The following is a 57,671-nucleotide window of genomic DNA, read 5'->3' as shown; positions in this document are numbered from 1 at the left end:
AAGTCGTTTACAAAATCAATGAAAACGGAGTTATTAAAGTAGATTATAGTTTGAAAGCTACCAACAAATTGCCAAACATTCCAAAAATAGGAATGCAAATGGGCGTTCAAAGAAAATTTGATCAAATTTCGTGGTACGGAAAAGGAGAATTAGAAAACTACATAGACAGAAGTTTCGGTTCATTTGTTGGCAAATATTCTTTGCCAATAAACGATTTTTTAGAGCACTATGTTAAACCTCAGGAAAATGCAAACAGAACCGAAGTGAGATGGATGGCTTTTACAACGCCACAAAAAAACAAAGGTTTATTGGTTGTCGACGATAACAAAGTTTTAAGCATGAGCGCATGGCCGTATACGCAAGAAAACTTAAGTGCTGCCAAACATACATTCGATTTAAAAGATCCCGGATTTTTAACCGTAAATATCGATTTAATTCAAATGGGAGTTGGAGGAAATGACAGTTGGACTTCAGTAGCACAGCCTTTAGAACAATATCAAATTAAGTCAGGAGATTATCAATACAGCTTTTATTTAGTTCCATTTGAAGCACAAAAAAATGGATTAGAAGAAAGTTTGAAGAAGTTTAAATATTAATTGATTAAAAATTAAAAATTAAAAGCACAGTTTGTCATTTCGACGTAAGGAGAAATCTTCGTAAGAAACTCCACAAAGATTGGACTTTCGTTATGGAGCTACTTGTGGAGATTTCTCCTTACGTCGAAATGACAAAAAAATGCGATATATAAAACCCGACAGGTTTTTGAAACCTGTCGGGTTTACAAACGAAAATAAAACAGTAAAAATGTTTCAAAAAAAATACTTCTTTTTAATATTACTTTTTGCGGGAATCCTTTCCGCACAGGAAATCCATAAAAAAGAAAATACCCTTTTTCAACCTACAAAAGAATCCTCAAAACCGTGGACGTATTGGTATTGGATGCAAAGTGCCTATTCTAAAGAAGGCATCACAGCCGATTTAGAAGCGATGAAACGAGCAGGTATCGAAGGAGCTTATTTAATGACGATAAAAGGCCCCGCAAATCCGCCATTGATAAATCCGCCAGTTTTGCAGTTAAGCAAGGAATTCTGGGATTTGGTACGTTGGGCTTTATTAGAAGCAGATCGAGTTGGAGTAAAAATAGGATTTCATCCCGCCGACGGTTTTGCCGTTGCAGGAGGACCGTGGATAACGCCCGAAATGTCAATGCAAAAAGTAGTTTGGAAAGATACAATCCTAAGCGGAAACAACTTTAAAAATTTAAAACTAGCCGTTCCAAATCACTACAAAGACTATTATAAAGATATCGCCACATTTGCTGTTCCGGTAAAAGAGAGTTTTATTACATCAAATAAAAAAAGACCAAAAATAACATGCACAAATCCCGAATCTGATGCAACAATTTTAAGTTCATCAGATAAAGACGGACTATTTAGAATGCCAAATAAGGGTTGGATTCAGTATGAATTTGATGAACCGTTTTTATGTAAATCCATCCAAATAGAAACCAAAGGGAATAATTATCAGGCGCATCGTTTAATAATTGAATATAGCAAGGATGGCATAAATTTTCAAAGTTTAGGAAGATTAATAACGCCACGTCACGGCTGGCAGGATGTTGATGCATTTTATACGCACAGCATTGTACCTACAAAAGCAAAATATTTTAGATTCGTTTACGATCCAGAAGGGACAGAACCTGGCGCAGAAGATCTTGATCCTGCTAAATGGAATCAAGGTTTAAAAGTGGCAAAAATATACTTGTCAAACGAACCCTTAATTGATAATTATCAAGGAAAATCAGGAGCTATTTGGAGATTAAGCCCACAAGTAACGGAAAATGAAATTAGTGCCGCAGATTGTATCGATCCATCAAAAATGATCAATATTTCGAAGTTTGTAGATGTAAACGGAGTTTTAAATTGGAAAACTGCTACGAAAGGAAATTGGAGAATCATTCGTTTCGGACATACTTCTACAGGACACGAAAATGCTACAGCAGGAGCAGGAAGAGGTTTAGAAGTAGATAAATTTAATCCCGAAGCCATTCGTTTTCAATTAGATCATTGGTTTGGTGAAATGCTTCGCGTTGCGGGTCCTGAATTAGCTTCAAAAGTGGTTAAAATTCTTCACATGGACAGTTGGGAATGCGGAAGCCAAAACTGGTCGCCTGTTTTTAGAAACGAATTTAAAACTCGCAGAGGTTATGATATTGTAGATTATCTGCCGGTTATGGCGGGAATTCCTGTAAAAAATATTGAAACATCTGAGAAAGTTTTATATGATGTTCGAAAAACAATTTCAGAATTGGTTGCCGAAAATTTCTTTGGAACTTTACTACAAATTGCTGACGATGCCAACGTAAAATTTAGTTCAGAAAATGTCGCGCCAACCATGATGAGCGACGGACTTTTGCATTTTAAATATATCGATTATCCAAGTGGCGAATTTTGGCTAAAAAGCCCAACGCACGACAAACCAAACGATATGTTAGATGCTATTTCTGGCGGACATATTTATGGAAAAAATATTATTCAGGCAGAAGCTTTTACGGCTCTAAAAATGGATTGGGACGAACATCCGGGAAATTTAAAAGTGGTTGCCGACAGAAATTATGCTTTAGGAATTAACCGGTTTTTCTATCACGTTTTTGTACATAATCCGTGGTTGGACAGAAAACCGGGAATGACTCTGGACGGAATTGGAACCTATTTTCAAAGAGATCAAACTTGGTGGGAACCCGGAAAAGCATGGTTTGAATATTGCCAAAGAGTACAGTTTCAATTGCAAAAAGGAAAACCAGTTATAGATTTGGCCGTTTTTATTGGCGAAGATTTACCATCTCGTTCCATACTTCCGGATCGTTTAGTACCTTTTATTCCGAATATTTTTGGAAAAGAAAGAGTCGAAAGTGAAGCCATTCGTTTAAAAAATGAAGCACAGCCAAGCGCTAAAATGCCAAAAGAAGTTAATTTCTCTAAAAATTCAACCGATTTATCGCAATGGATTAACGCAATGAACGGTTATCAATACGATTCGTTCAACTCAGATGTTTTGATAAACCGTGCAAAAGTAGAGAACGGAAAAATATCTTTTGAAGGCGGAATTGAATATGGGGCTTTATTGTTTCCTGGAAGTCATAAAATGGCTCCAAATAAGTTGCTTTCTTTGGCTTCCGCCGAAAAAATATTGCAATTAGTAAATGATGGAGCAACCGTTTTTGTAGACGAAAAACCAAATTTAGAACCGGGTTTACAATCGAATGAAGATTTTAAAAAATGGCAGAATGTAATTGATCAAATTTGGAATAACTCTAACGCGTCAACTTGGAAAATAGGAAAAGGAACTGTTATTAAATTACCTTATTTAGAAAATGATTTTGCTTCAATTGGAATTACGCAAGATGTTTACTTTCCAAATTTAAACAGAACCGATGCTGAAACAATTGCCTGGACACACCGAAAATCTAATACAGAAGATGTTTATTTTATTTCGAATCAAAATGCAGTAAAACGTTCTTTTGAAGCTTCGTTTAGAATAGCAGGAAAAATTCCGGTTTGGTACAATCCCGTTACTGACAAAACTTCTGATGTATCTAATTGGAAGATCGAAAATGGACGAACAATTGTGACTATAAATTTAGAGGTAAACGAATCTGGTTTTGTAATTTTTAAAGACAAAACGAAAGAAGTTTTAGCTGAAGGAAAATCTTCTGAATTTGAAAATGTTCAGACTTTGGATGAAAAGTGGGAATTACAATTTGATCCGGCATTTAAAGGTCCGAAAGAAGTTGTAAAAACAAACAAACTTTTTGATTGGAGTACTTCAAGTAATGATCAGATTAGGTATTATTCAGGAACTGTACTCTATAAAAAAGAGTTTATCTGGAAAGGAAAAAATACCGATAAAATCTGGATTGATTTAGGTGAAATTGCCAATATTGCCGAGATCAAAATTAACGGAAAAGATTGCGGCACACTTTGGACATTTCCTTTTAAAACAGATATTTCCCAAGCCTTAAAAAAAGGAAAAAACACAATAGAAATCAGCATCACTAATACGTGGGCAAACCGATTAATGGGCGACCAAAAATTGCCGAAAGTAGAACGATTAACATGGACAAATGCAACATATCGTTTAGAAGGAGAACCTTTGCTTAAAGCTGGTTTATTTGGACCAGTTGTGCTTGTGAAAGAGAAATAAATAAAAATTTAGCCACAGATTAAAATGATTAACACAGATTAAATATCAGCCACAAATTCACGAATTTTTCTAATTATATGTTTTAAAATAATTTGTGAATTCGTGGCATAAAAAAATCAAAATAATCCTTTTAATCTGTGGCAAAAAAAAAATATAAAATGAAAAAATTAATTATTGTTTTTTTAGTGATTTTGTCAAGCATTCAAATCAATGCAAAAATCAAACTGCCGGCATTGTTTACCGACAACATGATGTTGCAGCAAAAATCAAACGCGCCAATTTGGGGCTGGGCAGAAAAGAATGCAAATGTTACCATAAAAACATCATGGAATTCTAAAATCTACAAAGCAAAAGCAGACAATTCCGGTAAATGGAAAACAGAATTACAAACACCATCATTTGGTGGCCCGTATACGATTGAAGTTTCAGAAGGAGCCGAAAAAGTCAGTATTAAAAATGTTTTAATTGGTGAAGTCTGGCTTTGTTCAGGACAGTCGAATATGGAAATGCCATTAAAAGGATTTCAAGGTCAGCCCGTTAAAAACGGAAATGAAATCATCGTAAGATCAAGTAATAAAAACATTCGATTAATCACAATTCCGCGTGCTACAGTTTTAGAACCTTTGAAAGATTTTGAAGGAAAGTGGGAAGTAGCTTCTCCTAAATCAACATCAAATTTTAGTGCAACAGCTTGGTATTTCGGATCGCTTTTGCAAGAAGTTTTAGATGTTCCTGTTGGTTTAATTCATGTTTCGTACGGAGGTTCAAGCATGGAAGCGTGGATGAATCAGGAAATGCTAAAAGATTTTGCAAGTGCTAAAATTCCAACAACAAAAGAAGAATTGGCAAAAGATCCAAATCGTATTCCGACAACTTTGTTTAACGGAATGCTTTCGCCTGTTATTGGTTACGGAATAAAAGGCTGTATTTGGTATCAGGGAGAATCAAATTACGAAAGAGCATCTGAATATACTGCTTTAATGAAAAAAATGGTAAGCAGTTGGAGAACTTTATGGAAACAAGGAGATTTTCCGTTTTACTATGCTCAGATCGCGCCGTTTAATTATGCTTCATTTCATCCAAAAGATTATTTAGAAAAATACAATTCGGCCTATATAAGAGAAGCGCAATTGAAAGCTTCAAAAGAGATTCCAAATTCTGGAATGGCAGTTTTAATGGATGTTGGAGAAGAAAATAATATTCATCCAATGGATAAGGAAAAAGGCGGAAACCGTTTGGCTTTTCAAGCTTTGGCAAAAACCTACGGAATTGAAGGTTTCGAATTTGAAAGTCCGAAATACAAATCGATGGAAATAAAAGACGGTTCGGTTACAGTTTCTTTTGATGATGTGACTAACGGAATTACGTCTTATGATAAAGAAGTAACAGGTTTTGAAATAGCGGGAGAAGACAAAGTCTTTTATCCGGCCAAAACGGTTGTCAGAAGAAAATCAGTAGTGTTAACATCTGATAAAGTGGCTAAACCAGTTGCTATACGTTATTTATGGAAAGATTTCGCAAAAGCTGAATTGTTTAGTGCAGGAGGTTTGCCGGTTTCATCTTTTAGGACTGATGAATGGTGATTTATAATGGTTAATTGTGAATTGTGAATGATGAGTTTACCTCTAGTTTGTCATTTCGAGGAACGAGAAATCGCACTAGAAGTTCCGCATAGAATGTCTTTAATCTTTGTCGATTTACGTGTGCGATTTCTCGTTCCTCGAAATGACAAATGAGACGAATAATTAAAATTAAATAATAAATTGAAATACATAAAATACATACTTCTCTTTACTACGCTTTGCCTTAAAGCGCAGATTCCTGTGCTGGAAAATTACAATCAAATCTGGACAACGCAAAGCAATAATTCATCGGAATCTATGCCTTTGGGCGGCGGTGATATTGGGATGAATGTTTGGGTAGAAAATGGCGATTTGTATTTTTATTTCTCGCGAAGTGGGACTTTTGACGAACACAATACTTTATTGAAATTAGGAAGAATAAAAGTGAGTTTAAGTCCGAATCCTTTTGCTGGAAAAGAGGGTTTTCATCAGGAGTTAAAACTCAAAGATGGATATGTTTTAATAGGTCAAAATGATACTAAAATTAAACTTTGGGTAGATGTTTTTAAACCTATTATTCATGTTGATTTAGAAAGTAAGACTTCGCTTAAAATGACAGCTTCTTATGAAAGTTGGCGTTATAAAAACCGTGATTCAAAGGGAAAAGCGAATAATGCCAATTCTTATAAATGGGCACCTCAAGGTGATATTATTACGCACAAAGATTCAATTTCATTCGAAAATAACGGAATAAAATTCTATCACAGAAATAGAGAAAACACCGTGTTTGATGTTGCCGTTAAACAACAAAAAATGGAATCGGTAAAAGAGCAAATGCTAAACCCGATTGCGAATTTAACTTTCGGCGGATTTATGACAGGAGATAATTTAAAACCTGACGGAACTTATTTAGGTAAATACCAATCGACAGATTTTAAAGCTTATACTTTATCAAGTATAAAACCATCGAAAAAACATTCGTTACAACTTTATTTAAATACTAGCCAATCGGATTTGAACACTTGGAAAAATGAATTGAATAATCAAATTTCATCCAATAAAAACACTTCAAAACAAGCAGAAAAGAACACGATAAAATGGTGGAATAATTTCTGGAATCGCAGTTATATCTTTACACAAAAAAATCAGACGACAGCAAAAGATTCAGTGTATCAAATTGGGCAGAATTATCAGTTATTTCGCTATATGTTAGGCTGTAATGCGTACGGAAAATATCCAACAAAATTCAACGGCGGACTATTTACGGTTGATCCTGTTTTTACAAATCCGGATTTAGATTTTACTCCCGATTTTAGAAATTGGGGCGGAGGAACGATGACGGCACAAAACCAGCGTTTGGTTTATTTTCCGATGGTAAAAAGTGGCGATTTTGATATGATGAAATCGCAGCTGGATTATTATTTGAGTTTACAGAAAAATGCCGAATTAAGAAGTAAAGTGTATTGGAATCATAACGGTGCTTCATTTACAGAACAACTGGAAAATTTCGGTTTGCCAAATCCTGCCGAATACGATTGGAAACGTCCTGCAGATTACGATGCAGGAATGGAATATAACGCTTGGTTAGAATATGAATGGGATACGGTTTTTGAATTCTGTCAAATGATGTTGGAACAAAAAGAATATGTGGGAGCAGACATTCAAAAGTACAATTCGTTTATTATAAGCTGTCTTCGATTTTTTGATGAACATTATCAATATCTGGCAAAACAGCGAGGAAGAAAAGCTTTAGACGGAAACGGAAAATTAGTTTTATACCCGGGTTCAGGTGCTGAAACTTATAAAATGGCGTACAATGCAAATAGTACGATTTCGGCTTTACAGATAATTACAGAAAGTCTTTTAAACCTTTCTTCTAAGGAATTGTCAAAAGAAGCATTAGAATATCTAAAAGGATTTCAAACCAGAATTCCGCCTTTAAATTTCGGACAGATCGAAAATCATAAAGTGTTAGTTCCAGCAAAATCTTGGGAAAGAGTTAATAATTCTGAAGTTCCACAATTGTATCCTGTTTATCCGTGGGGAATTTATGGCGTAGGAAAACCAGATTTAGAAACGGCAGTAAATACATGGAAATACGATCCTGATGCTTTAAAATTTAGAAGTCATATTGGTTGGAAACAAGATAATATTTTTGCAGCGCGATTAGGTTTAACAAATGAGGCTGCAAAATATAACACTTTAAAAATGGCAAATTCAGACCGAAGATTCCCTGCTTTTTGGGGACCTGGTTTTGATTGGGTTCCCGATCATAATTGGGGCGGATCCGGAATGATTGGGATGCAGGAAATGCTTTTGCAGGAAACCGATGGGAAAATTTATCTTTTTCCGGCTTGGCCAAAAGAATGGAATGTACATTTTAAATTACATGCAAAACAAAATACGACGATTGAAGTAGAATTGGTTAATGGCGAATTAAAAGTTTTACAAGTAATTCCTGAAGAAAGAAAAAAAGATGTAATAAATCTGTTGAATAAATCAGCGGAAGAAAAAATAAAATTAAATTAAAAAAAACATGATAAAGAAATTAGTTGGTTCGTTTGCTTTGGCACTACTTTTTGCTGCAAATGGACAAGCACAATCAGATGAAAAACAAATCGTAAAAGTCGATTTTGATTTTTTTCAAAGAAGATTAGATGAAGTACATGATCCAAATTATGAATCATGGGTCATTAACGATGCTAAAGAAGCAGAAAAGTCTTTTAATAATGTAACTTTTAAGCTGAAAGGAAACTTTACTTCAAAATGGTATAAAGTGGGCATGAATGCGCCTTATTATAACAGATTAGGAAGTGACGGATTGGTAACAGCTGAAAATTTAGAATTAAAAATAAGCGGATTGAAAGCAGGAAAACATACGCTTTTAACTTTTCACAACGCTTTTGATGTGATTACAGGAAAAACATTTTCGCCTATAAAAATCTATGTTAACGGTAAGCTTCAGGAAACCATAAATGCCAGCCAAAGAGCCAATATGAAAATTGATGCTGCGATGGCATATACTACATTTAATGCAGAAAAAGGTAAAGATGTAATCGTTCGTTTTGAAATTGATCCAACCACAAATCCTGACATTGTAAAACAAATTGTAATTAACGGTTTTGAAATTGATACTCCAAACTTAAAAAATCAGGCGAGAACTCCGGAACCAAAAAATAGAGATGAACATGTGGTTGTAGACAAAAACGCCCTTTTAAAATGGGATGCTCCAAAAGATGCAGTTACTCATAAACTCTATTATGGCGAAGACGAAAATGCTGTTAGTAACGCAAATGAATCTTCAAAAGAATTTAAAGGAAAATTAACTACAACAACATTTCATGTTTCTAATTTGTACAGCGGTTCAACTTATTACTGGCGTGTAGATGAAGTAGCAAGTAATGGCGATGTAACGTTAGGAAATGTTTGGTCGTTCAAACCTGCGCAATTGGCTTTTCCAGGAGCTGAAGGATACGGACGTTTTGCCGTTGGTGGACGTGGTGGAAAAGTGATTGAAGTAACGAATTTAAATGACGATGGACCGGGAAGTCTTCGCGATGCCGTAAATCAGGAAATTGGACCAAGAACCATTGTTTTTAATGTTTCAGGAAATATAAAACTAGCTTCGAGATTGGTTGTAAATCAGCCTTATATTACTATTGCAGGACAAACTGCTCCGGGTGAAGGAATCACGCTTAGTAGAGCGCCAATTGGTCTTACAGGAAATGACGGAGTTGTTCGATTTTTGAAAGTTAGAATTGGCGGCGGAACTACTTTTGACGGCATGGGATTAACGGGTGCAAATTATAGTATTATCGATCACTGTTCTATAAGCTGGACAATCGACGAGTCGTTTAGTTCTCGTGGCGCACATCATATTACTTTACAGCGTACTTTAATTTCTGAAGCCCTAAATGTGGCAGGTCATGATAAATACGAAGCAGGAAAAATGCACGGTTATGCGGCAACAATTGGTGGTGATATTGGTAGTTTTCACCACAATTTATTAGCACATAATTACGGTCGTAACTGGAGTATTGGTGGCGGTTTAAATGGCGATGGTTATTATTCCGGCAAAGTAGATATTACCAATAATGTAGTTTATAATTGGGGACATCGCACCACAGATGGAGGTGCAAACGAAGTAAATTTTGTAAACAATTATTACAAACCGGGAGCTTCGACAAATATTTTTGTAGCCTTAAATGCGCAACACGAAGGAGTTGGAAAAGGAATGCAACGTTATTATTTTAACGGAAATGTAATGCCGGGTTATTTTGATGAAAAATCTCAGGAAAAAGGAAGAAAAATGACCGTAACGAATAAAGAAATGGTTAATTATGAAACTTTTGTTGATAAGCCATTTTTTCAATCCTTTGTAGAAACACAATCGGCTAGAGCAGCTTACAAAAATGTATTATCAGATGTTGGGGCAAATCAGCCATTTTTTGATAAACATGATAATCGAATTGTAGAGGAAACTTTAAAAGGAACTTTTACTTACAAAGGAAGCAAAAGCGGTTTAGGCGGAATGATCGACAACGAACAAGATGCTGGCGGATGGCCAAATTTTGCAACAGAAACGCGTCCAGCAGATTTTGATACAGATCATGACGGATTGCCAAACTGGTGGGAAAAAGCATTTGGCTTAAATGAAAATTCTAAAGCAGGAGATTTCTCAGATGCTAATCAAGATGCAGATAAAGATGGATTTACACAACTAGATAATTATTTGGATTGGTTGGCTCAGCCTCATTTTATCATGAATTTAGGAGAGAAAAAAACTTTAAATGTAGCGGATTACTTTAAAGGTTATGAAAAGAAACCAGTTTATACTTTCTCTGATTTAAAAAATGGAAAAGCAGTTTTAAAAGGAAAAGAAATTCAGTTTACAACAGTTGAGAAAGGTTTCGCTTCTTTCATCCTAACCGTAAAAGATGCAGACGGAGATTCTATGAGCAGAACGATTAATTTCTTCGTAAAGTAGAAAAAAGATTTCACGCAGATTTTACAGATTTAGGCAGATCTACGCAGATTTTAGTTAAAAAAAGCAAATTAATCAAAATTAATCAGCTTAAATCTGCGAGATCTGCGTGAAAAATTACAGCACAAAGATTCGTAGATTAAGCAGATAAAAAATCCATTTTAATCTGCGTTTTGCCAAGGGCAATCCGTTTTATCAGCGTTACAAAATCATCATAAAAAGAACAAATGAAAAAGAACATCATCATAACATCTTTATTTCTTTCAACCGTAATCTTTGCACAAAACAAAGGTTTGGTTGCCAATTCTCAAAGTCCATATTCGAAGTTACAAAGTGTTGGTCTTGAAGAAGTAAAATGGACAAACGGTTTCTGGAAAGAACAATTTGATGTAGAAACCAAAAATACACTGCCTTATATGTGGGATTTGTATCATAATGATTCGATTTCGCATGCTTATAAAAACTTTGAGATTGCAGCAGGCGTAAGCAAAGGAACTTTTAAAGGGCCATCTTTTCATGACGGAGATTTTTATAAAATTTTTGAAGGAATGGCAGCTACTTACGCTGTAACGAAAGACAAAAAACTGGATGCAGAAATGGATAAAGCCATTGCGCTTTTTGCAAAAGTACAGCGCAAAGATGGTTATATTCATACACCAGTTTTAATCGATGAACGTTGGGGAACTTTAGGCCCTGAGGAGGTAAAAAAACAATTGGGTTTTGAGAAATACAATATGGGACATTTAATGACTGCAGCCTGTATTCATTATCGTGCGACCGGAAAAACCAATTTTCTCGAAATTGCAAAAGGTGTAGCCGATTATTTGTATGATTTCTATAAAAAAGCTTCTCCGGAATTAGCTCGAAATGCTATTTGTCCGTCTCATTATATGGGAATTGTCGAAATGTACAGAACGACTAAAAATCCGAAATATCTAGAATTAGCCAATAATTTAATTGACATTAGAGGAATGACAAACGACGGAACAGATGATAATCAAGACAGGATTCCGTTTAGACAGCAAACCACTGCAATGGGTCACGCTGTAAGAGCAAATTATTTATACGCCGGAGTTGCAGATTTGTATGCAGAAACGGGTGAAAAGAAATTATTAGACAATCTCGAATCGATTTGGGATGATGTTACGTATCGTAAAATGTATATTACTGGAGCTTGTGGTTCTTTGTATGATGGAGTTTCGCCAGATGGAACATCTTATGATCCAACTGTAGTGCAGAAAATTCATCAGGCTTACGGAAGACCCTTTCAATTACCAAATGCAACGGCTCATACCGAAACCTGTGCCAATATTGGAAATGTTTTATGGAACTGGAGAATGCTTCAAATTACAGGTGATGCCAAATATGCAGACATCGTAGAATTGGCATTGTATAATAGTGTACTTTCAGGAATGGATTTAGAAGGTGAAAAATTTCTTTATAACAATCCGTTGAATGTTTCTAATGATTTGCCGTTTCATCAGCGCTGGGGAAATGAGCGTGAAGGATATATTGCATTGTCAAACTGTTGTGCACCAAATGTAACAAGAACCGTTGCGGAAGTTGGAAATTATGCTTACAATATTTCAAAAGAAGGTTTATATGTCAATTTATACGGAAGTAATAATTTGAAAACAAAATCCTTAAACGGAGAAGAAATAGAAGTTGAACAGCAGACGAATTATCCGTGGGATGGAAAAATTTCATTAAAAATTGTAAAAGCGTCAAAAGATTTACAGAATTTCTTTTTAAGGATTCCGGGTTGGAGCCAGAATGCTTCTGTTTCAGTTAATAATGCAAAGATTAATGATAAAATCGTTTCCGGGACTTACTTAAAATTAAATCAAAAATGGAAAAAAGGAGATGTGATTGAATTGAATCTTCCAATGCCGGTTGAATTAATGGAAGCGAATCCTTTGGTAGAAGAGGTTAAGAATCAAATAGCTGTAAAAAGAGGACCTTTAGTTTATTGTTTAGAATCAGATCAGCTTCCTGCTAAAACTAGTGTAAATGATATTATTTTAAATGTAAATTCGAAATTTACAACTAATAGATTCACCTTAAACAATAGAAATTTAGTTAGTATTGATGCCGAAGCGGTTATAAATTCGAATAATTCATGGAATAAAACTTTATACAAACCGCTATCCTCTAAAGATGCAACTGCGGTTCCTGTAAAATTGATTCCGTATTTTGCATGGGGAAATAAAGGAAAAGGTGAAATGACGGTTTGGATGTCGCATTAGATTTTGAAAGCAGATAAAACGGATTTACTTCGTAAAGATGCAGATTAAAACGGATTTTAACCCTACAGTTTGTCATTTCGAGGAACGAGAAATCTCCACGAGAAGCTCGACAAAGACTAGCGAATCACTATGAGGAGTTGCTTGCGAAGATTTCTCCTTCGTCGAAATGATATAAAATGAGAATAATTAAATTAAAAAATATGAAATCAGCCCTAGCTTTATTATTATTTTTAACCACTATGTTTTTATCAGCTCAAACGCTTGATAATAAATTTGCATTAACCGTTGCTCAAGATGGTTCGGGAGATTTTAAAACGATTCAGGAAGCCGTAAATAATGTAAAAGATAGTTTGAATAAACGAACCGTAATTACAATTAGACCTGGAGTTTATGTTGAAAAATTGGTTATTCCAGCAACAAAAACTTTTATTACTCTAAAAGGTTTAGACAGAGATAAAACGATTATTTCGTTTGATGATTATTCCGGTAAACCAGTTAGAGAAATTGATGCATCTGGGAAAAAAGAATTCGGAACATCTACATCGTATTCCTTTTTAATTTTAGGAAATGACTGTACACTCGAAAATCTTACGGTCGAAAATACAGCGGGAAGAGTAGGACAAGCTGTTGCACTGCATATAAAAAGCGACAGAGTTATCGTAAAGAACTGTAATATATTAGGAAATCAGGATACACTTTATTTATCAGAAGGAAATACGCGTACATATTTTGAAAATTGTTTTATCAACGGAACAACCGATTTTATTTTTGGTGCTGCTACAGCTTATTTTTATAAATGTACTATTGAGAGCTTAACAAATTCATACATCACCGCAGCTTCAACACCACAAGGGCAACCGTATGGTTTTGTTTTTACAGATTGTAAACTTACCGCAAAAGAGAATACTGTAGACAAAGTTTTTCTAGGAAGACCTTGGCGACCGTATGCTCAAACCGTTTTTATAAATACTGAAATGGGTTCGCATATAATACCTGAAGGTTGGAATGAATGGATTGACAAAAGATTTCCGGATAAAGACAAAACAGCTTATTATGCAGAATACGGAAGCAAAGGAGCAGGAGCAAAAGATTTATCTAAAAGGGTAAAATGGTCATACCAATTAGAAAAATCGGCTCTAAAAAAATATAAAATAGAGAAGGTGTTTAACGATTGGAATCCAAATAAATAAAAAATATATTGATTTCTTTTTGCAGTTACAGTAACAAACAGAAAAGCAATATACACTTTCAAAATGCAAATAGAGCATTAAAGTTGCAAGATGGTTTTTTGATGAGATTAATAATTGTAAATAATACTTTATAATTATTAATCTCATCAATTGGTTTTAGAGAATACTTATTTTTTTTATTGGTCAGAATTTACGTTTTAAAAAAAATGATCTAAAAAAAATATATACTATGTAAGTTAATTTCTTTGATGGCTCTATTGTAAGTTTTTATTTTATAAAGTCGGTGTTTTTACTAGCATTATTGGAGTTTTTTAGTTTTTACAAGATAAACTTAACCAATTCTGTATCAGTATTCAACTTTGTGAATTTTGCGAAAAAAACAATAAATAATTGTTTTCGCTATTTTTTTTCTACTTTTTCCTCAAAAGTGGTTTTTGTATTGGGTTATATTCAAACTTATTCCTATTTTTTTTCTATTCTGCCTATTATTTCTTTCTTATTTTTATTAATATTGTTTTTTTTACATGTTTTTTTTTGGATAATAGTATTAAAACAGGATAGAGCAGGACGGTTGTAATGTATCATCGTTATATTTTTGGATATCAAAAAATAAATGTGTTTTAAACATTTAATAAATAACTTTAGATAAATTTGAAAGTTGTTTTAGTTTGAAAGAGGCATATTTGTTAAACATGACTGAACTAACGATTACTAACCTAACCAAAAAAAAACATTTATGAAACAAACACTTATAAAGAGATGTAGTTTTCTTTTGTTTGCATTAATGACTGTGATGAGTTATGCTCAAAACACAACTACTTACACTATTGCAACTGTAACAGGAACTGTTACTGACAATTTAGGAGGCCAGTTACCTGGAGTTAATGTAACTGAAAAATCTTCAAAAAATACAGTTACGACTGATTTTAATGGGCAGTTTACTATCAAAGTAAAAACAGGTGGAACTTTGGTATTCTCTTTCATCGGAATGAAGAAATCTGAAGTACCAGTAAATGGACGCTCAATTGTTAATGTTAAATTAGAAGAAGATTCTAATCAATTAGAAAATATTGTTGTAGTTGGTTACGGTACTCAGAAGAAAAAAGAACTTACGGGTGCTATTGCTACAATTAAGCCAGATGATCTAATGGATTTGCCGGTTGCGAATTTATCTGATGCTTTAAAAGGATTGGTTCCGGGACTTTCGGTTTCAGGAGGTTCAGGTCGTCCTGGAGATGCTTCAAGTATTCAAATTCGTCAATCTTTTGGATTCTCAAAAGATGGTAACTCAACAATTCCTTTAGTAATCATTGATGATATGATTCAGGTTGACCCAACAAATGGTAAGCCTACATTAGAGCAATTCAATAGATTAGATGCTTCAGAGATTGAGAGTATTACAGTCTTAAAAGATGCATCTGCAGCAATTTATGGAGCACGTGCTTCGCAAGGAGCGATCGTTGTAAAAACGAAAAGAGGAAAAGCAGGTAAAGCAAGGTTCTCTTACAACAGTCAATTTTCTGTTAATGATGCGGTAAGCCATAGTAAAGTAATGAATGCGGGTGAATTTGGAGTTTTTAGCAATAGATTCTTAGTAAATCAAACACCTACAATAGATCCAATTAGATTGTATTCTGCAACAGAATTGGAGCAAATGAAAGGCTTGAACAACAATTGGTTAAAAGAAGCTTGGAAACCGGCAATTCAGCAAAAACACTCTTTTAATGTTAGTGGTGGTAACGAAGACGTTACTTATTTTGCAGGTGCAACTTACTTTACTCAAGATGCCAATTTAGGGTATCAAAAATATGACAAATGGAATTTCCGTACAGGAATTAACGCTAAAGTTGCTAAAAATTTAGAGCTTTCTGCTGCTATTTCTGGAAATTCAGGAACCATTGATAAAACTTTTAGTAAAGCTTCGGCAAATATTAGTGATGGTAGTTATGCATCTGCTGCTGGTGGAGAACAAGCTGACTACGGATTTTTATTACACATGCCACAACACGTGCCATGGCAAACTACTATTGGAGGTCAGCAATATTATGTGTCTCCGTTTCCTAACTCAAATAAAAACTTAGGAAGTGCAAATGCTAATAATACAATTGCTGGATGGAATTATTTTGCGAATTTAAATAATGGTTCACATCAAATTAGTGATGACAACTCGTATAACGTAAATGCTTCGTTGAACTATAAAGTTGCAGCAGTAAAAGGTCTTTCGGCTAAAGTAACTTTTTCGACAACAAGAAGTTCTAGTTACACAGAGCAAATTCAATTACCATATGATTTGGTAAGAATTAGAAATTACGAAACACAAGACAATCACCTTTTAAGTGCGGCTGATCCAAGTTTTTATAATTTAACAACAAATCCACAAGGAGATTATCTTTTAGAGACTAACATTAGAAATTCAAGAGTATATTATAACAATAGTGATAGTAAAAGTACTCAGGGAGATTTTATGATTAACTATGACAGAACTTTTGGAGATCACCAAATTGGTGCAATGATTGGTGGAGAGGCATCAGAGATCTACAACACAAGTACTCGTTTGGCTTACGAAAATACATCTAAAGATTATTTAGGGAATTATGCTACTGCGGGAATACTTAATGCTTCAAATAGTACTGCAACAAAAGTCGAAGGTGCAACACTTTCTTATTTTGGACGTATTAACTACAGTTATAAATCAAAATATTTAGCGCAATTTCTTTTAAGAAGTGATGCTTCTACAAAATTTGCTCCAGAGCACTATTGGGGATATTTTCCATCACTTCAATTGGGTTGGGTAATGTCTAAAGAAGACTGGTTTTCTAATAATGTGCCATGGGTTGATTTCTTTAAAATTCGTTACTCAATTGGTAAAACAGGAAAAGATAACCTTCAGCCTTGGAAATGGGTTCAGTTTTATGATATTATTGTTGATAAAGGTTTTCAATTTGGAAATAATGGAGGGCTTAACGGCGCTGGTTTAACACCTAGAGTAAATCCAAACAGAGACGCAACTTGGGATACAACCATAAAAAACAACCTTGGTTTTGATATCAATGTTTTGAAAAACAGATTAAGTCTTACGGCTGATTTCTATTACGACAAAACTAGTAATATGTTAACAGATATGAGTAGTGCTGCCGGAGTTCCAATTTCTATTGGAGGTGGATTTGCAGAACAAAACTATGCTGCAATAGATGCTTGGGGAGCTGAGTTTAGTTTAAACTGGAGTGATAAAATAAAAAGTGATATTAGTTACGATATAGGTATTAACTTTAGCTACGCAGACAACGAAGTAAAAAAATATCCAACTCAAGCGATCGTAGCTCCATCTAATAATGCAACAAGAGAGGGAAGATCTGTAGGATTTAATCCGGTTTGGGGATTTGCAACGTGGAAAGGAACTTCGACAGGTGATGGAATTTTACGTACAGATGCTGATATTGCGAACTATTGGGCTTATCTTACAGATCGTGCAACTGCTGCAGGTACAGTGCCAAGATATTTTGATATTAACTCTGCATCAGGAATTAGAAAAGGTTCATTGGCTTACCAAGATGTTGCAGGACAACTTAATCCTGATGGAACTTTAGGAGCTCCAGATGGTCAGATTATGAAAGAGAATGATTATGTGAAATTGGCTAATAGCAGTAGAACTTACGGATTTACAACAAACTTAGGTTTTAAAGTTAAAGGGTTTTATTTAAGAACTCAAATCTCAACGTCATGGGGAGGAGCTAATTTTGTAGATTTAGTACAACAAGGTACTTCTTCAGCAGCGAGTATGTGGTCGCATGAAACATTCTGGAATGATATGTATGGAGAGGATAATCCAAACGGAAAATATCCTAACCTTGCACAATGGTCATATATTTCAAGTCCATCAGATTTTTGGCAACTAAACACTTTCCGTTGTTTTGTTAGAAACTTAAGTGTTGGTTACAGTATTCCTAAAAAAGTTTTTGCTGATACTAAAATTGCAGCGATTACATTAGGGGTAACAGGTAATAACCTTTGGGATTTATACAATCCTTATCCGGATCATTACCGTAATATGTATGACAATTCTTCTGTGGGTTATCCTACACTTAGAACATGGTCGTTTAATTTCAACATATCATTCTAATTAAAAGTCGATGAAAATTATGAAAACAAAATTTAAATATATAGCACTAACATTGGTACTTGCTTTAGGTACATCATCATGTAGTGATAGCTTTCTTGAAGAGAAAAAAAATTACGGTTCTTACGATGATACTTTCTACCAAAGTCAGGAACGTACACAAGCTTATGTAGACAATCAGTATTATGATTTCTTTAGTGCTTTTAAATCTCCAATACAAAGTGTAGTTGGGTCTTATACAGATACAAACTCAAAATTAACTGAAGAGTTGGGAGGAACGCAAGATTATATTAATCCAAATAAAACCCTAATTAATGCGGCAGATGCAAACGCCTATTACGGTGTTAAAATTGGAACTGGTCTAACCAATAGTCCATACAATAGAATTAGAGAGTGTAACAACTTACTAGAAGATATTGATGTAAAAGGAGCTAATCTTGATAAAACATTTCGCGATCAGGCAAAAGGACAAATGTACTATTTACGTGCTTTGCAATATTTTGATTTAATGCGTACTTATGGAGGAGTTCCAATTGTAACGACAGTTCAAGCAGCAGCAGCAGATAATCCTGCAATTCAATTGCCAAGAGCAAAAGTATCTGAAGTAGTAGATCAAATCGTAAAAGATTTCGATATGGCGGCAAGTTTATTGCCTGGAACATGGCCTTCAGCTGGTACAAACTACGGGCGTGTTACAAAAGGAGCAGCTTTGGCACAAAAAGCACGTGTATTATTAACATATGCAAGCCCATTGTTCAATAAAAGCTGGGATGGATCTAATGAGCGTTGGGATGCTGCATTAAAAGCAGGATTGGCAGCAGAAGCTCAATTATCTGCGGATGGTTACGGACTAGTTGGAAATAGTGCAAAACAATGGGAACAAATGTTCTTGGTAGATAATGTATTTTGTCCAGAAGCAATTACAGTTCAATTTATGAAGCCTGATAATAATGCTCAAACTATGAACAACTCTTGGGAAAGAGCGATTCGTTTGCAAGGTCAGGGCGGAGTTGGTGGAGGTACACCAGCACCAAAAGAAATGATTGACTTGTTTCCAATGGCAGATGGTAGAAGACCTACAGCTGCAAATGGATATAATGATTTTACTTTTTTCGTGAATCGTGATCCAAGATTTTATAGAACATTTGCTTTTTCTGGAGTAAGATGGGCATATAAAGAAAATACTACAGCAGTTCTTTGGACATACCGTTGGTTAGATGCAGCAAGTAAAATAGGTTATGCCGATGGAAACAGTTCAGCATCAAGTCCTGCTTTTGTTAGAAAGATGACAAATCTTACTGCTAGTAACGCAACCAATTTCCAATATTCACAAACTGATATTTTTGAATATCGTTATGCTGAATTGTTATTAAATATTGCTGAATGTTATGCTGCATTAGGACAAACAGGAAATACTATCGCATACTTAGGAAGAATTAGAAATCGTGTTGGTATTCCGTCAGCAAATAATTACGGAATAGGAACAATATCTGATAAATATGCTGCAATTGAAGCTGTTTTATATGAGCGTAGAGTAGAGTTAGCTTACGAAGGAAAACGTTTTTGGGATGTACAACGTTGGATGCTTTATGATAATGCGGTACTTCCTGGCGTAACAGGTGGTACAGTAAGTAAACTAGGTTTAGCACCAATCAATGGTACACAAAGAACAGGGAATTTCTTGCAGTTTAAAAATACAGCTGCATCAATTTCTACAGATCCGTTGGCAGCTGCACGTGCAAGTATAGTTGCAGATCCAGATGCTACTAATTTTACAGCTCAGTTAGCAACATTAGCAACTTTTTACAACACTAATTTTATTCGTACAGCATTAGTTACGCCAATGGATAATTTTAATGGAGCAGCGGTTAAAATTAAATTTAATCCAAATTATTATATAAGCGGATTGAATAGTACGGCATTAACTCAAAATACATGGTTAACGCAAACTATTGGTTGGTATGATGCTAATGGTGGTGCCGGAACTTTAAATTATCAAGAATAATTTTAATCTTAAAAAAGACTATAAAAATTATAAAAAATAATCACCTGTATTTCTAGAAGATACAGGTGATTTGTTTAAAAAAGCTTACCACAATTAAAAATTAGTATGAAAAATATCACTTTACCGGCTCTTTTCCTATTGTTTTTAGGAAATTTCCAATGTTTTGCTCAATATCCCAAACTAAGTGCAGAAGTTCAGGCACAAGAAAAAGCGATCAAAGACGAAGCCAACAAACTTTCTGATGAAGCGTGGGAAAAAGCTCTTGTAATTATCGAAGAAGAAGCTAAACACGGCAAGCCATATATTCCATGGGCATCAAGACCAAATGATTTACCACAAGCAGAAATTCCTGCTTTTCCGGGAGCCGAAGGAGGAGGAATGTTTACTTATGGTGGTCGTGGAGGAAATATCTACACTGTAACAAGTTTGGAAGACAGAGGACCGGGAACTTTGCGTGAAGCTTGTGAAAAAGGAGGAGCAAGAATTATCGTTTTTAATGTTGCCGGAATTATCAAAATTAAAAGTCCACTAATTATTCGTGCACCATATATCACAATAGCGGGACAAACAGCACCTGGAGACGGAATTTGTATTGCAGGAGAATCAGTTTGGATAGATACACACGACGTAATTATCAGACATATGCGTTTTCGTAGAGGAGAAACTTTCGTAGGTCGTCGTGACGATGCTATTGGAGGAAATCCAGTTGGAAACATTATGATCGACCACGTATCAGCAACTTGGGGATTAGACGAAAATATGTCTATTTACAGACACATGTACAGCCCGGGTGCAGGTTACCCAGACGAGAAGAAACCTACGGTAAACATTACAATTCAAAACAGTTTATTTGGGGAAGCATTGGATACTTACAACCATGCTTTCGGAAGTACATTAGGGGGAGAAAATTGTGCTTTTGTTAGAAATATGTGGGCAAATAATGCCGGAAGAAATCCTTCAATTGGTTGGAATGGTATTTTCAATTTCGTAAACAACGTAGTTTTTAACTGGTACAACAGATCTACAGATGGTGGCGATTATACAGCCAACTACAACATCATGAACAATTTTTACAAACCAGGTCCGGTTACAGATTTAACACAGCCAATTAGTTATAGAATCTTAAAACCAGAATCGGGAAGAAGCAAATTGCCTTATATGGTTTTTGGTAGAGCTTACGTAAACGGAAACGTAGTAAATGGAAACGAAAAAGTAACCAAAGACAACTGGGACGGTGGAATCCAAATCGAAAACAAAAAAGGAGAGTTAATGCCGTATGTTGAAGCAAAAGATTATTTTGCTAAAATGAAAAGCGACAGACCATTTCCAATGCCATGGTTCAACAAATTTATGACAGCACAGGAATCGTATGATTTTGTACTTAAAAATGTTGGAGCTACTTTACCAATTAGAGATAAAGTGGACGAAAGAATCGTAAGAACAGTAAAAACAGGAGTTCCTGAATATGCAAAAGGATTAGAGAAAAAAACATTCTATCAGTTTGAGCACAGACGTTTACCAATGGATTCTTATAAACAAGGAATTATTACAGATATTTCGCAAGTAGGTGGATATCCAGAGTACAAAGGAAAACCTTATGAAGATACAGACAAAGATGGTATTCCGGACAAATGGGAAAAGAAACACGGTTTGAATCCAAACGATGCTTCGGATGCAAAATTAGATACAGACGGAGATGGATATTCTAACATCGAAGAATACTTGAACGGAACAGATCCAAACCAAAAAACAGATTGGAAAGATTTAGCCAACAATCACGAAACGCTAACAAAATCTTTACAAGAATAGTTTATAAATAAGTTAAAAATAAATCTGCCAAATCTACTACTCGAGCGATAGCGAACAGGCGAAGCAAATCTGCGAGAAAAAGCAAGCAAGTAGATTTAGCAGATTCTTAAAAAATAGCATTGTAATTCATAATTTTTATTAAAATGAAATCAATAAAAAAAGTATCTGTATTGATGATGTTATTGGTATTCGTTACCAGTATTGCACAACAACACTTAGATCCGGAATATATTAAAGTAACCAATGAAAGAGCTACTAAAATTGTCGCAAAATTAGCCTTAGGAAATGCTGAAAAAGAAAAAGCTGTTACCGATATAATTGCGCAACAGTTTAGAGATTTAAGCGAAATCCAAGATGGAAGAGATGCTGAAATCAAAAAAATAAAAGAAGATACAAGTTTATCAAAAGAAAAGCAAAACGAAAAGATTGACAAGCTAAAAGCAAAAGCAGATCAATCTATAGAAAAATTGCACAAAGCTTACTTGAAAAAATTAGGTAAACAATTATCTGAAGATAAAATTACAGAAGTTAAAGACGGAATGACATATGGTGTTTTACCAATAACATATGCAGGATATCAAGACATGTTGCCAGCTTTGACAAAAGAGCAAAAAGAATACATCTATAATGCTCTAGTAGAAGCAAGAGAACATGCAATGGATGGAGGATCGTCTAAAGAAAAACACGGATGGTTTGGTAAATACAAAGGAAGAATAAACAACTATTTATCAAAGCAAGGTTACGATCTAAACAAAGAAAGTGCCGACTGGCATAAACGTGTTGAAGAGAGAGAAAAAGCAAAGGCAAAAAATTAAAAAAACATACTTTTTTCTGATAAACAATTATGTGTATTTACAAAAAATGAAATGTCTTTCTAGCAAAAGAAAACTATGTTTCTATGTGCTAAAAATAAATAAGGTCAGTATTATAATTTCAGATCAAAATTCTCATGCAAAATAACTTTCCAAAAATAACTCTGAAACGAACAATGATGATAGTTTCATTCTGTTCTTTCTTTTCATCAGCATACGCACAATATCCACAAATTCCAAAACCACTTCAAGACAAAACCGATGCAGTTTTGGCCGATGAAGAAAAACGCTTAAGCGAAATTTGGAATGCCAATTACCATATAATCCAAGAAGAAACAAAACAAGGAAAACCTTATTTACCTTGGGCTTCCTATCCAAAAGATTTCGTTCAGGCCGATATTCCTGCTTTTCCGGGAGCCGAAGGTGGAGGAGCTTTTACACAAGGAGGACGTGGCGGAAAAATATTTGTAGTTACAAGTTTAGAAGATAGCGGAAAAGGAACTTTTCGTGAAGCTTGCGAAGCCGTTGGAGCAAGAACAATTGTTTTTAACGTTTCTGGAATAATCAGATTAAAAAATCGCATCAGTATGCGTGCACCATATGTTACAATTGCAGGACAAACAGCACCTGGTGATGGAATTTGTATTGCAGGCGAAACTTTAGAAATCGATACACACGATGTTATTATCAGACACATGCGTTTCAGAAGAGGAGCTACAGAAGTAACAAGAAGAGACGATGCACTTGGTGGAAATGCAATAGGGAATATCATTGTAGATCATTGCTCAGTAAGTTGGGGATTAGACGAAAATATTTCATTATACAGACATCAGTTTCAGCCAAACGATAAGTCAAAACTGGAAAAATTACCAACCTGTAATATTACAATTCAAAACACCATTTCATCAGAAGGATTAGATACTTACAATCATGCTTTTGGTAGTACAATTGGCGGATTGAACAGTACTTTTATGCGTAATTTATGGGCAGATAATATTTCAAGAAATGCTTCTATTGGGATGTATGGAGATTTTAATTTTGTAAACAACGTAATTTTCAATTGGTGGAATCGCTCTCTGGATGGAGGAGATTATCGTTCGATGTTTAACATCATCAATAATTATTTCAAACCGGGACCAATAACACCAAACGATCAGCCAATTCGTTATAGAATTCTAAAACCAGAAGCAGGTTACATGATCCCAAAAACCTACGGAAGAGCTTACGTTGACGGAAATTATATCGATGGCTCTCCAGAAGTTACAGCAGACAACTGGAATGGTGGGATACAATTGGAAGATATGAGTGCAGAGCAAACAAAGTCATATCTGGAATTAATAAAACAGAACAAACCATTCTCAATGCCTAAAATTACCATTATGAAAGCAGAAGAAGCATATGAGTTTGTACTGAATAATGTTGGAGCAACTTTACCAAAAAGAGATGCTGTAGACGAAAGAATAATTAAACAAGTCCGCACAGGAAAAATTGAAGCAAAAGACGGATTAGAAAATGCAATTGGAGCAGAATTTATTAAAAGAAGATTACCAGCTGATTCTTATAAAAAAGGAATAATTACAAATCCAAATCAAGTAGGTGGTTATCCAGACTACAAAGGAAAAGCATACAAAGATTCAGACAATGATGGAATTCCAGACGCTTGGGAGAAAAAATACGGTCTAAATCCAAACGATGCATCAGATGCAAATAAAGATGCAAACGGAGATGGATATACCAATCTGGAAAAATATTTTAACGGAATTGATCCAAAAAGTAAAACAGATTGGACAAAATCTGAAAATAATACAGACACATTAGCAAAGTCTAAAGGATTGTTACAATAAAAGATTAAATTTAGTCGCACGAATAATCTCAATACAAACCTGACGGGTTTTAAAAACCCGTCAGGTTTCTTAAAGAATAGATAAGCATATCGTTTGTCATTTCGACGAAGGAGAAATCACACTCGCGAAGAGCGCACCATTACAGAAGGATAGGATGTGATTTCTCCTTCGTCGAAATGACAAGATTGTAAAAAAGGGATTTTTGTAATTTTATTATTTTCTAAAATCCTAAGAAAGTCAAAATAAAATGAATTTCAGTCAACTACAAAATATAGTTTCCTTTCAAAAAGATAAAATAATTTTGTCTGCTTTGACGATGCTTTTCAGCATCAATATTACAACATCACAAACCACATTTCCAGACATCGTAAAAACCAAAGAAGGGAAACTTTCATTTACAACAGATGCCAAAGGAAATCAAATTCCTGATTTTTCATATGCTGGATATATGGCTTCTGAAAAAGCAATTCCGAATGTTGAGAATAAAATTTTTGTTCCAAAACAAGAAGAAGACGCAACACTGAAAATTCAGGCAGCGATAGATTATGTTGGTAATTTAAAACCAAACAAATCAGGTTTTCGTGGCGCAGTACTTTTAGATAAAGGAACTTTTAAAATCAGTGGAACATTATTTATTAAAAAGTCCGGAGTGGTTTTGCGCGGAAGCGGAAACAATGAAAATGGAACTATATTGTTAGGAACGGGATTAAAAAGAGAAGCACTAGTACGAGTTTTAGGAGTTGATGATAAAAAGTTGGGAGAAACTTTCGAATTCAATACCACTTACACACCACTTGGAACAAAAAAAATCCAATTAAAAAATACGGCAAAACTAAAACCATCAGACGAAATTATTATCAGTAAACCTTTAAGCATTAATTGGATTAAAGAATTAAAGATGGATGATTTTGGAGCAGAAACAGGTTGGATTGGTTGGAAAAAAGACGATTGGGAAATTACCTGGAATAGAGTAATAACCAATATTAATGGAAATGAAGTAACACTAAATGCTCCATTAACAATGACTTTAGACGACGTTTATGGAACTGCAAAAGTAACTTCATATACTTGGTCAGGACGAATTGAACAAATTGGAATCGAAAATATTTTGATGAAATCAACTTACGACGAATCAAAACCAAAAGACGAAGAACACAGATGGTTTGGAATTAGCATTGAAAACGCAAAAAATGCTTGGGTAAAACAAGTTAGTTTCAAACATTTTGCGGGTGGCGCAGTCTCATTATTAAAAACAGCACAGCAAATTACAGTTGAAGATTGTATTGCAACTCAACCAATATCTGAAATTGCAGGTTTTAGACGTCATACTTTTTATACAGAAGGACAGCAAACCTTGTTTCAGCGTTGTTACTCAGAAAATGGGTATCACGACTTTGCAGTTGGCGGATTTGGAACTACAGGCCCAAATGTATTTATTCAATGCGAATCATTTATGCCTTTCAATAACAGCGGAGCAATAGGAAGTTGGGCGACAGGAGTTTTATTTGATGTTTCGTATGTAGACGGACATTCTTTAAGCTACAACAACAGAGAACAAAATGGAAGAGGAGCAGGTTGGACAGCTGCAAATAGTGTTATTTGGGAAACTTCGGCTTCAAAAATAGAATGTTACAATCCGCCAACGGCACAAAACTGGGCTTTTGGAGTTTGGGGCGGAATTATGGCTGGAGATGGTCATTGGAAAGATGTAAACAATCATATTTCGCCAAGAAGTTTATTCTATGCACAATTAGAAAACAGACTCGAAAAACTTCCAGTAAATCCACATATTTATGATTTAGGTTCAGAACCTTCATCAAGTCCAACAATGGAAGTGGCCGAAGAATTAACCAAAAGTTCAGTCGCACCAAAAGAAAGTTTAATTGAATGGATTGCCGAGGTTTCAAAAATAAATCCAATTGATACAAACTCCAAAGGGCTTAAGAGTGCAAACGATTTAAAAGTAAATTCAATAGAAAGTAATACTTCAAATAATACCTCTAAAGTAATTGTAAAAGAAGGTGTACTGATATACGAAAATAAAGTAATTGCAGGAAACAGACTAAGCGTGCCTTGGTGGAGAGGAAGTTTAAGAGACAGCGATATTTCTAAATCATTGCCGGATATTACAAGATTTGTTCCTGGAAGAACAGGTACAGGATTTACTGATAATATCAATGATGTTGTGGATTATTTGAGCACCAATAATATGGTTGCTTTAGAACATAATTACGGATTATGGTACGAGCGAAGAATGGACGATCATGAAAGAGTTCGTCGTTTTGATGCCGATGTTTGGCCACCATTTTACGAACAGCCATTTGCCAGAAGCGGACAAGATTTGGCTTGGGATCAATTAAGTAAATACGACCTCACAAAATTCAATGATTGGTATTGGGAACGTTTGAAATTATTTGCAGATTTAGCCGAATCCAAAGGACAATTATTAGTGAATCAACAGTATTTTCAGCATAATATTATCGAGGCAGGAGCACATTGGTCAAGTTCACCATGGCGTTCTGCAAACAATATAAACAGTACAGGTTTTCCGGAGCCACCGCCATATGCAGGAGACAAACGCATTTTCATGGCAGAACAGTTTTATGATGTTACCAATCCCGCAAGAAGAAAAATACATGAGGGTTTTATACGTAAATCATTAGAAAACTTTAAGGAAAACAGTAACGTAATTCAATTAACAAGTGCCGAGTATACAGGACCACTTCATTTTATGCAATTTTGGTTAGATGAAGTTCAAAAATGGAAAGACGAAACCGGCAAAAAAGCAATTATTGGTTTAAGCGCTACAAAAGATGTTCAGGATGCTATTTTAAATGATGCACAAAGACTAAAAACAGTAGACTTAATAGATATTCGTTATTGGTATTATAAAGAAGACGGTTCAGCGTATGCGCCCGAAGGAGGAAAGAATTTGGCACCAAGGCAACATGCCAGAAAATTAAAAACAGGAAAAGAAACAGACGATCAGGTTTATCGCGCCGTTCGTGAATATCGCGAAAAATATCCTGAAAAAGTAATCTTATATTCAACAGATGCATCACCAAAATTTGGATGGCCAGCTTTAATGGCGGGAGCTTCTTTACCGAATATTCCACAAATTAAGCTTCAGGACTTTTATTCTGCTTTAAGCGAAATGAAATTTGTAGAACGAACAACTTTTTCAGACAATCTTTGGAAATTAGAAAACAAAGGCAAAAGTTATCTTTTTTATCTAAAGAATAATCAGGATATTTCAGTCGATCTTTCCAATTATAAAGGAGATTTTGAAGTTTACACAATCAATGCAACAACAGGAAATATCACGAAAAAAGCAAACATAAGCGGAGGAAAACAAGTAACAATTCCGCAAGCTGAAATAAAAGAAAAAGTGCTTTTTGTAGTGAAGAAATAGTTAGCCACAGATTTCACAGATTAAAAGGATTAAAAATTTAGAATTAAAAATTATAATTTATCTACTTAATCTGTGGGAAAAACTTAAAGTAAAAGCTTGGAAAATCCATTAAATCAGTGTAATCTGTGGCAAAAAAATAAAAACACAATTCAAAATAAAACCAAAATGAATCTGAAAATCAAATATTTATACGCTCTTTGTATAAGCTTTATGTTTACAGCGCAAAGTGCATATTCACAATCTACGCCAAAACAAAATGATACTTTACCAAGTATTAAAATTTCGCAAAACCAACATTATTTTGTTACCGAAAATGAAAAACCATTTTTTTGGTTAGGAGATACAGGTTGGCTGACATTAGGGAAATTGAACCGTGCAGATGTAGAAAAATATTTTCAGGATCGCAAAGAAAAAGGATTCAATGTAGTACAAGTTATGGTTTTGCATACCTTAAACGTTAAAAATGCTTATGGCAATGCAGCATTGACCAACGAAGACATTTCGAAACCCTTAGTAACTCCAGGAAACGATTTTAATAATCCGGCAGAATACGATTATTGGGATCATGTAGATTATGTTTTGGATGTAGCACAAAAAAACGGAATCTATCTTGCAATGGTTCCAGTTTGGGGAACCAATGTTTCAAAAGGTGATAAAGTAAGCAAAGAACAAGCGCAAAAATACGCCAAGTTTTTAGCCAACAGATACCAAGACAGAACCAACATTATTTGGTTAAATGGAGGAGATACACACGGGAATGAATTTACCACAATTTGGAATATAATTGGAAGTACCTTAAAAATTCACAATCCACGTCAATTGATTACTTTTCATCCTTTTGGAAGAACAGATTCTTCAGATAATTTTCACAATTCGCCTTGGTTAGATTTTAATATGTTTCAATCGGGTCACAGAAGATACGATCAGGATACACTACCGAAGTCTTTCAAAGAAGACAATTACAAATTTGTACAAAGAGATTTAAGTTTAAAACCTATAAAACCAACACTGGACGGAGAACCATCTTACGAAGGAATTCCGCATGGTTTACACGATACACTACAACCAAAATGGACAGATAATGACGTAAGAAGATATGCATATTGGTCAGTTTTTGCCGGAGCCGCAGGTTATACTTACGGACACAATGCCGTAATGCAAATGTTTAAAAAAGGAGATAAAGGAGCATACGGAAACAAAGAACTTTGGACAGATGCAATTAACGCACCAGGAGCAAAACAAATGATTTACGTTAAAAAATTGATGTTAGAATTCCCGTATTTAGAAAGAGTTCCTGATCAATCAATGATTGCCAATCAAGGCGAAAAATATGACTATTTAATCGCAACAAAAGGAAAAAAATACGCTTTGATTTACACTTACACAGGACGAAAAATAGTACTGAATATGGGTAAAATAGCAGGCGAAAAAGTTACTGCAACCTGGTACAATCCAAGAAACGGACAAAAGACAAAAATTGGAGTTATAGACAATAAAGGAACAAAAGAATTTCAACCATCAGGCAGTAAAAAAGACGGAAATGACTGGGTTTTAATTTTAGAGTCAAAATAAGAAATTACAATAAAACCCTATAGGTTTTATCCCGAGGCTACGGGACTGTTAATTCTAATTCACAGTAACCACAATATTGTCATTTCGACGAAGGAGAAATCACACAAGTAGTTCGATAACGATTTACGATTTACTTTACAGAGTTTCTAGTGTGATCCCTCGTTCCTCGGGATGACAATAATGAGGATAATCTGCCAGATCTGCAAAAATCTGCGTGAAACCAAAAACAACACAACTATGAAAATCAAAAACATACTAATCATACTAAGCTTCATATTAGGACTAAATACCGCTTTCGCAAACGATGGCTGGTTAAACATCCTAAACGAAGGAGGCAACAACAAAGGAATAAAATGTACCGAAGCTATTCAAAATGCTATCGAAAAAGCATCTAAAAACGGTGGAGGAACAATCTTTTTTCCTGCCGGAGAATATTTAACAGGCGCTTTAAAACTAAAAAGTAATATCACGATTCATTTAGATTCAGGTGCGCTTTTAAAATTTTCAGACAACTTTGATGATTTTTTACCTTATGTAGAAATGCGATATGAAGGATTAGTAATGAAATCTTTCTCACCATTATTTTACGCAAAAGATGTAGAGAATATTACCATTAAAGGAAGAGGTGTAATCGACGGACAAGGAAAAGCATGGTGGAATGAAGTCTACAGAATTGAAACGGCAAAAGGCCCAATTCCGTTAACGAAATATCAAAAAATGTGGGACGAACAAAACCAAGGAATCGTCTATTCAGAATATTACAAAAGAACGATCGATAAAAAGTTTTTCAGACCTTCTTTTTTTCAAGCCTACAATTGCAAAAATATATTGATTGAAGGAGTTACATTTCAAAATTCTCCATTCTGGACCATAAATCCTGAGTTTTGCGATAATGTAACCGTAACAGGAATTTCAATTTTTAATCCGCATTCACCAAATACAGACGGAATTAATCCATCGTCTTGTAAAAATGTTCATATTTCAAACTGTCATATTAGCGTTGGAGATGACTGCATTACCATCAAATCAGGAAGAGACGAAGACGGTCGTAAATATGCAAGACCAACAGAAAATGTTACCATTACCAATTGTACCATGTTAAGCGGTCATGGTGGTGTTGTTATAGGAAGTGAAATGTCTGGTGGAATCAAAAAAGTTACCATTTCAAATTGTGTTTTCGACGGTACAGATCGTGGAATCCGTATAAAAGCGGCACGAGGAAGAGGCGGCGTTGTAGAGGAAATTCGCGTTGACAATATCGTAATGAAAAACATCAAAGAAGAAGCAATTGTATTGAGCCTTTTTTATGATAAAGACACCAAAGTAGAACCCGTAACCGAGAAAACCCCTATTTTCAGAAATATTCATATGAGTAATATTACGGGTTCTAATGTCAACAAAGCCGGACTTATTTTAGGAATCACCGAAATGCCAATTCAAAATATCACTTTCTCTAACATCAATATGGAAGGGAAAGAAGGTTTTACAGTAAATACGGCTACAGATGTAGAATTTCATGATGTAAAAGTAAACGCGTCAATAGGTTCATCATTCAAAATCTCAGATGCTAAAAACATCATTTTAGATAATGTTAGTTCTTCAACACCAGTAAAAGGAGTTCCAGTAATCAAATTAGAAAATGTTTCTAATATGATGATCAATAATAATTTTCCATTCAATGCAACTGATATTTTTATCGAAGCTGATGGAAAAGAAACTAAAAATATTTTCCTGAAAAATAATGTATTTAAAAATGTAAATACAATCGTGAAAAAAGGAAAAGACTTGGATAAAAAAGCAATTACAGAATAGATTGAAATAATACAACAAAGATTTCACAGATTTACACCAATCTAATTCGTGTTAATTGGTGAAATCCGTGTTTAAATTTATAACATGAAAAAAATATTCCTCATCATAACACTTTTCCTTTTTGCGATGGGCTATTCGCAAAAAAAGAAAGACATATATCTTTTTACTTCGTTTCGAGAACCGGCAACAGACGGTTTATATTTAGCATATAGTGAAGACGGATATAATTGGAAAGGATTGGAAGGATCGTTCTTAAAACCGGAAATTGGAGCAAGTAAAATTATGCGTGATCCATCAATTACAAAAGGCGAAGACGGAACATATCATTTGGTCTGGACAACAGATTGGAAAGGCGGAAACGGTTTTGGATATGCTAATTCTAAAGATTTAATTCATTGGTCAAAGCAAGAATACATTCCTGTAATGAAAAACGAACCGGAAGTAGTAAATGTTTGGGCTCCGGAAATTTTTTATGACGATGTAAAAAAAGAATACATTATTATTTGGGCATCGACAATTCCTTTCCGATTTGAAAAAGGAGTCGAAGACGAAAAAAATAATCATAGAATGTATTATGTAACCACAAAAGATTTTAAAACATTTTCGGATACAAAATTATACTACGAACCAGGATTCAGCGTAATTGATTGTGTAATTGTAAAGAAAGGCAAGAAAGATTATGTATTAGTTTTAAAAGACAATACAAGACCAATGCGCAATATAAAAGTAGCCTTTGGAAAATCGCCACTAGGACCATTCGGGAAAAGTTCAGAACCTTTGACAGAATATTTATCAGAAGGGCCAACCGTAGTAAAAGTGGGGAAAAATTGGTTGTTGTATTATGATAATTACGGTTCAAAAAATTATAAAGCATTAAGTACGTCAGATTTTGTTCATTTTGATGATGTTTCATCAAAAATAAGTCTTCCGGAAGGACATAAACATGGAACTATTACCACAATATCTGAAGACGTTTTAAAAGGATTAATTGAAAAGAAATAACTCAACGCAAACCTGACAGGTTTTTAAAACCTGTCAGGTTTAATTACAATAAAAACAATGATTGCTTTCCAAAACATAAAAACCAACATCTTAACTACAGCGTCAATTCTATTGATCTGTACCGCTGTAAATGCACAAAATGACACCGTACGTTATGTTGGTAAAACACTTTCAAATGTAGATTATCATCACGGACAATTAAGTCCCGCAGTTGGAGTTCACGCCACACAAATCATGCGTGCAAGCCGTGAACATCCGGAAAAAGCAGATGGTTTTGGATGGACATACAATCATCAGCCAACAATGGCATATTGGAATAATACTTTTTATTTGCAGTATTTAAGCGATCCTGCTGGAGAACATATTCCGCCGAGCCAGACTTTGATAATGACCTCAAAAGATGGTGAAAGTTGGAAAATGCCAAAAGTAATTTTTCCAATTTACCATATTCCTGACGGATGGAAAAAAGAAGGAGTACAAGGTGTTGCCAAAAATCTGGATGCAATTATGCACCAAAGAATGGGGTTTTATACCTCAAAAGACAAACGACTTTTTGCATTGGCGTATTACGGAATTGCAATGGATGAAAAAGACGATCCAAACGATGGAAAAGGAATTGGACGCGTGATTCGTGAAATCAAAAAAGACGGAAGTTTTGGCGAAATTTATTTCATTAGATACAATAAAACTTGGGACAAATCGAAATCGGCATTTCCATTTTATACACAAGCAAAAGACAAAGGATTAAAAAAAGCCTGTGATGAAATACTTTCAGATCCTTTAGTTTTACAACAATGGGTTGAAGAAGCAGATCGCGATGATGAATTAATTCCGCTAAAAAAGCCATACAAAGCACTTAGTTCTTATCATTTGCCAAACGGAGACGTAGTAGGTTTATGGAAACACGCTTTAACTTCGATCAGTAAAGATGGTGGAAAATCATGGGAATATATGCCACTTCGAGCACCTGGTTTTGTAAATAGCAATGCCAAAATTTGGGGACAAAAAACGTCAGACAATCGTTATGCAACAGTTTATAATCCATCAGAATATCGTTGGCCTTTAGCGATTTCAACAAGTGACGACGGTTTAAATTACAAAGATTTATTATTGGTTCACGGTGAAATAAGTCCAATGCGTTATGGTGGAAACTACAAGTCTGCAGGACCGCAATACGTTCGTGGAATCTCAGAAGGCGACGGAATTCCGCCTGACGGAAAGCTTTGGGTAAGTTATAGCGTAAACAAAGAAGATATTTGGGTAGCGTCTATTCCAGTTCCAGTGACTTCAGTTGTTACCGAAAATGCAAAGGACATTTTTAACGAACTTCCTGACGGACAAGAATTAAAATTATGGAACACATATGATTTGTCTTGGGCATCAACCAAAATCGAAAAGAAAGCCGATGGCAAAAAATGGCTAACCTTAAGAGATCAGGATAATTTTGATTATTCGCGTGCAGAACGCGTCATTCCGTTTGCAGAAAAAATGGAAGTAACTTTTGTGGTTAAACCAGAACAAAATAATCACGGATTATTGCAAGTTGAATTTCAAAACAAACAGGGATTAACAGCCGTAAGATTAACTTTTGATTCGGATGGACAATTGAAAACAAAAACCGGTGCACGTTCTAATACAATTGCAAAATATGAAGCTGGAAAAGAATATAAAGTAAACGTAAAACTGAATGTTAAAACCCGTTCGTACACCATAAAAGTAAACGACGAAAAAGAATCGACAAGAATTTTTTATGCACCCGTAGATGGTTTTGAGCGAATTATGTTCCGTACAGGCGATCAGCGATACACACCAAATCCTGATACAGCGCCAGACACAGACGATTATGATGATTTACCTCAAACAGGAAAACTAATTCCTGAAGCCGTATTTAATATTCAATCGTTGATAACAAAAAAATTATAGAACACGGATGACACTGATTCGCTAAAGCGAAGACGCGGATAAAAACGGATTTTTTATTCGTTTTGTCATAACTAAAAATAATAGAAAAAATCCGTTTTTATCCGTGTTTTTACGAAGTAAATCCGCGTCATCCGTGTACCAAATAGCAACAATAAGAAATGAAGAATTTAAAATATATAGTATTCCTCCTTTTAATAGCATTAGTTTCAAATGCACAAGTTTCCGTTGTTCATTTAACTTGCGAAATGACTGAAAATCCTGTTGCAGTAATTCATACACAGCCAAGACTAAGCTGGCAGTTAACCTCAAAAGAAAATAATACTTCGCAAATAGCGTATCAAATTCTAGTTGCATCAACTGAAGAAAAATTAAAGAAAAACGAAGCTGATGTTTGGGATAGCAGGAAAGTAAATTCAGCTAAAAATCTTCAAATCCTTTTTGGCGGAAGCCCATTAAAAAGCGAAACCAAATATTTTTGGAAAGTAAAAGTATGGGATCAAAATTTTAAAGTTTCGCAATGGAGTAAAACCGCAACTTTTAGAATAGCGCCTTTAGATTCAGCATTAGATCCAATTTGGATTGGAGCAATTACAAAAGCCGACAGTCATTTACCGGAAGGTCGGAATTATCACTCGGCAACTTATAAAAGAGAGAAAAAAGATGCTATTATAAATGCTTCAGACTCTTTATCGCGCAGAAGTATAATACTTCGTAAACCTTTTAAAGTAGCAAAAGAAATCAAAGAAGCCGTTGTTTATATTTCGGGTTTAGGACATTATGAATTAACGATTAATGGCAAGAAAATAGGGAATAGCGAATTTGCTCCATTATGGACAGATTACGATAAAACGGTTAATTATAATACCTACGAATTATCCAGAGAACAACTTAAAAAAGGAGATAATACTGTTGGAGTACTTTTAGGAAACGGAATGTACAATACGCTTGCCGAAAGATATACCAAGTTTTTTGTGAGTTTTGGTCCGCCAACCTTATTCTTTAAAATGAAAATTACGTATAAAGATGGTTCAGAAGAAATCATAAAATCTGACGAAACTTGGAAATACAGTAAAAGTCCAATTACCTACAATAGTATTTTTGGAGGAGAAGATTACAATACCAATTTAGAGCAAAAAGATTGGAACAAAACAGGTTTTAATGATTCAACCTGGAAAAAAGTTGTAGTTCAGGAAGCGCCAAAAGGAGTTTTAAGAGCCCAAACGGCTCCACCAATTACAATTCAAAAACAATACAATGTTGCTTCTGTAAAAGAACTTAAACCCAACTTTTATGTGTTTAATATGGGACAAAATCTTTCGGGATTTCCAACCATAAAAGTAAAAGGAAAAAAAGATCAAACCATTCGTGTTTGGGTTGCGGAAGGATTAAATGAAGACGGAACTATAGCGCAGGGAAGATCAGGAAAACCGTATTATTATGATTATACTTTAAAAGGCGACGGCGTAGAAGAGTGGCAACCAAAATTTAGTTATTATGGTTATCAATACGTTCAGATTGAAAATATTAATTATAAAAAAACTTTAGATAAAAATTTGCCAACATTGGTCGATATAAAATCAAATTTCATTTATAATTCAGCAGGTGAAGCCGGAACTTTTGAATCTTCAAATGTAATTTTCAACAAAGCGCACGAACTGATAAATAATTCTATAAAAAGTAATTTTCAGAGTGTTTTTACAGATTGTCCGCAACGCGAAAAATTGGGTTGGTTAGAAGAAGTACATTTAAACGGCCCGGGATTAATGTTCAATTATAATCTCGAAAGTTATATTCCTGCGATGATGCAAAACATCGAAGATTCGCAAAGAGAAAATGGCTTAATCCCAACAATTGTTCCCGAGTATGTAGTTTTTGGAGGCGATTTTACCGATTCTCCAGAATGGGGCGTAACAGGAGTAATTTTACCATGGATGTATTACCAATATTATGGAGACGCTTCGTTAATCGAAAAATACTATCCTGTAATGAAAAAGTATGTTGATTATTTGGGAACCAAGGCTACAAATCATATCGTTTCGCACGGATTAGGCGATTGGTACGATTACGGAACACATGCAGCAGGATATTCAAAAAATAGTCCAATAGCACTTTCGGCAACTTCACATTACTTTTATGGAGCAAGTTTGGTCGCAAAAGCAGCAAAAATGTTGCATAAAACCGAGGATATTTCTAAATACGAAACCTTAACAGCAGATATAAAAACCGCTTTTAACAAGGAGTTTTTTAATGCTGAAACCAAACAATACGGTACAAATAGCCAGTTTAGTAATGCAGTTCCTGTTTATATGGAAATTGTAGAACCACAGTATAAAGCGGCAGTAATGCAAAATTTATTAGCAGATATAAAAGCAAAAGGCGATCGATTAACAACAGGCGATGTCGGAAATCGCTATTTGTTTCAGGCACTGGCTCAAAATGGAGAAAACGAAACGATGTATAAAATGAACAATCATTACGATGCACCGGGTTATGGTTTTCAGATAAAATTTGGATTAACAACTTTAACAGAACAATGGGATCCAACAAAAGGAAATTCATGGAATCATTTTATGCTTGGGCAAATTGAAGAATGGTTTTATCAAAGTCTGGCCGGAATTGTTCCAGACGATCAAAATCCGGGTTTCAAACATTTTTTTATTCAGCCACAAGTTGTTGGAGATATGACTTTTGTAAAAGCAACCTATAAATCAATCTATGGCGAAATTGCTTCGGCTTGGGAGAAAAAAGACGGAAAGTTAATTCTGAAAGTTGAAATACCTGTGAATACATCGGCAACAATAAAATTGCCAAATGAAAAGAATTCAGAAGTTAAAGTAAATGGAAAAGTGACAAAGTATTTAAATTTTGGATCAGGAAGTTATACCATTGAATGCGAAATATAGCACACGGATTACACGGATTCGCTAAAGCGAAGACGCGGATAAAAACGGATTTATTTAATTCTGATAGAATACATATTGAATAGACTCCAGCTTTAGCTGGAGATTTAAAATATTTAAGTTACACGGCTTTAGCCAAATTAATCAGTTTGGCTAAAGCCTATTACAAAATCAAATTATATACCTCCAGCTAAAGCAGGAGGTAATTTAAAAAGAAGTTTAAAAAGTAAAAAATAAAAATCCGTTTTTATCTGCGTCTTTACGAAGTAAATCCGTGTCATCCGCGTTCAATTTTTAAGTTAGTTTAATAAACCATAAAACAATGAAAATAAAACACATATATATAGCAATTTCATTCTTTGCATTGACAATTTCAAATGCACAAATAACCTCCGATGAAAATTTTAGGAAACCAGTTTGGGAAACGATAAAGAAAATCGAAAAAGCTTTTCATGTTACCATAAACGACGATAGAGGCTTATTAAAAGGAAAAGAACTGGATTATGCCGATTGGAGAATTGAACCTGGAAATCTGGCTATTTCGTTAACCAATATTTTAGCTCCGTTTGAATTAATGTATTTTAAACAACCTGACGGAACTTATATTATCAGAAAATATGAGAATCATAAAGTTTCGGTGGATAAAGGAAAAGAGCGTTTAGATTACTTGACTACTTTATATTCGAATGTAACAGAATGGGAAGCACGCAAGAAAGAATTAAAAGCTTGTATGATAACATCATTTGGATTGGACAAAGCACCACCAATGCCAAAATCGAAACCTATTTTAACACCAAAAAGAATCTATAAAGATTATAGCATTGAGAATATTGGATTAGAAATTTTACCGGGCGTTTATGTTACCGGTTCGATATATAGACCTTATCCATTTAATAAAAAAGCACCTATTATTTTAACGCCAGACGGACATTTTGGTGACGGAAGATATAGAAAAGACGAACAGTATCGTTGCGCTATGATGGCAAAAATGGGAGCCATTGTAGTGAGTTACGATTTGTTTGCGTGGGGAGAATCATTACTTCAATTTCCTGAAGAAACACATAGAAATAGCATTGCGTCAACCGTTCAGGTTTTAAGCGGAATTAGATTATTAGATTATTTAGCAACAACCAAAAACGCCGATGTTTCAAGAGTTGGCGTTACGGGCGGTTCTGGCGGAGGATCACACACTATGTTTTTAGCAGCTTTAGACGATCGAATTACAGTTTCGGCTCCGGTTGTTATGGTTTCTTCACATTTTTCTGGAGGTTGCCCGTGCGAAAGCGGTCGTGGAATTCACCTTTGCGGAAACGGAACCAATAATGCCGAAATCTCAGCAATGATGGCACCAAAACCACAATTAATAGTTTCTGACGGAAAAGACTGGACGCTTGCAGTTCCGGAATTAGAGTTTCCTTTCATCCAAAGAACTTATGTATTGTATGGTAAAAAAGATTTAGTTGAAAATGCTCATTTTGCAAAAGAAGGACACGATTTTGGAATTTCTAAGCGAATGGCTTTATATCCTTTTATGGCAAAATATTTAGGTTTAGATTTAAATAAAGTCAAAAATGCAAAAGGTGAAATCGACGAATCGACTTGTGTAATTGAACCGTATGATAAATTATATGTTTTTGGAAATAAAGCTGAAAACTTACCTAAAAATGCCTTGAAGGATATCAATAAATTATATGAAATGTTTGAAGAGAAAAATAATAAAATTTACGAAGTTAAGAAGTAAAAAAGGTTTGCCACGAATTGCACGAATTTACACGAATGCAATGCGGTTATTTTTTCTGCCACAGATTAAAATGATTGGAAGGATTTTTTCTCTCCATAATCTGCTAGATCTGCGAGAGTAATTTTTCTACACAGATATAGCAGATCAAGCAAATTTTTAATCAGTGTAAATCCTTTTAATCTGTGGCAAAATAAAAAAGAAATTAGTGCCAATTTGTGTAATTCGTGGCAAAAAGAAATATTATGAAGATAAAAAATAAAATAACGGCAATTTGTCTTGGAGTTTTTTCCTTTACAGTAACAGCGCAAACAACAAACGATTTAAAACTTTGGTACGATAAACCGGCTGCAATCTGGAATGAAGCTTTGCCATTAGGTAATGGTCGTTTGGGCGCGATGGTTTTTGGAGATCCTGCTGTGGAACGTTTGCAATTGAACGAAGAAACCATTTGGGCAGGTTCACCAAACAGCAACGCACATTCGAAATCATTAAAAGCTTTGCCAATTGTTCGACAATTAATTTTTGACAGAAAATTTGATGAAGCACAAGAACTGGCAACGCAAGATATCATGTCGCAAACCAACGACGGAATGCCTTATCAAACTTTTGGAAGCGTTTATATTTCTTTTGCAGGACATCAAAAATATACTGATTATTATAGAGATTTAGATATTAGCAATGCCACTGCGAAAGTAAAATACAAAGTAAACGGTGTCGAATTTACAAGAGAAATTCTAACAGCATTTTCAGATCAGGTTATTGTGGTAAAACTTACCGCCAGTCAGCCGGGACAAATTACTTGTAACGTTTTCATGAACAGTCCAATTGATAAAACGGTAGCTTCGACAGAAGAAAATCAAATTATACTTTCTGGTTTAGGTACCAATTTTGAAAGCGTAAAAGGAAAAGTGAAATTTCAGGGACGATTGTCCGCTAAAAATAAAGGTGGAGAAATCAACGCCAGCAATGGAGTTTTGAGCATTAATAAAGCTGATCAAGTAACTTTATACATTTCGATAGCAACCAATTTCAAAAACTACCAAGACATATCAGGCGATGAAATTGCAAAGAGCAAAGAATTTTTGGCTAAAGCCGAAGTAAAAGATTTTGAAACCATAAAAAAAGCTCATGTTGATTATTATCAAAAATTCTTCAATCGAGTTTCTTTTGATTTAGGAACAAATGAATTAGCGAAAAGACCAACAAACGAAAGAATTAGAGATTTCTCTAAACAATTCGATCTGCAATTGGCAAGTTTATATTTTCAATTCGGACGTTATCTTTTAATTTCAAGCTCACAACCGGGTGGTCAACCTGCCAATTTGCAAGGAATTTGGAACGATATGGTTACACCACCGTGGGACAGTAAATACACTACAAACATCAATGCCGAAATGAATTATTGGCCTGCAGAAGTAACTAATCTTTCAGAAATGCACGAGCCGTTTATACAAATGGCAAAAGAATTAAGTGTTACAGGTGCTGAAACAGCCAAAATGATGTACAATGCAAACGGTTGGGTTTTACACCATAATACAGATATTTGGCGAGTAACCGCACCCGTAGATTCGGCAGCATCAGGAATGTGGCCAACAGGTGGTGCGTGGGTAAGTCAGGATTTATGGGAAAGATATTTGTACACAGGTGATAAAAATTACTTAAAAGAGATTTATCCAATAATGAAAGGAGCAGCAGACTTCTTTTTAGATTTTATGGTAATCGATCCTAATACAGGATATTTGGTTGTTGTACCTTCAAGCTCTCCAGAAAACACACATGCAGGCGGGACTGGAAAAGCAACAATAGCTTCGGGAACAACAATGGACAATCAATTGGTTTTTGATCTTTTTTCGAATGTAATAAAAGCTTCAAAAATTGTTTCTCCTGATGAAGTTTATACTAAAAAAATAAGTGAAGCTTTAGCCAAAATGGCACCTATGAAAGTGGGTAAATACAGTCAATTGCAAGAATGGCAGGACGATTGGGATAATCCGGAAGACAAACACAGACACGTTTCGCATTTGTATGGATTATTTCCGAGTAATCAGATTTCACCAATTAAAACACCAGAATTATTTGAAGCCGCTAAGAACTCTCTAAATTATAGAGGCGACGAATCTACAGGTTGGTCAATGGGTTGGAAAGTTTGTTGGTGGGCAAGATTATTAGATGGCAATCATGCCTATAAATTGCTACAAGATCAATTGCATTTGGTAACAGCAGAACAAAGAAAAGGCGGCGGAACGTATCCAAATATGTTAGATGCACATCAACCATTTCAGATCGATGGAAACTTTGGTTGTACGGCAGGAATTGCCGAAATGCTAATGCAAAGTCAGGAAGATGCCATTCAGTTATTACCCGCTTTACCAAGTGTGTGGAAAAACGGAAACATCAAAGGATTAGTTACTCGAGGCGGATTTGTAATCGATATGACTTGGAAAAACAATAAGGTTTTAGAGTTAAAAATCTATTCGAAAATAGGTGGAAACTGTAGATTGAAAGTAGAGAATACGTTGAAAGGTTCTTCAATCAAAAAAGCTAAAGGAAACAATCCAAATCCTTTATTTTATAATGTTGAAGTAAAGAAACCGATTATTTCGGATCAAGCGAAACTGGAAAAGGTAAAATTGCCAAATTACAATGTTTACGATGTGAATATGAAAGCAGGGCAGACTTTCACTTTTTACGGGAATTAAAATATAACGTATTAAACCCGACAGGTTTTTAAAACCTGTCGGGTTTGCGCACAATTTGTAAAAGAATAAATTAGAACAAAACATGTTACAACATTTCAAACATAAAATAATAGCCCTTTCAATAGTAATTGCTTGTTTAAATAGCAGTTGCAAAACAGGTGCAAACCATTCAAAAGGAACAGCAGTTATCTTAAAAGAAAAAAGCTTCAAACATTATGTTGATTATTTCAACACGATGGAAGATGAGAATTTAAAATTTGCAATTCCAAATGATTCGGCTTGGACATGGATGGAAAAAAATATTCCATTGTTTGAATGTCCGCAGCAAAATTTTGAAGAAATCTATTATTTCCGTTGGTGGAGCGCTCGTAAACATATCAAAAAAACACCACAAGGATATGCCATTACAGAGTTTTTGGTAGATCGTTCGTATGCTGATAAATACAATATGATAAGTTGTGCTTTGGGACATCATATCAACGAATTTAGATGGTTGCACAATCCTGAATATTTAGAGCAGGATGTTCATTTATGGTTTAGAGGAAACGACGGAAAGCCAATGAAAAAGCTTCGTACTTTTAGCAGTTGGACAGCAGATGCTTTGTACAATCGTTATTTGGTTAATAAAGATGATAAGTTTTTACTAGATATGTATCCTGATTTGGTTGCTGAATATGCAGCTTGGGAAGGTGATAGAAAACGTAAAGACGGTTTATTCTGGCAATTTGATGTAAAAGACGGAATGGAAGAATCGTTAAGTGGAGCCAGAAAATTTAGAAATGCACGCCCGACAATAAATAGTTATATGTTTGGAAATGCTGTGGCATTATCTAAAATTGCAAAACTAAAAGGAGATGCAAAACAAGAAAGTTATTTTGAGGCAAAGGCCGATACATTACAAAGATTAGTTGAAACTAAATTATGGAATACTAAAAGTGAATTTTTTGAAACTTTTACAGAAAAAGACACTTTAGCACAGGTAAGAGAAGCAATTGGATTTATCCCATGGTATTTTAATTTACCACAAAAAGACAAAGGTTTCGAAAAAGCGTGGGAACAAATTAAGGACGAAAAAGGATTTTCGGCTCCTTTTGGTTTAACAACAGCAGAACGCAGAAGTCCGCGTTTTAGATCGCACGGAACTGGAACATGCGAATGGGATGGCGCAATTTGGCCTTTTGCAAGTTCACAGACTTTAACCGCTTTGGCGAATGTATTGAACAATTACGATCAGAATTTTGTTGGTAAAACAGATTATTTCAAACAAATGAATTTGTATGTAGAATCACAATATTACAGAGGAAGACCTTATCTTGGTGAATATTTAGACGAAACAACCGGATATTGGTTAATGGGCGACAGAGAGCGTAGCCGTTATTACAACCATTCAACTTTTAATGATTTGATGATTACAGGTTTGGTTGGTTTACGCCCGAGAGCAGATGAAAAGATAGAAGTAAATCCGTTGATTCCACAAGAAAAATGGGATTGGTTTTGTTTGGATAATGTTTTGTATCACGGCAATATAATTACAATTATTTGGGATAAAACCGGAGAAAAGTATAAAAAAGGAAAAGGTTTCAGAATCCTTAAAAACGGAAAACAAATTGCGGTTTCTGAGAGATTGGAGAAGTTGGTTTCTGAGTAAATTGAAAATAGTTAGGCTGAATTTTTTCACGCAGATTTTAAACAGATATAAGCAGATTAAAAAGGATTTTATTATTATTATTATTATTATTATTATTATGTGGATAATTTGTGGTTTTCTGACATGAGAAATATGAGAATAAAATCTGCAAATATCAGCTTAAATCTGCAAAATCTGCGTGAAATACAATCATCGCAAAGACAATAAAATATAATACCATGAAAAAGTTTTTTTTACATCTTACATTCATCATCATAACATTGATTTCAGTTTCGGCGAAAGCCCAAAATAAAATCAACGTAACCGAATTGCAATGCGAAATGCTCAATAATCCCGAAGGAATTGATGTCGTTCAGCCTAGACTTAGCTGGCAAATAAAAGCAGATGTGAATGATGTAAAACAAACCGCATATCAAATTATCGTTGCTTCGACTTTAGAAAACTTAAATGCTAATAAAGCCGATTTATGGGACAGTGGAAAAATAACAAGCGATCAATCTAGCAATGTTACTTATAAAGGAAAAAAGTTAGAAGACAGAAAAGATGCATTTTGGAAAGTAATTGTCTGGACGAACAAAGGCGAAATTCAATCGGCAAATTCAGCTCATTTCAGTATGGGAATTTTGAATTATGCTAATTGGAAATCAACACGTTGGATTGGTTACGAAAAAGCTTCAATTGGAGATAGTATTACTCAATATTCAAGATTATCAGCAAGATACTTTCGAAAAGAAATTAACTTAAAAAAGCAAATCAAAAGTGCCAAGGTTTACATCATGGGTATGGGTTTGTATGAGTTATACATTAACGGAAATAAAATTGGAGATCAGGTTTTGGCACCCGTTCCTACAGATTATACTAAAAATGTAAAATACAATGTTTTTGATGTGACTTCTCAGTTGAAAGAAGGCAAAAATATGTTGGGAACTATTTTAGGAAACGGACGTTTTTTTACGATGCGTCAGGATTTTAAGCCCTATAAAATTAAAACTTTTGGATACCCAAAAATGGCGTTGCAACTATTTGTAGAATATACAGATGGAAGCAAAGAAGTTATTAGAACTGATGATACCTGGAAAGTAACTACAAACGGACCTATTTTATCTAATAATGAATATGATGGCGAGGAATACGATGCACGCAAAGAAATGAAAAATTGGAATACTACCAATTTTGATGATAAAAAATGGTTTTTGGCTGAATATGTGCAAGAACCGGGTGGTTTTTATGAAGCTCAAATGACTCCGAATATGAAAATTATGGGAGAAGTAAAACCAATTTCAATCAAACAAACTTCTAGAGGAACTTATATTTTGGACATGGGTCAGAATATGGTGGGCTGGTTACAACTAAAAGTGAAAGGAAAAAGTGGAGACCAAATAAAGCTAAAGTTTGCCGAATCATTACAAGCCGATGGATCTTTGTATATCGAAAATTTACGCGATGCAAGAACTACAGATGTTTATACTTTAAAAGGTGAAGGCGAAGAAACTTGGGAGCCAACCTTTGTATTTCATGGTTTCCGTTTTGTAGAAGTTACCGGATTTACAACTAAACCAACTATAGATAATTTTGTTGGAAAGGTAGTTTATGACGATATTAAAACAACTGGAACTTTTGAATCTTCTAATCCGATAATGAATCAGATTTTTAAAAATGCATATTGGGGAATTAGAGGAAATTATAAAGGAATGCCAATCGATTGTCCGCAACGAAACGAGCGTCAGCCTTGGTTAGGAGACAGAACAACCGGAGCTTATGGCGAAAGCTTTTTATTCGATAATCAAACCTTATACGCGAAATGGCTGGATGATATTAAAAACGCACAAACTGCCGATGGTGGAATTCCGGATGTTGCGCCTGCATTTTGGCGTTATTACGGAGACAATGTAACCTGGCCCGGAACTTATATTACAGTTGCTGATATGTTGTATCAGCAATTTGGAGATAAAAAAGTCGTAGAAAAGCATTATCCATCCATGAAAAAATGGATTGTTTACATGGAACAAAATTATTTGGTTAAGGATTTAATGACCAAAGACAAATACGGAGATTGGTGTGTTCCGCCAGAATCATTAGAATTAATTCACTCAAAAGACTCAGCAAGAACCACAAACGGAGAATTAATTGCGAGTGCATTTTACTATCATTTATTGCAAAAAATGAAAAAGTTTGCAACAATTGACGGAAATAATACTGACGATATTAAATATTACGACTCACTTTCTGAAAGAATTAAAACAGCATTTAATGCCAAGTTTTTTAATGCAGCAAAAAATAATTATGGCAATAATACCGTAACGGCAAATTTACTTCCGTTAGCTTTTGGAATGGTTCCGGAAAATCTTCAGTCTAAAGTATTTGATAATATAGTTCATGAAGTCGAAGTAACTTACAAAGGTCATATTAGTACAGGAGTTATTGGAACGCAATTTTTAATGCGAACCTTATCTGAATATGGAAGACCTGATTTGAGTTACAAATTGGCTTCAAATGACACGTACCCAAGTTGGGGTTATATGGCCAAAAATGGCGCAACCACTATTTGGGAATTATGGAATGGAAACACTGCCGATCCTAAAATGAATTCGCAAAATCACGTAATGCTTTTGGGCGATTTATTGATTTGGTATTATGAAAATATGGCCGGCATTAAGAGTAATCCTGAAACTCCGGGTTTCAAACAAATTATTATGAAACCAGATTTCGAAACGGGCTTAACATACGTAAACGCATCTTACGAATCTATTTACGGAACGATTAATAGTGATTGGAAAAAGGATAAAAAGGCTTTGCAATGGAAAATTACAATTCCGGCAAATACTACCGCATTAGTTTATTTGCCAACAAATAGTATTACTAATGTGAGTTTAAATTCTAATAAAATAGACAAATCTTCATCAAATTACAAAGTCGAAAACAATACAATTGTCTTGACATTGTCATCAGGTTCTTACAATATTAGCGTTAAACGTTAATTTTAAAAATTTCGGGACAGTACAGGATACATTTTTAATTTTTTAGTGTCATTTTTACATTTATTAAATAATTTTGTGCGAAAAATTATTTAGAATGCATTAATACTCAAAAATTTTAATTCAAAATAAAATTAAGAATGAAGATTGTAAAATTGACTTTGGTCTTATTTAGTTTATTTCTTTTAGGAAGTTGTAAAACTGCTTTGCAGCAAAAAACATGGAAAGAAGGTATTTTAGTAGATGAATTTATTTACGATAAAGCACCATATCCGTCTTGTCACGCCGTTACAATTGTCGAAGCTACAAACGGAGATTTAGTTTCGTCTTGGTTTGGAGGAACGCATGAAAGACATCCTGATGTTTGTATTTATGTAAGCATTAAACCTAAAGGAAGTGATAAATGGAGCGAAGGTGTAAAAGTTGCCGATGGTGTAATTAAAGAAGGGCCAAGATTACCAACTTGGAATCCTGTTTTATATCAAGTTCCGGGTGGCGATTTAATGCTTTTTTACAAAATAGGTCCAAAACCATCTGAATGGTGGGGCGTAATCAGAACTTCATCTGATGGCGGAAAAACTTGGTCTGAAGCAAAAAAAATGCCTGATGGTTTCTTAGGACCAATTAAAAACAAACCAGTTTTATTAAGTAACGGAACCTTATTATGTCCATCAAGTATAGAAGGTGACGGTTGGAGACTTCGTATGGAAAGTACACCAGATTTTGGAAAAACATGGGTAATGGGGGATACACTTTCAAGAGGAAAACAAAAGATCAATGCCATTCAGCCAAGTATATTATTCCATAAAGACGGTAGTATTCAAGCCATTGGAAGAACCAGAAACAGAGCTGTTTTTAGCACATTCTCAAAAGATAACGGAAAAACCTGGTCAGATTTAGAATTGATAGGTTTACCAAATAATAACTCAGGAACAGATGCCGTAACACTTAAAGACGGAAGACATTTGTTAGTTTACAACCACGTTTTGCCACCGGGAACAGAAGCGAAAGGACCAAGAACGCCATTGAATGTTTCAGTTTCTAAAGACGGAATTAACTGGAATGCGGCTTTGGTTTTAGAAGATTCAAAAATCAGTCAATATTCTTATCCGTCAATGATTCAAAGTTCAGACGGAATGGTTCATATCGTTTATACCTGGAGGAGAGAAAAACTGAAATATGTAAAAATCGATCCAAGTAAATTAAAAACACTTCCTATTAAAAACGGAATCTGGCCAGGCGACGAAAACAAAGTCGTAACCGCAGTTAAGGCAGAAGAAGAGTAATTTTAAAAAGATACTTGCCACAGATTAAAAGGATTCAATTGATTAAAAAAAATCTGCTAAATCTGCGTGAAAAATTTTACTCTCGCAGATTTAGCAGATTATGGATATTAATTAGAAAAAATCATTCTAATCCTTTTAATCTGTGGCAAAAAAAAAATAAGCATGAAATCTAAAAGAAATTTAATTATTGCAATGCTTGTTGTTTTGTCAACGACTTTCAATAGTTGTGCAACAGCTCAGTCCTCTAAAAACAAACAACAATACAAAGTTGCAGTTTGCGATTGGATGATTTTAAAAAGACAAAAGCTTGGCTCTTTCACTCTGGCGGCAGAAATAAAAGCTGACGGAATCGAACTGGATATGGGAGGTTTAGGAAACAGACCAACTTTTGATAGTAAATTGGGTGATCCGGTCGAAAGACAAAAGTTCCTTGATAAATCAAAAGAGTTAAATGTTGGTATAAGTTCGATTGCGATGTCAGGATTTTATGCGCAATCTTTTGCCAAAAGAGAAACTATTGCACCAATGATCGAAGATTGCGTAAAAGCAATGAAGGACATGAAAGTAAAAGTGGCTTATTTACCGCTTGGTACAGAAAGTGATTTGAATAAAAATCCTGAATTGCGTCCTGTAATTGTCGAGAGATTAAAATGGGCAGGCAAACAAGTAGGTAAAATTGGAGGTGTTATTGCAATCGAAACTTCATTGAGCGCTACCGAAGAGAAAAAACTACTAGAAGAAATTGATTCAAAATATATTAAAAGCTCTTTTAACTTCGCTAATGCTGCTGATAACGGTAGAGATATTCCATCTGAATTAAAAATTTTAGGCAAGAAGCATTTGGCTCAAATTCATGCTTCAAACACAGACAAAGTTTGGTTAGAAAATGATAAGGCGATTAATATGCCTGAGATAAAGAAAACGCTTGACGAAATGAAATGGAGCGGTTGGTTAATTGTAGAGCGTTCTCGTGACGTAGCTCAAGTACATAATGTTAAGGCCAATTATGGCGCAAATGTGGCATATTTAAAAAAGATTTTTCAAAACTAATTTTTATAGCCACAGATTAAGTGGATTAGAAAGATTTTTTTAATCTGTGAAAATCCTTTAATCTGTGGCAAAAGAATAAATCTCATTTTTGTCATTTCGATCCCGAGGCTTCGGGAGAGAAATCATACTATCCCGAAGTGTCGGGACGCAATCAAAATCGCCAATCTTTGTCGATTCACGAGTTTGATTTGTCCTTGGTCGAAACGACAAACTAGAAGAGAATTTTAATGAATAAAAACAGCATAGCATGAAATATTTACAATTACTTTTTTTAGGTTTCTACGTCTCTTTCGCAACAGCGCAAAATGTTACTATTGTTAGTGATTCAAAATCACCAAGAGCACAGTTTGGAGCTGAAAAATTATCGGAAACATTATCTGCCAAAGGATTTAAAACAACATCGTCTAATAAAATAGCAAAGTCAAAAAATCAGGTAATCGTTATTGGCGAAAAAGGAACTGATTTTTGGAAACAGAACGCAAAAAGTGCGAAAATCGACGACAGTAAACTGACTAAGAAAGAAGGTTTTCAAATTCGTACTCAAAAAAATATTATTTACGTAGAAGGAACTGACGCATCAGGAGCTTTGTATGGTGCAATGGAATTAGTAGATTGCATCAAAGATTCAGGGAAACTTCCATCAGAAATAAATATAGAGGACAGTCCGGAAATGGTTTTAAGAGGTGCTTGTATTGGTATGCAAAAAACGACCTATCTTCCGGGAAGAGATGTTTACGAATATCCGTATACACCAGAAACATTTCCTTGGTTTTATGATAAAAAACTTTGGATAAAGTATCTGGATATGTTGGTGGAAAACCGCATGAATTCTTTGTATTTATGGAACGGACATCCTTTTGCTTCATTGGTAAAACTAAAAGATTATCCGTTTGCCTTAGAGGTTAGTGAAGAAGATTTCAAAAAAAACGAAGAAGTCTATAAATTCCTGACCGAAGAAGCGAACAAAAGAGGAATTTGGGTGATACAGATGTTTTACAATATTATAGTTTCTAAGCCTTTTGCAGAGCATTATAATATGAAAACGCAAGATCGTTCAAGGCCAATTACACCTTTACTTTCTGATTATACCAGAAAATCGATTGCTGCTTTTATCGAAAAATATCCAAATGTTGGATTGCTAGTTTGCCTTGGAGAAGCCATAAATACAATTGATGATGATGTAGAATGGTTTACCAAAACAATTATTCCAGGAGTTCAGGACGGATTAAAAGCGCTGGGAAGAACTGATGAACCACCAATTATTTTGCGTTCTCATGATACAGATGGGCCTTTGGTGATGGAAAAATCACTTCCGTTATATAAAAATCTGTATACAGAAAGTAAATATACAGGAGAGTCTTTAACGACTTATACACCGGGAGGACCTTGGGGCGAAACGCATAAACAGTTAAGCGCCTTAAAGTCAATTCATATCGAAAACGTTCATATTTTGGCAAATTTAGAGCCATTTAGATACGGTTCACCAGATTTTATTCAAAAAACAGTTAAAGCTATGCACAGTGTTCACGGTGCAAATGCGCTGCATTTATATCCGCAAGCATCATATTGGGATTGGCCATATTCTGCAGATAAAACCAAAGCGGGCGAGCGAATACTCGAAATGGATCGTGACTGGATTTGGTACAAGGCTTGGGCAAGATATGCTTGGGACAGTAAAAGAGACAGAAATGAAGAGGTTAAATTTTGGGATACAGATTTGGCTTCGAAATACGGAACAGATACAGAAGCTGCCAATAACATCTTAAAAGCATACGAAGAAACAGGAGAAATTGCTCCAAAAACTTTAAGACGTTTTGGAATTACCGAAGGAAACCGTCAAACTTTATTATTAGGAATGTTCGAAAGCCAATTGGTAAATCCATCAAAATGGCGCGTTTATCCGGGATTTCATGAATCGTGCGGACCCGCAGGAGAATTGCTTTTAGAATATGCTAAAAAAGAATGGAATAAAGAACCGCATTCCGGTGAACTTCCAACTCAAATTATTGCCGAAATTACGGAACACGGAAGATTGGCTGTTGAGGCAATTGATAAGGCCGAAGCAAGTGTTACAAAAGACAAAGAAGAATTTGAACGTCTTAAAAATGATATTCATGCTTATAAGGCTTTCGCCGATTTCTTCTCAGAAAAAGTAAAAGCAGCTTTATTAGTTTTAAGATACAGTTATTCAAACGATATTGCCGATTTAGACAAAGCGATGCCTCATTTAGAGAAAAGTATCGAGTATTACGAATTATTGGTGAAGCTAACGAAAGATACTTATTACTACGCTAATAGTATGCAAACGGCTCAACGACGAATCCCGATTGGTGGAGACGATGGAAACAACAAAACGTGGGCAGAATTATTACCTCATTATGAGCGTGAATTGGTTAATTTTAAAAGAAATTTAGACTTACTAAAATCATCCAAAGATGGTAAAATAGTAACCAAAGAAGCTAAACCATGGCAAACCGCAGAGGTAACTTTATTGAGTGAAAGCAAAGGAACTTATGCCGTAAAAAACGGAACAAAAGTTTATGGAACACCAATTTCTGAACTTACAAAAGTAGCACCGGAACTGCAAAATCTGAAAGGAATTACATTTGATGAAACTTCTCAAAATGAGAACGGAACACACTTGAAATTCAAAAATACTAAAGCCGTAAAATTGGTTGTAGGCTATTTTAATTCAGATCAAAAAAGATTTTTGTTTCCGCCAAGTTTAGAAACAGATGCAGCAGGAAATGCACACGGTCAAGCCGAAGTAATTTTGGCAAGTGCAATGAATTTGAAAGAATTACCACGTGTAAATATTCATACCTACACATTTGAGGCGGGCGAAAATAAATTATATTTAGGCAAAGGAAGAGTATTGATTTTAGGATTTATAGATGCAAATCAAACCATTACACCACGCGATGTTGGTTATATCGATGCAGGAGAAAAAGGCGCAATAGATTGGTTGTTTTATTAGAATTTAATACATCGGTTCGAGTTAAACCTGACGGGTTTTAAAAACCCGTCAGGTTTGCTTTGAGAATAAAAACACAATCTTGTCATCCCGAGGAACGAGGGATCACACAAGAAGCTAGACAAAGATTGACGACATTTCTATGAGGAGTTTGAATAATACATCGAATTAAACGTGTCAGGTTTTCTTTGAGAATACAAACCCAATCTTGTCATCCCGAGGAACGAGGGATCTCCACAAGAAACTCGACAAAGATTGGTAACATTTCTGTACGGAGTTACTTGCGAAGATTTCTCCTAACGTCGAAATGACAAATATTACGATAACAAATAGGTTTGCTTTGAGAATACAAACCCAATCTTGTCATTTCGAGGAACGAGGGATCTTCACAAGAAGCTCGACAAAGATTGGTAACATTTCTGTACGGAGTTACTTGCGAAGATTTCTCCTAATGTCGAAATTACAAAGATTACGATTACAATACAATACAAGACAGTACAAACACAATCTTGTCATTCCGAGGAACGAGGAATCTTCGCAAGAAGAAAATCAAACTAAAATTACCTTATATCACTTATATGGTTTAATAAAATATGAAGAAATTAATATTTTTTACTTTTTGTTTTTGTTCAAGTTTTTGCCTTGTTTGGAGTCAGGGCAACAGTGGTTCAGCGAAGTTTCGTCAAGAAGTTTCGCTGAATTCATCTTGGTCAACAATTGTTTTAGATCAACTTCCAAAACAAGAAGAAGCCTTCGTGAACGATCTTAAAATTGATGCAAAATGGAAACAAGTTAATGTACCACATAATTGGGATCAGTATTATGGTTTTAGAAGAACAAAACATGGTAATTTGCATGGAACAGCGTGGTATCAAAAATCTTTAAAACTTGATAAAGCCACCAAAGGGAAAAGACTTTTTTTATATTTTGAAGGAGTAAGTTCGTACGCTACCGTTTGGGTAAATGGTAAAAAAGCCGGAGAACACAAAGGCGGAAGAACCACTTTTACAATCGACATTACCAATCTTGTGGTTTTTGATCAAGAAAATAATATTGTAGTCAAAGCGGCGCATCCATCATTCATTGCCGATTTGCCGTGGGTTTGTGGTGGTTGTTCCGGAGAGTGGGGATTCTCAGAAGGTTCTCAGCCAATGGGGATTTTTAGACCAGTTTCTTTAATCATTACAAACGATGTAAGAATACAGCCTTTTGGTGTTCATATCTGGAATGATAAATCGACATCTAAACAAAAAGCGATTCTACATACTACAACAGAAATTAAAAACTACAGCAATTCAGATCGAAATTTAACGATCGAAAATATCCTTTTTGACGCTTCAGGAAAGAAAGTTGTGACATCAAAATCAGAGCTTAAAAATAGTGCAGGCGAGACAAAAGAAATAGCGCAAACATTACCAGAAGTTTTAAATCCAAAATTGTGGTCGCCATCAAATCCGTATTTGTACAAACTGGTGACTTCGATTTATGAAAACGGAAAGGTAATAGATCAGTTAACAACATCTTACGGAATTCGTTGGGTAAGTTGGCCGGTAAGTCGTGATGGAAAAGACAATCGATTTTTTATCAATGACGAACCATTATTTATCAACGGAACTTGCGAATACGAACATTTAATTGGAAACAGTCATTCATTTTCAGATGAAATGATTCATTCGAGAATCGAACAAATAAAAGCAGGAGGATTTAATGCTTTTAGAGAGGCACATCAACCGCATAATTTAAAATATCAGGCAGCATTAGACGAAAACGGAATCTTATTTTGGAGTCAGTTTTCGGCACATATTTGGTACGATACGCCAGAGTTCAAAGAGAATTTTAAAACCTTATTGCGAGAATGGATTAAAGAACGTCGAAATAGTCCATCGGTTGTCATGTGGGGATTGCAAAATGAAAGTACGATTCCAAAAGAATTTGCGGAAGAATGCACAAAGATTATCCGCGAAATGGATCCAATGTCGGCTTCACAACGTATTGTAACCACTTGTAACGGTGGAGAAGGAACAGACTGGAATGTCGTGCAAAACTGGTCAGGAACGTATGGCGGTGATCCGTTAAAATACCATCTGGAAATGTCTACGCAGTTATTAAACGGCGAATATGGCGCATGGCGTTCGGCAGATTTACATACAGAAGGCGAGTTTGATCAAAAAGGAATTTTAAGCGAAAATAGATTTTCTCAGTTAATGGAAATCAAAGTTCGCGAAGCCGAATCCGTAAAAGATAAAATTGCAGGACAATTCAATTGGCTTTTTGCATCGCACGAAAATCCGGGACGCGTTCAAAACGGCGAAGGTTTTAGAGATATCGATAAAGTTGGACCTGTAAACTACAAAGGACTTTTTACCATTTGGGGAGAACCTCTGGATGCATTTTATATGTATCGCGCCAATTATGTTTCGAATAAAACAAACCCAATGGTTTACATTGTTTCGCATACTTGGCCAAATCGTTGGGAGAGACCAGGAATAAAAAACGGAATTGATGTATACTCCAATTGTGATGAAGTAGAATTGTTTAATGATGTCAATAAAGTATCTTTAGGGCGATTGAAAAATCCGGGAAAAGGACAGCATTTTCAATGGAATAATGTCAATATTCAAAACAATGTTTTGTACGCCGTTGGTTATGTTAACGGAAAAGCTGTTGCCAAAGATTATATTGTTTTAAGTGATTTTTATTTTCAAAAAGCACCAAACTTAAAAGCTTTATACTCTAATCAAGCCGATATTTTAAAAGCTAACAAAGGGTATAATTATTTGTACAGAGTGAATTGTGGCGGTTCTGAATTAACAGATTCGTCTGGAAATGTTTGGTTGACAGACACGCATAAAAGTGGAGCGAATACTTGGGGTTCACTTTCGTGGACAGATAATTTCGAGAAGCTTCCGGATTTTTATGCGAGCCAAAGAACAACTTTTGATCCAATTGACGGCACAAAAGATGAAGCTCTTTTTCAAAGTTTTAGATATGGAACTGATAAATTAAGTTATGAATTTCCTGCGCCAAACGGAGAATATTTGGTAGAATTATATTTTACAGAACCTTGGTACGGAACCGGAGGTGGACTAGATTGCAAAGGTTGGCGTTTGTTTGATGTTGCTGTAAATGACCATGTAGTTCTTAATGATTTTGATATTTGGACAGAAGTTGGACACGATAAAGCATTAAAAAAGAAGTTTATTGTAAAAAGCGTAAATGGAAAAATTAAAATTTCGTTTCCAAATGTAAAAGCGGGGCAAGCAATTATTTCGGCAATTGCTATTGCAACAAAAGACAAGAATATTAAACCTGCAAAAGAATCTTCAAAAAACATAGAAAATTATCAACAGACAACTTATGATAAAAGCCGCAATACTGTAGCTTCCTGGATGGATATTAATTCAAAACAATATTCAGATTCAGATATTGTCTTTACCGAATTGCCTTCAGAAGTTTTTGGTGCAGATTATTTGCAGTTTTCAGATCATTCTAAAATTAAAGGAACTTTTTCTGCCAAAGAAGATTCTGAATTATATCTCTTTATAGATAATAAAAATTTGAATTTAGAGAAATTTTCAGCTTATAAAAAGTTAGATGATAAAGCTAAAAACAGCAATGGTGTTGAGTTTTTAATTTTTACTAAAAAAATAAAGAAAGGCGAAAAAATCTCTTTTGATAATAGTGAAAATATATCTACAATTGCGATCATTCCAACATACGATATGGGAGAAAAAGACGATTCGAGACCTGTAGTACTTATTGAAGCAGAAAATGCCAAAGTTACAGGAACAGGAATCGAAAAAGGGAACTTTAAAAAAGCCGATTATATTGAGTTTACAAAAAAGACCAATAATAGTATTGAATTTGAAGTAAAACCAGGCGTTGCAGGAATTTATTTAATGCGTTTTAGGTTCATGAACAAAAACGAAACACCATTAAAAGTAAAATTCAAAATGGAAGATGCCTACGGAATTTTAATGCGAAATGATACTATCGAATTCTTTCCTTCATCAGAAAAATGGAAGATTTTAAACACAACTTCAGGAGGTTATATTAATGCCGGAACATATAAAATTACATTAGAAGGTGAAGATTTAAAAGGATTGATGTTGGATAATTTTGAGTTTCAATAGGTTTTTTTGAGTTACAAAGGTTGAGAGGTTCAGAGTTACAAAGGTTTTTCTGTAGAGACGCACAGCAGTGCGTCTACGTTCCAATTGTCCATCCAGATTGTCCATCCAGTTTGTCATTTCGAGGAACGAGAAATCACATGCGTAACTCGACAAAGATTGGCGACTATTAGGAGCGGAGTAACTATTGTCATTTCGATCCCAAAGCCTCGGGATCGAAATGACATTACAGTATAAATAGAAAATAGTTTATCAAGATATATTATGATTAAGCATAAAAACATTTTAAAAAGTATCGGAATTGTAACAATATTATTGTTTTCATCGATATCTATTGCACAACAAAAACAAGCCAGAATTGTCGAAGATTTCAATAAAAACTGGAACTTCAAATTAGGAGATTATCCTACGGCAATTCAATCTAATTTTGATGCAAAAGATTGGAGAACGTTGCAACTTCCGCATGATTGGAGTATTGAGGGTGCTTTTGACAAAGACAGTAAAACCAAACAAGCGCAAGGATTTTTGCCAGCAGGAAAAGGCTGGTATCGTAAAGTTTTTACAGTTCCTGCAAATTGGAAAAACAAAACGGTTTCGGTTGAGTTTGATGGTGTTTTTAAAAACAGTGAAGTATTTATAAACGGAAAATCTTTGGGAATACGCCCTAATGGATATATTTCTTTTGGTTACGATTTATCGCAGTATTTGAATTTTGGCAAAGAGAATATTATTGCTGTAAAAGTCGATAATGATGCACAACCCAATTCGCGATGGTACACAGGTTCCGGGATTTATAGAAATGTACGTTTGGTTGCAAGTGAAAAACTGCATGTAGGGAAGTGGGGAACTTATGTAACGACTCCGGAAGTTTCGGAAACAAAATCTAAAATACATTTAGAAGTTACGATTGATAATGACAATGTTACTGCGAAAGAATTCAAATTGGTAACTTCGATTGTAGATGCTAAGAATATTGAGGTCGCTAATTTTTCTTCAACAGAAAAAATAGGAGCGAAGACAACAGGAAAAAAAGTTCATGATTTGGTTTTAAATCAGCCGAAATTGTGGAGCACAGAAAATCCGTACTTGTATAAAGTGATAACCAAAATTTACGAGAAATCGAAATTAGTAGATAATTACGAAACGCCACTTGGGTTTCGTTATTTTAATTTTGATGCTGAAAAAGGATTTTCATTAAACGGAAAACCAACTAAAATTTACGGAGTTTGTCTGCATCATGATAATGGAGCTTTGGGCGCGGTTGAAAACATTAATGCGGTTAGAAGAAAACTCAAGTTGATGAAAGAAATGGGGGCAAACGCTATTAGAATGTCTCATAATCCTCATTCTTTAGAAATGATGCAATTGTGCGACGAAATGGGATTTATTGTTCAGGACGAAGCTTTTGATGTTTGGAAGAAGAAAAAAGTAACCAACGATTACCACAAAGATTGGGATGCCTGGCACAAACAGGATTTAGAAGATTTTATTAAAAGAGATCGAAATTTCCCTTCGGTAATGATGTGGAGTATTGGAAACGAAATTAGAGAGCAATTTGATTCAACAGGAATTGCGATTACGAGAGAATTGGCTAAAATTGTAAAATCATTAGATACGACACGTCCCGTAACTTCGGCTTTGACCGAAAATATAATTGAGAAGAATTTTATATATCAATCCGGTGCTTTAGATCTTTTAGGATTCAATTATAAACATGAAGATTATAAAGATTTCCCAACCCGATTTAAAGGACAAAAAATATTGGCATCTGAAAG

27 protein-coding genes (2 of these 27 cut by a window edge) are annotated in these 57,671 nt (G+C 34.8%); all 27 read left to right on the top strand.

Annotation, left to right across the window (positions count from 1 at the left end; all coding sequences use genetic code 11):
- Positions 1-596: the 3' end of a glycoside hydrolase family 2 TIM barrel-domain containing protein gene (locus IW18_RS21180; protein ID WP_041520191.1), read on the top strand. Its footprint begins 2,740 nt before the window's first position; 596 of the gene's 3,336 nt are visible here — the last part of the coding sequence; the start codon falls outside the window, past its left edge; it ends in the stop codon at positions 594-596.
- A 208-nt stretch (positions 597-804) separates the two neighbouring features.
- Positions 805-4,203, top strand: coding sequence for a glycosyl hydrolase (locus IW18_RS21175; protein ID WP_041520251.1), 3,399 nt, complete (start codon positions 805-807; stop codon positions 4,201-4,203).
- Between the two features lie 158 nt (positions 4,204-4,361).
- A complete protein-coding gene (locus IW18_RS21170; RefSeq protein WP_041520190.1) occupies positions 4,362-5,786 on the top strand; it encodes a sialate O-acetylesterase in 1,425 nt (474 codons plus the stop codon).
- Positions 5,787-5,966: 180 nt separating this feature from the next.
- Entirely contained in the window at positions 5,967-8,294 is a 2,328-nt protein-coding gene (locus IW18_RS21165) for a DUF5703 domain-containing protein (protein WP_041520189.1), read from the top strand.
- Positions 8,295-8,301: 7 nt separating this feature from the next.
- Complete coding sequence (locus IW18_RS21160; protein ID WP_041520188.1) at positions 8,302-10,752, top strand: pectate lyase family protein; 2,451 nt, start codon at positions 8,302-8,304, stop codon at positions 10,750-10,752.
- 224 nt (positions 10,753-10,976) lie between these two features.
- Complete coding sequence (locus IW18_RS21155; RefSeq protein WP_041520187.1) at positions 10,977-12,995, top strand: aceric acid hydrolase; 2,019 nt, start codon at positions 10,977-10,979, stop codon at positions 12,993-12,995.
- A gap of 200 nt (positions 12,996-13,195) precedes the next feature.
- Positions 13,196-14,185 (top strand): pectinesterase family protein, encoded by a 990-nt coding sequence (locus IW18_RS21150; RefSeq protein ID WP_041520250.1) that lies wholly within the window; start codon positions 13,196-13,198, stop codon positions 14,183-14,185.
- A 736-nt stretch (positions 14,186-14,921) separates the two neighbouring features.
- Positions 14,922-18,305, top strand: coding sequence for a SusC/RagA family TonB-linked outer membrane protein (locus IW18_RS21145; protein ID WP_041520186.1), 3,384 nt, complete (start codon positions 14,922-14,924; stop codon positions 18,303-18,305).
- A gap of 19 nt (positions 18,306-18,324) precedes the next feature.
- Positions 18,325-20,307 carry a RagB/SusD family nutrient uptake outer membrane protein gene (locus IW18_RS21140; protein ID WP_041520249.1) on the top strand — a complete coding sequence of 661 codons (1,983 nt, stop codon included), beginning with the start codon at positions 18,325-18,327 and terminating at the stop codon, positions 20,305-20,307.
- A 105-nt stretch (positions 20,308-20,412) separates the two neighbouring features.
- The gene (locus tag IW18_RS21135) at positions 20,413-22,116 is read left to right on the top strand and encodes a polysaccharide lyase (RefSeq protein WP_041520185.1); all 1,704 of its coding nucleotides are present in this window, start codon (positions 20,413-20,415) and stop codon (positions 22,114-22,116) included.
- A 143-nt stretch (positions 22,117-22,259) separates the two neighbouring features.
- The gene (locus IW18_RS21130) at positions 22,260-22,931 is read left to right on the top strand and encodes a DUF3826 domain-containing protein (RefSeq protein WP_052480264.1); all 672 of its coding nucleotides are present in this window, start codon (positions 22,260-22,262) and stop codon (positions 22,929-22,931) included.
- A gap of 134 nt (positions 22,932-23,065) precedes the next feature.
- A complete protein-coding gene (locus tag IW18_RS21125) occupies positions 23,066-24,772 on the top strand; it encodes a polysaccharide lyase (protein ID WP_041520184.1) in 1,707 nt (568 codons plus the stop codon).
- 247 nt (positions 24,773-25,019) lie between these two features.
- A complete protein-coding gene (locus IW18_RS21120) occupies positions 25,020-28,184 on the top strand; it encodes a DUF6298 domain-containing protein (RefSeq protein ID WP_041520183.1) in 3,165 nt (1,054 codons plus the stop codon).
- A 165-nt stretch (positions 28,185-28,349) separates the two neighbouring features.
- Complete coding sequence (locus IW18_RS21115) at positions 28,350-29,756, top strand: glycoside hydrolase family 140 protein (protein WP_041520247.1); 1,407 nt, start codon at positions 28,350-28,352, stop codon at positions 29,754-29,756.
- Positions 29,757-29,993: 237 nt separating this feature from the next.
- Positions 29,994-31,568: a glycoside hydrolase family 28 protein gene (locus tag IW18_RS21110; protein WP_041520182.1), complete on the top strand. Its 1,575-nt coding sequence runs from the start codon at positions 29,994-29,996 to the stop codon at positions 31,566-31,568.
- Positions 31,569-31,652: 84 nt separating this feature from the next.
- A complete protein-coding gene (locus IW18_RS21105; protein ID WP_041520181.1) occupies positions 31,653-32,570 on the top strand; it encodes a glycoside hydrolase family 43 protein in 918 nt (305 codons plus the stop codon).
- Positions 32,571-32,627: 57 nt separating this feature from the next.
- On the top strand, positions 32,628-34,493 hold the full coding sequence (locus IW18_RS21100; RefSeq protein ID WP_041520180.1) for a sialidase family protein: 1,866 nt from the start codon (positions 32,628-32,630) through the stop codon (positions 34,491-34,493).
- A 158-nt stretch (positions 34,494-34,651) separates the two neighbouring features.
- Positions 34,652-37,396: a glycoside hydrolase family 78 protein gene (locus IW18_RS21090; RefSeq protein WP_041520178.1), complete on the top strand. Its 2,745-nt coding sequence runs from the start codon at positions 34,652-34,654 to the stop codon at positions 37,394-37,396.
- A 319-nt stretch (positions 37,397-37,715) separates the two neighbouring features.
- Positions 37,716-39,134 carry an alpha/beta hydrolase gene (locus tag IW18_RS21085; RefSeq protein ID WP_041520177.1) on the top strand — a complete coding sequence of 473 codons (1,419 nt, stop codon included), beginning with the start codon at positions 37,716-37,718 and terminating at the stop codon, positions 39,132-39,134.
- Between the two features lie 242 nt (positions 39,135-39,376).
- On the top strand, positions 39,377-41,833 hold the full coding sequence (locus IW18_RS21080; RefSeq protein ID WP_052480263.1) for a glycoside hydrolase family 95 protein: 2,457 nt from the start codon (positions 39,377-39,379) through the stop codon (positions 41,831-41,833).
- 82 nt (positions 41,834-41,915) lie between these two features.
- Positions 41,916-43,481 carry an MGH1-like glycoside hydrolase domain-containing protein gene (locus IW18_RS21075; protein WP_041520176.1) on the top strand — a complete coding sequence of 522 codons (1,566 nt, stop codon included), beginning with the start codon at positions 41,916-41,918 and terminating at the stop codon, positions 43,479-43,481.
- 218 nt (positions 43,482-43,699) lie between these two features.
- Complete coding sequence (locus tag IW18_RS21070; protein WP_041520175.1) at positions 43,700-46,459, top strand: glycoside hydrolase family 78 protein; 2,760 nt, start codon at positions 43,700-43,702, stop codon at positions 46,457-46,459.
- A 137-nt stretch (positions 46,460-46,596) separates the two neighbouring features.
- Complete coding sequence (locus tag IW18_RS21065; RefSeq protein ID WP_041520174.1) at positions 46,597-47,742, top strand: sialidase family protein; 1,146 nt, start codon at positions 46,597-46,599, stop codon at positions 47,740-47,742.
- Between the two features lie 162 nt (positions 47,743-47,904).
- The gene (locus tag IW18_RS21060) at positions 47,905-48,792 is read left to right on the top strand and encodes a sugar phosphate isomerase/epimerase family protein (protein ID WP_041520173.1); all 888 of its coding nucleotides are present in this window, start codon (positions 47,905-47,907) and stop codon (positions 48,790-48,792) included.
- Between the two features lie 247 nt (positions 48,793-49,039).
- Positions 49,040-51,769, top strand: a complete 2,730-nt coding sequence (locus IW18_RS21055; protein ID WP_041520172.1) for an alpha-d-galacturonidase — start codon at positions 49,040-49,042, stop codon at positions 51,767-51,769.
- 590 nt (positions 51,770-52,359) lie between these two features.
- The gene (locus tag IW18_RS21050) at positions 52,360-55,899 is read left to right on the top strand and encodes a malectin domain-containing carbohydrate-binding protein (protein ID WP_041520171.1); all 3,540 of its coding nucleotides are present in this window, start codon (positions 52,360-52,362) and stop codon (positions 55,897-55,899) included.
- A gap of 261 nt (positions 55,900-56,160) precedes the next feature.
- Positions 56,161-57,671 carry the 5' portion of a sugar-binding domain-containing protein gene (locus IW18_RS21045; RefSeq protein ID WP_041520170.1) on the top strand. 919 nt of this gene lie beyond the right edge of the window, so only the first 1,511 of its 2,430 coding nucleotides appear in the window; the start codon lies at positions 56,161-56,163; its stop codon lies beyond the right edge, outside the window.

The organism is Flavobacterium hibernum, assembly GCF_000832125.1.
GTDB classification, from domain to species: Bacteria; Bacteroidota; Bacteroidia; order Flavobacteriales; family Flavobacteriaceae; genus Flavobacterium; species Flavobacterium hibernum.
This window is presented reverse-complemented; position numbering and strand designations above follow the sequence as displayed.

Bases quoted from the DNA above. Each gene is read 5' to 3' on its own strand.
- IW18_RS21175 (WP_041520251.1), top strand. From the start codon at position 805: ATGTTTCAAAAAAAATACTTCTTTTTAATATTACTTTTTGCGGGAATC.
- IW18_RS21170 (WP_041520190.1), top strand. From the start codon at position 4,362: ATGAAAAAATTAATTATTGTTTTTTTAGTGATTTTGTCAAGCATTCAA.
- IW18_RS21160 (WP_041520188.1), top strand. From the start codon at position 8,302: ATGATAAAGAAATTAGTTGGTTCGTTTGCTTTGGCACTACTTTTTGCT.
- IW18_RS21155 (WP_041520187.1), top strand. From the start codon at position 10,977: ATGAAAAAGAACATCATCATAACATCTTTATTTCTTTCAACCGTAATC.
- IW18_RS21150 (WP_041520250.1), top strand. From the start codon at position 13,196: ATGAAATCAGCCCTAGCTTTATTATTATTTTTAACCACTATGTTTTTA.
- IW18_RS21145 (WP_041520186.1), top strand. From the start codon at position 14,922: ATGAAACAAACACTTATAAAGAGATGTAGTTTTCTTTTGTTTGCATTA.
- IW18_RS21140 (WP_041520249.1), top strand. From the start codon at position 18,325: ATGAAAACAAAATTTAAATATATAGCACTAACATTGGTACTTGCTTTA.
- IW18_RS21135 (WP_041520185.1), top strand. From the start codon at position 20,413: ATGAAAAATATCACTTTACCGGCTCTTTTCCTATTGTTTTTAGGAAAT.
- IW18_RS21130 (WP_052480264.1), top strand. From the start codon at position 22,260: ATGAAATCAATAAAAAAAGTATCTGTATTGATGATGTTATTGGTATTC.
- IW18_RS21125 (WP_041520184.1), top strand. From the start codon at position 23,066: ATGCAAAATAACTTTCCAAAAATAACTCTGAAACGAACAATGATGATA.
- IW18_RS21120 (WP_041520183.1), top strand. From the start codon at position 25,020: ATGAATTTCAGTCAACTACAAAATATAGTTTCCTTTCAAAAAGATAAA.
- IW18_RS21115 (WP_041520247.1), top strand. From the start codon at position 28,350: ATGAATCTGAAAATCAAATATTTATACGCTCTTTGTATAAGCTTTATG.
- IW18_RS21110 (WP_041520182.1), top strand. From the start codon at position 29,994: ATGAAAATCAAAAACATACTAATCATACTAAGCTTCATATTAGGACTA.
- IW18_RS21105 (WP_041520181.1), top strand. From the start codon at position 31,653: ATGAAAAAAATATTCCTCATCATAACACTTTTCCTTTTTGCGATGGGC.
- IW18_RS21100 (WP_041520180.1), top strand. From the start codon at position 32,628: ATGATTGCTTTCCAAAACATAAAAACCAACATCTTAACTACAGCGTCA.
- IW18_RS21090 (WP_041520178.1), top strand. From the start codon at position 34,652: ATGAAGAATTTAAAATATATAGTATTCCTCCTTTTAATAGCATTAGTT.
- IW18_RS21085 (WP_041520177.1), top strand. From the start codon at position 37,716: ATGAAAATAAAACACATATATATAGCAATTTCATTCTTTGCATTGACA.
- IW18_RS21080 (WP_052480263.1), top strand. From the start codon at position 39,377: ATGAAGATAAAAAATAAAATAACGGCAATTTGTCTTGGAGTTTTTTCC.
- IW18_RS21075 (WP_041520176.1), top strand. From the start codon at position 41,916: ATGTTACAACATTTCAAACATAAAATAATAGCCCTTTCAATAGTAATT.
- IW18_RS21070 (WP_041520175.1), top strand. From the start codon at position 43,700: ATGAAAAAGTTTTTTTTACATCTTACATTCATCATCATAACATTGATT.
- IW18_RS21065 (WP_041520174.1), top strand. From the start codon at position 46,597: ATGAAGATTGTAAAATTGACTTTGGTCTTATTTAGTTTATTTCTTTTA.
- IW18_RS21060 (WP_041520173.1), top strand. From the start codon at position 47,905: ATGAAATCTAAAAGAAATTTAATTATTGCAATGCTTGTTGTTTTGTCA.
- IW18_RS21055 (WP_041520172.1), top strand. From the start codon at position 49,040: ATGAAATATTTACAATTACTTTTTTTAGGTTTCTACGTCTCTTTCGCA.
- IW18_RS21050 (WP_041520171.1), top strand. From the start codon at position 52,360: ATGAAGAAATTAATATTTTTTACTTTTTGTTTTTGTTCAAGTTTTTGC.